This window comes from Corynebacterium sp. 13CS0277 (assembly GCF_002994655.1).
Taxonomy (GTDB): Bacteria; Actinomycetota; Actinomycetes; order Mycobacteriales; family Mycobacteriaceae; genus Corynebacterium.
This window is the reverse complement of record NZ_PPDL01000022.1, coordinates 1-57,671: the sequence shown is the minus strand read 5'-3', so window position 1 is coordinate 57,671 and position 57,671 is coordinate 1. Positions and strand designations below refer to the sequence as shown.

The window sequence follows — 57,671 nt, the reverse complement described above, 5'->3', positions numbered from 1 at the left end:
ACGACACCGACACCCCCCTGATGGACCTCCCAGATACTGATCACCTGGCCGGTATGGATGTCCTGCCCGTCGGAGTCGTCACCCCCAGGCCTGTCCCACCCCCCATCCACGGACCCGTCCCACCACCCCCACCCACGGAGGAGGTGGTGGAACAACAGGAGGAACCCACCCCCGAAACCCCCACTGTGCCCGAAGCTGCCGACGCTGTCGACATCGTCGATGCTCCTGCCCCACCGGCCGAGGATGCACCCGTTATCACCACCAACGATGACGACGACGATGACGACTGGTGGGACATCAGCTTCGATGACTCGGTGCTGCCACCGAAGGACTAACCCCCACCCAAGGTCCGCACCCCCGCGACGGCACCTGCCACACCCACCCCACCTGTGGCAGGTACCGCCGCGGCGGGTTTAGTAGTCGTAGCCTTCGGGCACTGGGTCCCTCAGCACGAAGAGGCTGATCGCTGGTTCGACCCGTGGGATGCAAGCACCCCCGCCTCTCCTGCCAGGCAGGTGAGACGGGGGTGGCTTGTGCGCAGTCGCGCGGGTGGCGCAGGCCGCTGTTTAGGCGGTGGCGTCGAGCGGGTTCTTGACCCAGCTCATGAGGTCGCGCAGCTTCTTGCCGGTCTCCTCGATCGGGTGCGCGTTGACTGCGGCGCGGCGGGCCTCGAGGTCCTTGTTGCCGCCCTCGACGTTGGCGATGAGCTGATTGACGAAAGTGCCGTCCTGGATGTCGGTGAGGACGTCCTTCATGCGCTGCTTGGTGCCCTCGTCGATGATGCGCGGGCCGGCGAGGTAGCCGCCGTACTCAGCAGTGTCGGAGATGGAGTAGTTCATGTTGGCCAGGCCGCCCTCCCAGATGAGGTCGACGATGAGCTTCATCTCGTGGAGAACCTCGAAGTAGGCCATCTCCGGGGCGTAGCCCGCCTCGGTGAGGGTTTCGAAGCCGGCCATCATCAGGTACTCCAGGCCACCGCAGAGCACAACCTGCTCGCCGAAGAGGTCGGTCTCGACTTCTTCCTTGAAGGTGGTGGGGATGACGCCTGCACGGGCTCCACCGATGGCTGCTGCGTAGGACAGGGTCAGGTCGCGGCCTTCGCCCTTGGGGTCCTGCGCGACGGCGATGAGGCAGGGCACGCCCTTGCCGTCAACGAACTGGCGGCGGACCAGGTGGCCCGGGCCCTTCGGGGCGACCATGCCGACGGTGATGTCGGCTGCCGGCTCAATGAGACCGAAGTGGACGTTCAGACCGTGGCCGAAGAACACAGCGTTGCCGGCCTCGAGGTTGGGGGCGATGTCCTCGGTGTAGATCTTCGCCTGGGAGGTGTCGGGGGCGAGGATCATGACGACGTCGGCCCACTTGGCGGCGTCCGCGTTGCTCATGACGGTGAAGCCAGCTTCGGTGGCCTTCTCTGCGGACTTGGAGCCCTCGCGGAGGCCGACGACAACCTCGACGCCGGAGTCGCGCAGGCACTGGGCGTGGGCGTGGCCCTGGGAGCCGTAGCCGATGACGGCGACCTTGCGGCCCTGGATCAGCGACAGGTCAGCATCATTGTCGTAGAGAACTTCGATAGCCATGTGGAGTGTGAACCTTTCTTCACTGCACCCGCCGGGCGGTTGGGGTGCGGGGTGTGGGTCGTTGGGCAGTGTGAGTGCATCGGGGCGGGGACTGTGCGGTGTGGTTGAGGGGTAGCACACCACCACACAACGTCTCACGCCATGAAACACACTGTATCAAACTGTGGGATTTTTATGGGCGTGGGGGCATTACCCCCACCACCCCCGGGACGGATCCCGGGGAGTGAGCAGCGAAGGCTATTAGCCCTTGCGGGGTGCCATCACCTTCGGGCCGCGGCCGAGGGCCACCTCGCCGGAGCGGATCATCTCGCGGATGCCGAAGGGCTCCAGCACGTCGATGAGTGCCTGCAGCTTCGCCGGCTGGCCGGTGGCCTCAATGACGACGGATTCGGGCGCGACGTCGATGACGCGGGCGCGGAAGATCTTCGCTGCGTCGACGACCTGCGGGCGGTTGGAGTTGTCCGCGTCAACCTTGACGAGCATGAGCGCCCGGGCAACCGCCTGGTCGTCTTCGAGGCGGATCACTTTGAGCACCGGGATCAGCTTGTTGAGCTGCTTGGTGATCTGCTCGATGTGGAGGTCGTCGGCGTCGACGACGATGGTGATGCGGTTGATACCGGGGGTGTGGGTCGCGGCAGACGCGATGGACACGATCGAGTAACCACGCCGGGTGAACATGCCCGCCAGGCGGGAGATAATGCCATCGGTGTCCTGCGCGAGGACGCTCAGGATGTGGCGGTGGATCTCCTTGCTCATTAGATGATGTCCTTTCGGCTGGACTGCTTGGCAGCATCGTTGGCGTTGTCGTCGATGGCGACATCGATGGCGGCGGGAGACTCACCGGCGGAGTGCTCGTCGAACAGGGGCCGGAGACCGAGCGCGTACTCGATTTCGGTGTTGGAGTTGCCGGCGGCCACCATGGGCCACACCTGGGCGTCTTCGCCGACGATGAAGTCGATGACGACGGGCCGGTCGTTGATTTCCCGGGCGCGTCGGATGGCGGGGATGACGTCTTCCTTTTTCGTCACACGGATCGCTTCACACCCCATGGCCTCGGATAGGCCGACGAAGTCGGGCATGTATTCGCCCTGTTCGCGCAGCTTGGTGTTCGAGTAGCGGCCCCCGTAGAACAGGGTCTGCCACTGGCGCACCATGCCGAGGTTGCCGTTGTTGATGAGTGCGACCTTGATGGGGAAGCCCTCCATCGCGCAGGTGGTGAGTTCCTGGTTGGTCATCTGGAAGCAGCCGTCGCCGTCGATCGCCCAGACTTCCTTGTCCGGCATACCGGCCTTGGCACCCATGGCGGCGGGCACCGAGTAGCCCATCGTGCCGGCACCACCGGAGTTCAGCCACGTGCGCGGGTTTTCGAAGTCGATGAACTGGGCGGACCACATTTGGTGCTGGCCCACGCCCGCGCAGTAGATCGCGTCGGGGCCGACCTCGTTGCTCAGGGCGTTGATGACGTACTGCGGGGAGATCATTCCGTGGGGCTGTTCGTCCCAGCCGCGCGGGTACTTCTCCTTCAGTCCGGTCACGTACTGCACCCACGGGCCAACGTTCGGCGTCGGCAGGCCGGAGGACTTGTAGGCGGCCAGCATGTCGGCGAGAACCTCGCGGGCGTCGCCGACGATCGGCACGTCCGCCATGCGAATCTTGGAGATTTCCGCCGGGTCGATATCGGCGTGAATGACCTTCGCATCGGGTGCGAAGGCATCAACGGCACCGGTGACACGGTCGTCGAAGCGGGCACCGATGGCGATGAGCAGGTCCGAGCGCTGCATCGTGCCGACTGCGGACACCGACCCGTGCATGCCCGGCATACCCATGTGCAGCGGGTGCGAGTCCGGGAACGCGCCCAGCGCCATGAGGGTGGTGACGACGGGGATGCCGGTGTATTCGGCGAACTCCAGCAGTTCCTTGTGAGCTTCGGCCTTGATGACGCCGCCGCCGATGTACAGGCAGGGCTTCTCCGCCTGGGAAATCAGCTTGATGGCTTCGTGGATCTGCCGCGGGTGCCCGGTGGTCACCGGCTTGTACCCCGGCAGGTCCATCTTCGGCGGCCACACGAAGTCCATCTCCGCCATCTGCACATCCTTCGGGATGTCGACGAGCACCGGGCCCGGGCGGCCCGTGGCCGCCAGGTGGAACGCCTCCGCCAAGGCGGCGGGGATCATGTTCGGGTCCGTGATCATGAAGTTGTGCTTGGTCACCGGCATGGTGATGCCACGGATGTCAGCCTCCTGGAAGGCGTCCGTACCAAGCAGGGTGTGGCCGACCTGGCCGGTGATCGCCACGATCGGCACCGAGTCGAGGTTCGCGTCCGCGATCGGGGTGACGAGGTTCGTCGCCCCCGGGCCGGAGGTCGCGATGCACACGCCCACCTTGCCGGTGGCTTGCGCGTAGCCGGTGGCGGCGTGGCCAGCACCCTGCTCGTGGCGCACCAGCACGTGGCGCACCTTCTCCGAGGAATAAATGGGGTCATACAGGGGCAGAACTGCGCCGCCCGGGAGGCCGAACACGACGTCGGCGCCGAGTTCTTCCAGGGAACGCACAATGGCCTGGGCGCCCGTCATTCGTTCCGGCGTAGCGTTTTTCGCGGACTTCGAGGATTGCCCCTTCGCCGCCTGTGTGGAAGCTGCCGAGTTCACGACGTTGCTGCTCCTTTGAAAACTGAGAAAACCATCTTCGGGACTTCTTTTGTACTTCGGCGTTCGTGGAAGGCACCGACCACGAACGCACGACGTGACTCGACCACGCCGACACTCATCAGCCCCAGCGCACCGGCGGCCGGTGGGCCAGACGCTGGTCAATGAATCACTTCTCCCCGTTCGCGCTCGCCTGCCCAACTGTGTTCTCAGCGGGTGAACCCTGGTGCGGCGACCGGACTCTTTTCACAGGGCCAGCGCTCCACCCGCAGGCGTGAAGGTGGCCGCCTTGGGGTGGATGATCCCCACGGGCACCCATCGCCGTGTCCGGCCCCAGTGTGCGCCTGTATGTGGCGTGCACCGTGGCCCGGGAGGCGGTGAGGCCGCGGGGTCACACGGGTGTATTCATAACAAAAGCCCCAAAGCTTCTTTGTTTCAGTGCCTGGTGTGGCACGAGCTTAGGGGCGCTGACTGTGTCGACGGTTGATGCGTAAATCAAGCCGCTACGGCCGGCGCCGCTGGCTAATTACTACATCAAGAAGTCGGATCGTCATGGTTCAGCAATTTACACCCCAGCCCCGGGTGTGTGCCACCCGCTACACCGCGACCCCACCCCCGTGGCCACCCCCACACCCTCCCCCACCTGCGTGACGCGGGCCTCATTCGCGCACTCATCCCACCCCCGTCGCCCAACCGACCGCCCACCTGGGTGCTGTCTGGGACGCACGTGGGAGCATCCCGCGAGTGCTTCCGCTGTAGCTTGCCGCATGCCGCAGGCTCGCTACTGTGGAGGGCATGCTTATCCCCGTAGAGACTCTTGCCCGACAGTGGTGGGCGTGGGCCATCACTGACGGCGTCACGCTCCTCATCATCACCGTGCTGGCGCTCCTCGTGCCGCGGGTGGGCCGCTTCGCGGTGACGGTGTTCCAGTCCCGCCTGGATGCCACCGCCCAGGAGTCGAAGTCGAAGCTCGCGATCTTCAGCACCGTGATGTACCTGCTGCAACTGGTGGCGTACTTCCTGCTGCTGGTGGCGTTCCTCAAGGTGTTGGGTTTCTCCCTCGTGGGTGCGGCGATCCCGGCAACGGTGATTTCCGCCGCCGTGGGCTTGGGCGCCCAGTCGGTGATCGCTGACTTCCTCGCCGGTTTCTTCGTGCTGCAGGAGAAGCAGTTCGGTGTCGGCGACTGGGTGCAGTTCAAGGGGAACGGGGTTGATGTGCAGGGCGACGTCATCCAGATGACGATGCGCGCAACGAAGGTGCGCACGCTCGCCGGGGAGACGGTGCTGGTGCCGAATTCGGCGGCGCGAGTGTGCATTAACCACTCCAACTATTGGGCCCGCGCTGTCGCGGTGGTGCCGGTGCCACTGCTGGGCAGCACCTCGATCGATGAGGCGATTAGCCGGGCGGCGGCGGCCGCGCAGCGCGCCCTCGAGCGCCCCGATATTGCCCCGGATGTGCGTGGCGAGCTCGATGTGCACCCGGCAGTTGCGATTGAGAAGCCCACGGTGGTGGGCATGCCGTGGCTGGCGGACATGCGTTTCGTGGTGCAGGTCAACCCGGCCCGCCAGTGGGTGGTGGAGCGCGCAATCCGCACGGCAATTTTGGACGAGTTCTGGTCGGAGTACGGCTCGGCGACGACGACGTCTGGTGCGCTGCGCCGCCAGTTGGCGACGGTGACGGATGAGCCGGGCACCCGGCCCGTCACGGCACGCACTCCCCTGGTGGAGCGTGGGGAGCTGGGCGGCTTCAACGATCCGGCCCCGGACCCGCGGTGGCGGCGTTCCGCGGACGCGGAGGCGCGCCACACTCTGCGCGAATCCGATGAGCTCCCGGGCGCGGATCCCGAGACCATCCTCATGGACGCCACCGGCGGGGAGGGAGCTTCCCGCCGGGGCGCGGGGGTGCTCGGCACGGGTGGGGCGTCGGGCTACTATGCCCGCACCCCCAGGGTGGATGTGCCGATCGCGGGCGATGGGCAGGAGTCCAACCCCTACGCTGCCGATGCGGACGCGGAGGCCCCCGCCTATGGGGAGCCGGGCCCCACGCGTGGCGCGCACGAGCTGGCGGACGTGGACGAGCATCACGAGTCGGCTCGTGGTGACGTGCATGTGCGCGACCCGAAGAAGCCCGCGCGCGCGACGGCCCAGCCACAGGAGCCCCAGTCGAAGATTCCAGGGGCGAAGTATTTGAGCTTCGGGTGGCGGCTGCGCCCCTCGACCACGCTGCTGCTCATCGCACTCGTGGTGCTCACCATCATCCGCGGGCTGACGTTGGAGACCGACGAGGAGTACCCGGATGGCGCGTGGGCGCCGAAGCGCACCACCGCCGCCACGTCCGCCCCGGCCCCGGCGGAGACCACTGAGGAGGAGGTGTCCACCCCGGAGCCGACCAGCCTGCTGCCGGAGCCAAGCGAGGCGCCCTCCGCAGCACCCGCCCCGAGCAGCGCCCCAGCGGAGGAAGAGGAGCCCGCCGAGGAGCCGGAGGCCAGCACCGCTCCGAGCGATGAGCCCAGCGAACTCCCCGAGGACAATGAGCCTCCGGCGAGTATCTCCCCGACGCAGGCCCCCGAGGAGCCCCGCCCCGCGGACGGTGGCGGGGACACTGCTGCCCCCGCCGAGAACCCCGGCACCCTGCCGGCCGCACCGGCGGAGGCTCCCGCCCGCACCTAGCCCGCAGCTCTCCCGGGGATGGACCCTGAGGCCGCCGCGCGGGGGTACACAGCTGTGGCGGCGGGTGGTGGTGCGGTGGGTACTATGACCGTCATGGCATCTGGCACCGCACACGAATCACCGTCCACCGCGCATCCCCACACCCCGTCTCCGGAGGCGCAGGTGTTCCACGCTGACCGGCTGCACCTTCTCGCCCTCGTGGCGATGTTCGTCATGATTCTGCTGCTCACCCCGGCGAAGCCGTGGGTGTTGGGCTGGTTGTTGCTGGTACCCGTGGTCCTTGGGGTCATGGTGTGGCGTTCCCAGACGGTGGTGGATTCGACGGGCCTGCGCGCCACGCGGGGTTTCCGCGCCCCGGAGCAGGTGGCGTGGGAGGACTTCGCTGGTCTTCGTTTTGCTGGTGCGGCGTCGTTTGCTGACACCACCGATGGGCGGAGCGTCCGCCTGCCCGGTGTAACCTTTAACTCACTGCCGCGCTTGGAGGAGGCCTCACAGGGCCGAATCCCGGACGCGTTGACTCGGGGCCGCGAGGCCGCTGAGGACAAGGTGGTCATCATCCACCGTGACGGGCGGCAGGTTTTGGTCGACAAGGACAGTCCTGAGGCGCGGGCCCACCTCGCCGCGCAGCAGGACGCACCCCACCCCGAGTAAGCGCCCACAGTGCCCTGTCCTGTGTTCCTTATCCTCGGGCCGTCCCCGACGTGGTGGTGACGCCACCCGGCAGCGCTCTGTGTGCCTGCCGGGTGGCGTCGTCCACGCTCAACAAAATTCTTTTTCTCACTCACCCGCCCCGCCTGCGGGGCGTGGCCCGTGAGACACACTGACGTGCCGCAGGAGTTGTTACTGTCTGTGGCGTCGTGCGGGACTCAGCCCCGCGGTGTGGGCACCTGATCCGTATCCGTCGGTGCCCGGTGCCGCCGTGTTCCGCCGCGCGTGTGTTGCTGTGGCCGCGCTTGCCGTAGGGACATGGTTTTCCAGGATGTCCACGCACATGTCTATTCCTCTTCGTTCCAAAGTCACCACCGTTGGCCGCAATGCGGCGGGCGCCCGTTCCTTGTGGCGCGCCACCGGCATGAAGGACGGCGATTTCGGTAAGCCGATCGTCGCTGTGGCGAACTCGTTTACCCAGTTCGTGCCGGGCCACGTGCACCTGCGCGACGTGGGCCGCATCGTTGCGGAGGCCATTGAGGCCGCCGGCGGTGTGGCGAAGGAGTTCAACACGATTGCCGTGGATGATGGCATCGCCATGGGCCACGGCGGCATGCTGTACTCGTTGCCCTCCCGGGAGATCATCGCCGATTCGGTGGAGTACATGGTCAATGCCCACACGGCGGACGCGTTGGTGTGTATCTCCAACTGCGACAAGATCACCCCCGGCATGCTCAATGCGGCGCTGCGGTTGAACATCCCGGTGGTGTTTGTCTCCGGCGGCCCGATGGAGGCCGGGAAGGCTGTCGTCGTCGACGGTGTGGCGCACGCCCCGACGGACCTGGTGACCGCCATTTCGGCATCCGCGTCCCCGGAGGTGGGCGACGAGGGCCTGGCGGCGGTGGAGCAGTCCGCCTGCCCGACATGTGGCTCCTGCTCCGGGATGTTCACCGCGAACTCGATGAACTGCCTCACTGAGGCCCTCGGCTTGTCGCTGCCGGGTAACGGTTCCACCCTCGCCACCCACGCGGCCCGCCGGCAGCTGTTTACCCGCGCCGGTGAGCTCGTCGTCGAGTTGTGCCGCCGCTACTACGGCGAGGGCGATGAGAGTGTGCTGCCGCGCTCGATTGCGACCCGCCACGCCTTCGACAATGCGATGGCCTTGGATATGGCGATGGGTGGGTCGACGAATACGGTGCTTCACATTCTGGCCGCCGCCCAGGAGGGCGAGGTCGATTTCACCCTCGACGACATTGATGCCCTCTCCCGGAAGGTGGGCTGCCTGTCGAAGGTGTCGCCGAACTCCGACTACCACATGGAGGACGTGCACCGCGCCGGCGGTATCCCCGCGATCCTTGGTGAGCTGTTCCGGGCGGGTCTGTTGCACGAGGATGTGCACTCGGTGCATGCGCCGTCGCTGGCGCAGTGGTTGGGCGAGTGGGATATTCGCGCCGAGAACCCCTCCGCCGCCGCGGTGGAGTTGTTCCACGCCGCCCCGGGCGGGGTGCGCACCACGGAGCCGTTCAGCACGAACAACCGCTGGGATTCCCTCGACACCGATGCGGCCGGTGGCTGCATCCGCGACGTGGCGCACGCCTACACCAAGGATGGTGGCTTGGCGGTGCTGCGCGGCAACCTCGCCGAGGATGGTGCGATCATCAAGGCGGCCGGTGTGGACGAGTCCCTGTGGCGTTTCACCGGCCCGGCTCGTGTCGTCGAGTCCCAGGAGGAGGCGGTGTCCGTCATCCTCAACGGCACGATTCAGCCCGGTGAGGTGCTGGTCGTCCGCTACGAGGGGCCCTCTGGCGGCCCGGGTATGCAGGAGATGCTGCACCCGACGGCGTTCCTCAAGGGCGCGGGCTTGGGCAAGAAGTGCGCGCTGATTACCGATGGGCGTTTCTCCGGCGGGTCCTCCGGCCTGTCGGTGGGCCACATCTCCCCTGAGGCGGCCCACGGCGGTGCCATTGGCCTGGTGGAGGATGGCGACGAGATCACCATCGATGTGCACACCCGCGAACTGTCCCTCAACGTCGACGAGGAGGAGTTGGCCCGCCGCCGCGCCGCGATGGAGGCCTCCGACCGCCCGTGGCAGCCGCGCAACCGCACGCGCACGGTGACGAAGGCGCTGCGCGCCTACGCGAAGATGGCGACCTCCGCCGACAAGGGTGCGGTCCGGCAGGTCGACTAACACCCCGCCCCCACGGGAACGGAAGAGATACAGACAGAATGACAGCAGCGGCCGGGCATCATGCCCGGCCGCTGCTGTCGTATACCCCTAGGAGCTGGTGTCGGTGCGGTTGCGCCGCACAAGCCACACGATGCCGGCGGTGACGAAGCTGGTGGCCACCAGCAGGGTCATCATGCCGACGAGGATCATGAACGCGCCGACCATGAACAGGCCGGTGACGTCGTTGGCCTGCACGGTGATGACGAAAAGCAGGACGGTCGTAATGCTGGCGGCGAAGGCGTAGGAGACGGCGATCGCCAGCCGGTCTTTCACGGTGAACCACACCGCCCCGAGGGCGACGACGACGCCGAAGACGGCCATCTGCCACGTCTCCCAGGGCAGGGTGCGGGTGGGGTCGGCGGTGCCGACGGACCAGTTGAGGAACGCGAACCAGGAGATGATGCCGACGACGGCACCGGTGATAATGGCTTTGAGATCGGCGTTCACGGCGTGTGGTCTCCTCTAACGGTGGAATCGTTCATGCACGTCTAGCAGTGCGCCACCCCGGGGTGTGTGGTGTCCGGGGCGGGGTGCGTGCTGGCTGTTGGGCTTAGTGTAGAGGATTCACGCCGGTTCCCACCCACCACAGGCCTGCGACGCAGGCGGCGGCGAGCAGCAGCATCACCCAGGAGGAAGCGAGCGGGCGGCGCGCCCAGCCGCGGGAGAAGTCCAGGCCGATGCGGCCGGGGCCGGTGAACTGCAGGCCCAATGCGAGGCCGAACAGCACGCCCGCGAGGACGATCCCGTCCTGTGTGCCGTCGTTGTACACCTGGTGGGCCAGGGTGAAGGAGGTGACGACGAGGGCGACGGCGGCAGCGATGGGGGCCATGAGACCCAGGATGAGGAACACGGCTGCGGTGAGCTCGAGGGCGGGGATCGCGACGGCGAGGATGCTGGGGTAGTCGTAGCCGGCGAATTCGTTTTGGAGACTGACGAGCCCGCGGGAGCCGAACAGGCCGAAGAAGACGCTGACGGCGTGGAGTCCGAGGGCGCCGCCCAGCACGAGGCGGAGCAGCAGCAGGCCGAAGTCGATGGTGCCGCGGCGCGGGGATTCCACCACGACGGCGGCGGCCTCGGGGGCGTCCTCGGCGGGCAGGGCGGGGTCCTGCAGGAGGGGGCCGGGGCCGTCGAGGTAGTCCTCGGTGGGGGCTTGGGGCGCGAACACGGCTGTCGGCGCCGCCGCATCGGCGGGTGCGACAGGCTGCGGTTCGTCGTCCAGGGGCGGCAGCAGCTTCGCCACGTCGGCCGCGCGCTTCTGCCCCGGGGTGGGGGCGTCGAAGGCGGTCGTCGGCGCGTCGGAGGCCAGCGGCGCTTCCACGGGCGCGTGGGGGGTGCTGGGGATGATCTCGGTCGGTGCCACCTCGGGCATCTCCCCTGCCGGGGCACCGTCGGCGGGCCCGCCCGCGGTGTCCGCCTGGGGTTTCGGCTGAATGGTGGTGGGTTCGGCGCGGCCTGCGCGGGCGTAGATCGACGACAGTTCCGATCCTGTGACCTCCGGAACATCCGGGGTGTCGAGCTCGACGAAGTCGTCGCCGGTGGCGACGGGGCGCTCGGCGGGGGTGCGGTTGTCCTTAGGCTTGTGCGGCGTCATAGCCCTAAACCCTAGGTGAGCGCGCCTGCCATGTGGCGGTGCCAGGCCGTACAGCGCACACCTGGCGGGCAAATCAGGCGTTCTCCCTTTCACCGCGGCCGCGATCAGTGCTGGAGTACGTGCGCCGCGGCAACGACGGCGGCCGAGAGTTTGCTCAGCAGCGGCGATTCGAGGCGCCAGTGCTGCCAGTACAGCGGCACTTCCTCCACGCGCTCGTCGAGGGTGACGAGATCGCCCCGGGCGAGCAGCGGGTCGGATTGCAGGTCCGGGATGAGCGCCCAGCCGAGCCCCATGCAGGCGGCGGCGACGAAGCCTTCGGAGGAAGGAATCTGGCTGATGCGGCGGTGCCGGGGCAGGGTGTCGACCCGGCCGGCGAGGTCATTGTCCTGGAGGGCGTCTTTGGGGCCGAAGCGCAGCGCCGGCATGCTGGCCCAGTCGATGCTGCCGTCGGCGCGGGTGTAGCGCTCTTTCAGTGCGGGGCTGGCGAGCGCCCGGTAGCGCATAAAGCCCAGGGGCTGGACTTCGCACCCGGAGACGGCGAGCGATTCGCGGGTGACGACCCCGAGCACGTCGCCCCGCCGGAGCAGTTTGAGCGAATGGGATTCGTCCTCCACCCGCAGCCGCAGGGAGGCCTGGTCCCAGGCGGCGACCTCGCGGATGACGGGGAGGAACCAGGTGGCGAGGCTGTCGGCGTTGACGGCGACGGACAGCGGAATGTCGGCGAGGCGGCCGCGGAGCTGCGCGTCGGTTTCCGCTTGCAGCAGCGCCATGCGGCGGGCGGCTTGGGCGAGGACTTCGCCGGCCTCGGTGGGGGTGGCGGGTTGGGTGCGGTGGACGAGCACGCGCCCGGTGTGGTTTTCCAGGGCTTTGATGCGCTGGCTCACGGCGGAGGGGGTGATCCCGAGAACGTCGGCGGCACCCTCGAAGGTGCCTTCGTCGAAGACGGCGAGCAGCGTCGCCAAATGCGTCGGATTCATGAAGCGATTCTAACCCACGTAACAGACATGTAATTTTTCTTCAGCCCCCGCTGCTTGGCATCCTCGAAGGCATGGTTGTCGCACTCCACGGATTCCTGGTGGGACTGTCCCTCATCATCGCCATCGGCCCCCAGAACGCACTGATCCTCAAACAGGGTCTGCTGCGCGATCACGTGGCCCTCATTGTGCTGATCTGCGCGGTCAGCGACATCATCCTCATCAGCGCCGGCACCGGCGGCGTGGGGCTGCTTCTGGCGCACACCCCGTGGCTGCTGTCCCTGTTGACCTATGGGGGCGCGGCCTATCTCACCTACTTTGCGTACACCTGCTTCCGCGACGCGTGGCACCCGCAGGCCCTCAGCGTGAACGATGCGCCTGCACTCACGCCCTCAGCACAGGACCCCCACGCCGCGGCGGTCCGCGACAGCGACAGTGCGGGCGATTCCTGGCCGGGCGGCAGTGTCGCCACGACGACCCGCACCACCCGTGCTCGCACCCAGGCCCCCAGCTGGCGGGCGCCGGCCATGGCGGCCGTCATGCTCACCTGGCTGAACCCCAGCGCCTACATTGACACCCTGGTCATGATCGGCGGCCTGGCGAACCAGGAAGGCCCCACCGGGCGCTGGTTCTTCGCCGCAGGCGCGATCGCCGCATCCCTGCTGTGGTTCCCCGCCTTGGGTTACGGGGCGATGAAGTTGTCGACCCCGCTGTCGAAGCCGGCGGTGTGGCGGGTACTCAACATCGTCATGGGCTGCATCATGCTCAGCATCGTCGCCCGCCTCCTCATGCACTAACCCCTTCAGCTGCGGCTTCTCACACCACCGCCCCACGTCACTTCCCGCATGGACGGGAGTGCACGTGGGGCGGTGCGTCTGCGCCGGCTTTTTAGGTTGCTGTGGGTTCCTCAGCGGCCGATTCGTCAAGGGCGGCCTCCCCGTCGCGGGCATCGAAGTCGACCGAGTCGTCGGCGACGAGCTTTTCGACCACTTCCTCGTGGACGGTGCGGTTCAAGTCGGCGTTATCGATGTTGGAGGCCTCCACCCGGCGGGCGAGTTCGCGGGCGTGAGCGGCCGTGAAGTTCATCTCCGGATGCAGCTTCAGCGTCACCAGGTCGCGGATCCGCACGCGGCGCTTGACTTCCTTCCGGATGAGGTGGTGGTCGCGCAGCCAGGCGATGATCAGCACCACGGTGAGCACCGCACCGATGTAGCCGAGCACGGGGAACAGGTAGGACACGAGGCGTTTGAAGCCGAGGAAGCCGGCACAGAACGCGACCGCGACGGTGAGGTAGAACATGGTGCGGAAGCGCTCGGGGCGGCCGGCGGACAGCCGGCGGCCCATGGCGTAGCTCATGCCGAGGGCGGAGTTGAAGATCATCGCGAAGATCACCACCGACATGGCCACACCCATCTCCGGGGAGATGAGCCCCACCAGCGCCAGCATCGGCATGTCCATGTGGCCGACCTGTTCAATCTTGAGGAAGAGGCTGACGACCGACAGGACCAGGAGGCTGCCGAAGATGAACCCGCCGAGTAGGCCTCCGAGGCCGGCGGTGCGCGGCACCAAGTATTCGCCGCCGATGACGATGGACATGCTCACCACGACGACGAGGCTGAAGCCCACGTAGGAGGCGACCGCCACCGCCACGTTGGGCAGCTCGGTGGCGATGTCCTGGGTGGCGGCCTCCAGGGTGGCGAAGTCGGCGTCGGCGTGGCTGATGGAGTACACGGCGGCGATGACGATGAACAGCACGATGAAGGGCGTGGCGGCACCGATGACCTTGGACACCTTGTTGACGTCGAGGGAGCCCAGTGCGACGACGAGGACCAGCAGGATGATGCTGCCCACCCAGGTCGGCAGCCCGAATTGCTGGTTGAGGTTCGTGCCGGCCCCGGCGAACATGACCATCGCGATGGAGAACACGGTGAGCATGACGGCGGCGTCAAAGATGCGGGCGAAGACGGGGTGGGTGTATTCGGACAGCACGGCGGAGTGCTCGGTGGCCTGGAAGTAGGATCCGAGCTGCAAAATCACCAGGCCCACGAAGCACATCAACAGGGCGGTGACGACCGCGCCGATGAGTCCGGGGACGCCGAAGGCGACGAAGAATTGGAGGAGTTCCTGCCCGGAGGCGAATCCCGCGCCGATGCTCAAGCCGACGAAGGCCATTCCGATGGTCAGTGCTCTTTTCAGCACAGAGAGTCCTAGCGGTAGACAACAATGACAGCCACCGCCCACCCACACTCACACCACTGACGTCCGCGGGCGATCACGAACTCGTCCACTTTGTCGTCCGCAGGGCCCGTCGTGCGCCCAGGGTAGGCGCTGGGGGTGGCCCGGGCATACACATGCCGGGCCGGCCACCCACCCTACCAACGTTGTGATGCAGACGACAACCTTCGGTGGAGTTGCACCACCCCACTCCACCCCACCGGCGCACACCCGGCGCAGCACAACACCCGCCGGGCCTTGGGGAGGCACACGGCGGGTGTGTGGTGGTGTCTGTTAACAGACGAGCGCCAGGGTTAGCGGCACTTTTCGGCGATGAGCTTGTTGACGAGCGCCGGGTCGGCCTTGCCGCGGGTGGCCTTCATGACCGCGCCGACGATGGCGCCGCCGGCCTTGGCGTTGCCGCCGCGGATCTTCTCCACGATGTCGGGGTTGGCGGCGAGCGCCTCGTCGACGGCCTTTTCGATGGCGCCATCGTCGCGCACGACTTCGAGGCCGCGGGCGGCGACGACCTCGGTGACGCTGCCTTCGCCGGCAAGAACGCCATCGACGGCCTGGCGGGCGAGCTTGTTGGTGAGCTTGCCTTCCTTGATGAGGCCGACGACCTCGGCGACCTGCGCCGGGGTGATGGACAGGTCGGCCAGCTCCACGCCGGCGGCGTTGGCCTTCTGGGTCAGGTAGGACACCCACCAGGCGCGGGCTTCGTCGGCGGTGGTGCCGGCCTCGACGGTGGCGATGATGAGCTCCAGGGCGCCGGCGTTGACGAGGTCACGCATTTCCGCATCGGACAGGCCCCACTCCTTCTGGATGCGGGCCTTGCGCACCCAGGGCAGCTCCGGCAGGGTCGCGCGGATTTCTTCCACCCACTCGCGGGGTGCGATGACCGGCGGCAGGTCGGGGTCGTTGAAGTAGCGGTAGTCTTCCGCGGTTTCCTTGATGCGGCCGGAGGTGGTGGAACCGTCGGCCTCCTGGTAGTGGCGGGTTTCCTGAATGATCTCCCCGCCGTCGACGATGACCTGCGCCTGGCGCATCATCTCGTAGCGGACGGCCTGCTCCACGGACTTCAGGGAGTTAATGTTCTTCGTTTCGGTGCGGGTGCCGAACTCCTCCTGCCCCTTCGGCTTGAGCGAGAGGTTGGAGTCGACACGCATCGAGCCCTGATCCATGCGGGCATCAGACACGCCGAGGGCGGCCACGAGCTCACGCAGGGCGGACACGTAGGCGCGCGCCACCTCGGGGGCACGCTCCCCGGCGCCCTCGATCGGCTTGGTAACGATCTCGATGAGGGGCACGCCGGCACGGTTGCAGTCCACCAGGGAGCTCGTCGCACCGTGGATGCGGCCGTCAGCGCCACCGAGGTGGGTGAGCTTGCCGGTGTCTTCCTCCATGTGGGCGCGCTCAATCTCGATGCGCCAGGGGGTCCCATCATCAAGCACGACGTCGAGGTATCCGTCGTAGGCGATCGGCTCGTCGTACTGGGAGATCTGATAGTTCTTCGGCTGATCCGGGTAGAAGTAGTTCTTCCGGGCGAAGCGGGAGGATTCTGCAATGTTGCAGTTGAGCGCCAGGCCGATCTTGATGGCCCACTCCACACCCTTGGCGTTGACGACGGGCAGCGCGCCCGGCAGGCCGAGGGACACGGGGTCAACGTGCGAGTTGGGGGCGGCACCGAAGTGCGCGGAGCTCGCGGAGAACATCTTGGTCTCCGTCGCGAGTTCGACGTGGACCTCGAGGCCCATCACCGGGTCGAAACGTGCGACAACGTCGTCAAAATCCATCAGATCAGTCATGGCGGACATCTTACCCGAGCACCCGCACCCGCCAGGCACCCGCACCCGCGGGTGACAGGCGCACGGTGACACCACCGACACCTGGGTATGCCGGGAGCCTGGCAAGCCTGTGAAGTTGATGGGAATCCCGCTCACACCGGTGCGGGCGGGAGGGCAGCTCAGGCAGAATTGCAGCCACACCGCACTGTTGTTTTTCCACCCTGCCCGCCACCCACGCCCACACCCCGCGTGTGCGGCCGCAGTGACGGGCCCGCGGGGCGTTGTTCGCGGTGCTCAAGCACCCCGCGCACCCCTGTCGCACGTCGCTGTCGTCGTGCGCGCAGGCCACTGTATAGACCAACCCATCCCAGCCCGACCCCGCTGTAGCCCATCACCCCTGTGGGTGCCATCTCCCCCACCGTTCACCCGTTGTCTCACCCCCGGAAACTACCCCCGGCGGTGGGCGGGGAACCACGAGTGGCACCACCCGTGTCAGGCAGCAGCAGACGAGGAGTCCTTGATCGCCGGCTCAGGCACCTGCCGTCGCCGGCGTCGTGACGAGAAGTTTCTTCACTACTTTCCACCGTCTGAATATCGCTGCGCATCCCGCGCAGCAGCCCATAAAAATCCCGTGGCCTGTGCCCACGCACCCCGCCACGGGTTGTCCACCGAGTTTGAAACATAAGGATGTGTCTTCCATGGTGAAGCGCAAGCGCGCCCGTGAGGCGAAAAAGCTCCAGCAGAAAGTCGCGGCCGTGGCCGCGGAGAAGAAGTTCCCCGATGTGGCGGAACTGTTTTTGCCCATCGATACCCCAGAGAAAGCCGCCGAGTTGGGGGAGGCGATCATGGATCCCCGCCGCACAAGCGTCATTGTGCTGCACGGGGTGCCGCTGCCCGGGGAGGAGACCACCCACCGGCCACTACCGACGGAGCGGTGGGAGCGGCAATTGACCAACCCCAAGGGCTACCTGTTCAACGTGTACGAGGAGATCAAGGACGGCCGGCTGGCGATGTACCGGGTGTCCGGCGCGGCCGCGCAGCAGGCGCTCGCGGAGAAGATTTTCCCGTTCCGCCTGTACCCGCACTCGGTGCGGGTGTTCCCCGCCCACGCTGGGTGGCGGGAGGATCAGCTGCAGCTGCGCAGCAGCCTCCACGCCGACGGGGTGATCAAGGCCGCGGATGCGGTGGTCTACGACATCCAGATGGGCTTGCAGGAACTCGATCGCCAGGAGGCGGCAGTCGCCGCACCCCAGTATGAACAACCGGTGGTGTCCGCCCAGCGCTTTGAGGGCACCGTGGCCACGGTGGTCAATTCCACCCAGGCGTACCTGTCGCGCCGCGGCGGCGGGCTCAACATGGTGCTGGTGGACCTGCCGACGCTGCTGCCGAAGCTGCGGCTGCACATGGATGATGTGTTCGCCAAGGGTTTTTCCGTGTCCGGCACCTATATTCCTGCCGATCGCACGGTGACGACCATTGATCATTTGCGCACGGTGGCGCAGATGGTGGCGGAGTTGTGGGAGCATTCCCGCGACTGCGTCGTGGTGCGAGGGCGGCTGCTCAATTGCCCGCTGCTGGACGAGTCGTTGCTCACCGGCCCGTTGTTCCGCACCCCGGGGGCGATTGATCCGACGAAGCATGAGGGCCTGGCGGTGGAGGTGCTGCCGGGTGTGGTGCTGCCCTTGGAGGGGGATGCTGATGCCGCCGCCGGTGGGGTCGTCATGGTGACGCTGACGCAGCAGGAGCAGGCCCCCGACTACCCGGCGGTGTTTCTTCCCCGCCGCACCCCGGGCACCCCGCAACCCCCGGAGGGGTTCTTGGTGGCGGCGTGGACGCCGCCGGGTGAGGTGGGCGGCGACGAGGACTACACCTTGTCGTTCCTGCCGGGTGGCCCGAGCTGGCTGACGAGCGTGGAGGATGCGGCCCTGCGCGCCACCACCACCGGGACGAACGGCAGCCCCGGCGCCGCGAGTGCGGGCCATGGGCTTGCACGCCCCACCGAAAGTGACAGCGCACCGGCGGACACCGCAGCGCCGACCCCGGCGGCGGTGGCATCCCGTGCGCCCGAGGACTCCGGCGACGCCGCCATCAACGCGGAGGATGTCGGGGACGTGGAGGATCCCGCGGCCCAGGAGGCGGCGGTTGGGGTGATGGATGCTGCGGCGGTGCTCATCGACGAGCCGCACGACGCCCTGGACGTCATCGAGGAGGCTGTCAGCCGCCTGCGGGAGCACGTCGATGTGCTCCACGACCAGGCAGACGAGTACGAGAAGATGCTGCGGCAGACCTTGGACCGCTCCCGGACGACGAGTTCCATGGAGCAGTCGTTGCAGACGGCGACGCGTCGCGCACACCGCGCCGAGCAGCAGGTCTCCGACCTGCAGCACAAGGTCACCGCCCGAGAGAAGCAGGCCGCGACCCTGAAGGCGAGGATTGCGGAGCTGCGGCAGGAAAACGACGAGCTGACCAGTCTGCTGCAGGAAGTCACCGACGCCGACCCGGAGACCATCGCCCAGATTCTGCACCCGGAGAAGTCGAAGCAGAAGCCGAAGGAGCCGAAGCCGAAGGAGCACAAGAGCGCGCACGACCGCAGTGTGTTCACCGTGGAGGTGCGCGGGAATGAGTTTTCCGACCCGACGGCGCAGCTGCACTGGGAGATGGAGCTGTTCTACATGTCCACCTACACCGAGGAGGAGCGTGCCCGCTTCCCCCTCAATGAGTCCTCGTTCTCCTCGACGTTTTTCAAGTCGCTCGATGTCGTCAAGGAGATCCCCCGGCATCAGTTTTTGCTGCGGCTGGTCGATATTGCCACCGGCCGGAGCCGTTCGGTGGATTTCCGTTTCGTCGATAAGGACTTCGCGCTGCGGGGCGCGAAGCCGACGGTACGTTCCACGGATCGGGCCCTGCAGCGGCGGGCGTATCTGCAGGAGGGCACTGCGGGTGCCCGGCGTCTGCACTATTGGCTGCTGCCCGATAAGAAGACGGTCGAGTTCCATGAGTGCCTGACCCACGAGTAGCACCCCACACCCCTACCTGCCGCATGCCCGATTGTGCCCGGGTGAGGGTGTGTGCCCTTCTCCCCTGGTGTTGGGCGCGTGTGAGGATACTGCCGCAGCTGGCTTCAGGCACACACGCACACACGCCCAACCCCGGGGCGGGCCGTGTGGTCCGCACCCCCGAAGGCCTGCTGGGGCCGACGGGTGGGGTTGGGCGTGTGGTGGGGGTTCGGTTTAGCCGAACAGTGCGCGGGCGGTGGCGATGCGGCCTTCCGGAACGCGCTTGAGGGTGCCGACGGCTTCCTCGAGGGGGATCAAATCGATGTGCTCACCGTGGAGGGCAACACAGGTGCCGAAGTCGCCGGTGTGGCAGGCGCGGGCGGCGTGGACGCCGTAGCGGGTGGCCAACACGCGGTCGTAGGCGGTGGGGGTGCCGCCGCGCTGGATGTGGCCGAGCACAGTGGTGCGCACGTCGTGGCCGAGGCGGCGCTTGATTTCGTCGCCGATGACCTGGCCGATGCCGTTGAAGGTCTGGTGGCCGAACTGGTCGACACCGCCCTCGTCGAAGTCCATGGTGCCCGGCTTCGGCAGGGCGCCTTCGGCGACGACGATGATGCCGTACTTTTCGCCCATCTGGAAGCGGCGCTCCATGGCCTTGCAGATGTCTTCGATGTCGAAGGGCTCCTCGGGCAGCACGATGTAGTGTGCGCCGCCGGCCATGCCCGAGTGGAGGGCAATCCAGCCAACGTGGCGGCCCATGACCTCGACGATCATGACGCGGTTGTGGGATTCGGCGGTGGTGTGGAGGCGGTCGATGGCGTCGGTGGCCACGGACACTGCGGTGTCGAAGCCGAAGGTGTAGTCGGTGCCGTTGACGTCGTTGTCGATGGTCTTCGGCACGCCGACGACGGGGATGCCGTTGTCGGACAGCCATTTCGCGCCCTTGAGGGTGCCTTCGCCGCCGATCGGAATCAGGGCGTCGACGCCGGCGTCCGCCAGGTTCGCCTTGATCTGGTCGATGCCCGACTTGAAGGCGTCGGGGTGCAGGCGGCCAGTACCCAGGATGGTGCCGCCGCGCAGGAGAATACGGTCAATGTTCTCGTCGTCATACAACTGGACGCGGCGGTCCTCCATGAGGCCCACCCAACCGTCCTGGTAGCCCACCACCGTCGAACCATACGAGGTCGCGGTGCGGACGATGCCGCGGATGACGGCGTTGAGGCCCGGGCAGTCGCCGCCCGAGGTGAGTGTGGCAATACGCATGCCACCCATCCTAGTCGCCTTGTGCCCGTTTATGCCCGTTCGGTAAAGCGGCTCACACTGACCAGACCGGCCAACAGGGCGATTGCGGGCAAAATCATGGACAAACCCATAGCGTTTCCATAACTGGTGTGAGCAACACCAACCTGCATGGCGGCGCCGATCACTGCGGCACCGACGACGGAACCCACCTGGCGGGAGGTGTTGTACACCCCGGAGGCCGCCCCCACCATCGACATCGGCACGTCCCGCATACTCGTCGCCGAGTTCGGCGACCACACGAACGCGTTACCGAAGCCCATGAGCACGATCGGCACGAGCACCCACACCACCGGCACCCCCTCGCGCATCGTCACCACGAGCGCCACCATGGACAGCGTCATGGTGCCGAAGCCAATCATGGACAGGGTGCGAGGGTGGCTGGTGTCCGACATGCGGCCCACGAAGGGGGCGAGCCCGCCGGAGATCACCGCCATGGGTGCCAGCATGAGCCCCGCCCGGCTGGCGCTGAGCCCCGCGGAGTCCTGCAGGTAGAGCATCATCGGCAGCATCGTGCCCGCGGACGCGAACCCCATCATGGAGATACTGAACACGCCCATGGAGAAATTGTGGTTGGCAAAAATCGCCAGCGGCACCAGAGCTTCCGCCCCGCGGCGCTGGGCGGAGGCTTGCAGCTTCAGGAACCACACGATGAGCGCCACCCCGAGGCCAAGGATCACGAACAGCCACCACGGCCAGCCGAGGTTCGGGCCCTCCTGCACGGAGAACACGATCGCGAACACGCCCGCGATGGACACGACCACGCTGGCGGCGTCGAGGCTGCGGGCCATGGTCTGCATCTTCGGCACCCACAGGGACACCAGCACGAGCGACAGCACCCCGATGGGCACGTTGATGAAGAAGATCCACTGCCACCCCACTGCGGACACAATGAACCCGCCGAGCAGCGGCCCGGTCAGGGTGGCCAGGCCCGCGACCGCACCCCAGATCCCCATGGCGGCGCCGCGCTTGTCGCGGGGGAACAGGCGGTTAATCACCGCCATCGTCTGCGGGGTGAGCAGCGACGCACCAAAACCCTGGACCGCGCGGGCCAGGATGAGCGTTTCGATGTTCGGCGCCAGCCCGCAGGCGAGGCTCGACGCCGTGAACAGCGCCATGCCGGCCATGTAGACGCGCCGCTGCCCGTAGCGGTCCCCGAGGCGGCCGGTGACCAGCAGCGGCACGGCGAACGTGAGCAGGTAGATACTGGTCACCCACACCACGGCGTTGAGGTCCGCGCCCAGCTCCTGCTGGAAGTCGGGGGTCGCGACCGCCACGATCGTCTGGTCGAGGAGGATCATGAAGAACCCGATGCACAGCGCGGCCAACGCCCGCCATGCCTCCCGCAGCGACACCGGCGGCGCGCCCGCGGCACGGGGCTGCCCGGCACTCGCATCGGCAGGCGCGGCACCGGGGCCTGCGGCTGGGGCGGTGGAGGAATCAGACGTGGGGTGGGGTTCGTGAGTCACCGCAACATCCTATATCCGCGCCCACCCAGACCCACCGGGGTGCGCCCCACGGCCGCACACACGCCCCCACCCCCGCAGCACACGACAGCGGCAACGGATGCGTCTCACAGGGCAATGACCTGCACGGCAGTAGGCCGGGGACTACACTGAACAACCATGGATATGAAGCTGAAGAAGGCAGAAGACGTCAACACCGCCTCCCTGGTCATCACGGGCCTCATCGGCGGGTGGCTCACCGCCAAGGAGACCGGCATTCGTCCCCTCGGGGGCGTGGTGCTCGCGGCGATGGGTGGCCTGGCCACCCGCGCCTGGGTGAAGAAGTCCGGCCCGATGGTCACCATTGGTCTGCTGGGCACCTACCTGGGCGCGTTTGGCCTGTCCCACCCGCTGGCGAAGAAGATTGGCGCGTGGCCCGCAGTGCTCGCTGTCACCGCCGTGGCTTCCGGTGCCGCGTGCGTCGCGAACGACATTCGCGACTAACTCCCCCACGCGCAGCACCCCACCGGTGTGTGCCGCGCAGTATCCCCAGCCCCCGAACCAGACCACCGTGGACAATCATGTGTGGACGGTATCGGGGGCTTGGTGTATCACCACCGACCAAGGACTAAGTGCCCCGCACACGACGCAGGAACACAGAGCGCAGCCCACTCCCCCACCTCACCCCCACTTAGAGGGACAGCCAGGGCTGGTCGGGGTCCTCGGGTTCGACGAGGACGTCGGTGTAGCCGTCGCGTAGTAGCCCCTTCTTCTTCATTCGCCGCCAGAGTTCCCTAGACACCCTGAACCAGTCTGGGTAGTCCTCGGGGGTCGGGATATGCGGAGGAAAGGCCTCGACCGCTTCGCCGGTCAGGCAGTTGACCCGGACAGTGGGCGGATAGTACCCAATTTCCATCGGAAGCGAAGGATCCTTCTCCCAGCTTGCGAGCTGGCGTGCATCCACAAAGTGCCCGAAGGCGCGGGGGCGGGCATCCAGCCGGATCTCCCTGCCCTCCCGCCCACGATTGATGTACTGCTCGGCCACTGCGTGCGCTTCTTCAATCGTCAGCATCTACTCACTCCACATTCTTAGAAAGGTGCGGCTCCAGAAGAAGGCCGTCGTCTTCTATAGTCTCCTTGCTAACAGCTCCACCACAGGCAACCGGTGAAGCCCTAGCTATCCAACGGGACGAGACGTTGCAGGTCAGGGTACAGCTCCGGGTAATTCGGCGGCGGGGTGAGCCGCTCAGCCCGCATTCCGGCCCACCGGCGCACCGGCCACTTCGGGTTTTCGCGGTCAACTCCGAGGACGTCGCACACGTAGAACCATTCCCTCGCCGAATACTCACGGGAAAGCGCCTCCAGCTCGGGGGACGCCTCCATGCGCTTCCGCATGGCCTTACACTCGGCGTCGTAGTCGTCAATCGATGGGCAGGCCCAGGATTTCACCATTTCCGGAGTCACGTCACCGATCCACCTGTCGAAGATTCTGTCGCTCTTGTTGATGTAGCCATCAAAAGTAGAGTTCTGTGCCTTCATCATGCACAGTACTTCCCCGTCCGCCAGGTAAGCGTGCACCTTCCACAGTTCAGTGGCGTCGGCGACCCACGCGCTGTCGACTACCTCATAGACAGTGTCCCCAAGCCACTGAGTGAAGCGCTCTTCTGGCCACGGCACGGGCGACGCGCCGGCTGTCGTCAGCGACGGCAGCGCCCCGCCCGTGGGCAGGAACGTGCACCTTTTGTCATCCTCGAAGAAGGCCACGGCGAAGATCTCCGGGGAAAAGTTCGGGTCCTCTGGCTGCGGTCCCTTCACCACGTACACCCAGGCAGGGCCGTCGATATCGAAAAAAGAGACAAGGTTCGGGTCCACGATGCTCCTTCGCTCTGTGGCATAGCGGCTCTGCGCCTATTGCCCCATTCCTCTACCCTGACCTCCCTACACTCAGAGAGACAGCCAGGGCTGGTCGGGGTCCTCGGGTTCGACGAGGACGCCGGTGTACGTGTCGTAGTCGTCGAACATCCCCTTCTCGTTCATTCGCCGCCAGAGTTCCCTAGACACCCGGTACCAGTCCGGGTAGTCATCGGGGGTCGGGATATGCGGCGGCACCGGCTCAACTGCTTCGCCGGTCAAGCAGTTCACCCGGACAGCGACCGGATACATACCTGGCGTCGGTCCTCCCACGGTGGGGTCCTTCTCCCACTCTTCAAGTTCTCGCGCGTCCACGAAGTACCCGAAGGCGCGGGGACGGGCATCCAGCCGGATCTCCCTGCCATCTCGCCCCCGATTGATGTACTTCTCGGCTACGGCGTGTGCTTCTTCAATCGTCAGCATCTATTCACTCCACATTCTTGGAAACGTGCGGCTGGGGAAGAAAACTCGATCAGCTTTGGGGCACGTCCGTGGAGGCGTGCAGACCGCCAGTGACGGCGACATCGTGGGGCGTGAGCCCCAGATCGAAGGCGAGTTGATCGGATGCGCAGAGCGACATCGCTTGCAGAATCCAGTCCTGCAGAACGTGTTCGTCATCGGTCGATCCGAGAGTGGATTCATAGATCCATCGACCGTGCTCGTAATAGCCAAGCTGGACGGCCTTCTTGCCAGTCCGAGTGTTCACCACACGGTATGTACGCACAGGCCAAAGACTACCGCAGTCGGCGTTTCTTCGTCCGTAAACTGGCGATTTTTCGAGTCAAAGGTCCACGGTAACCCATCGCGCGCATTTGCTCCAGGAAACCTTCTGAGATTCCCCTGGAGCTGAGTACAAAGACCGAGCCCGTTGCACGGCTTCAGGAGAAGGGGGTGTAGGTGAAGCTGTCGACCGGGACGTTACGTCGCAGGTCTGGGTACAACTCCGGGTAATTCGGCGGAGGTGTAAACCGCCGGGCGCGGTACCCACGCCACCGACGCACCGGCCAATGCGGTTTCTCCCAGCGAACCCCGAGGACGTCGTAGATGTAAAAGCTCTCCCTCGATAAGCATTGGTGCTTAAGCTCTTTCAGCTCAGGGAACTCCGCCATGCGCGCCCACATGGCCTCACGCTCGGCCTCATAGTTATCAACCGACGGGCAGGCCCAGGATTCCACCATCTCCGGGGTTACGTCGCCGATCCACCTGTCGCGTATAACGCTGTAGTCGCGGCGTAGGCCCCACACGTCTCCAGGCACCCCCATCATGCACAAAATCTCACCGTCTGCCAGGTAAGCATGTGCCTTCCACAGCTCAGTGGCGTCGGCGACCCACACGCTGTCGATCACCTCGCAGACTCTGCCGTCGCACCACTGAGTGAAGCGCTCTTCGGGCCACGGCACTGGCGACGCGCCGGCTGTCGTCAGCGACGGCAATGCACCACCCGTGGGCAGAAACGTGCACCACTTGTCTTCCTCGAAGAAGGCCACAGCAAAGACTGCCGGTGGGTAGTTCGGGTCCCGAGGCTCCGGAACCTTCACGACGTACACCCACGCGGGGCCGTCGATATCGAAGAATGAGACTTGGTTGTTGTCCATGGTGGCTTTTCCTCATGCGGGATCACCTGTGCGCAGCACCCAGGAGTGCCGGAATGCCCCGGGTGCGTGTGCATTCATTCTCGCACTCCTTCGCCCCGCATGCGCTGAGTTCTCTCCGCCGTGGGGCGAGCGCACTCCAGAGGAGAGTGAACCGGTGTTACTCCGACGGCGGGGTCTGTGCTGCGCTGTGGAGTTCCCCGCACACGTCGTCGAGGTCCGCCGGGATCTGTGACACGAGTTCCGCGATGAGGGTGTGGGCGACGGAGTCGGTGTCGTCCATGCTGGGGATGTCGCCGATGGCTTCGGCGAGCCAGATGCCGTCGGCTGCCAGCTGCAGGCAGTAAGCGGTGCGCCAGGCGGCGGGAGCATCATGGGGTGGGCAGGGCAGCGCCCAGCGGGCGGTGACCTCCGCGAGGGGGTCGTGGTGGTCGCCGCTGCGGTCGCGGGGTTCGAGGAGGAAGGCAACTTCCTGGGCAGGGCTGATTCCGCTGGCGGCGCTGAGGTAGGCCCGCAGCCGCTGGCTGGGGGTGAGGGTGTGCGCTTCCCCGCCGGCGTGGGCGATCATGCCGGCTTCCCAGTTGTCGGCGAGGTACTGGCGGGCGCCCGCGATAAGCGCCTGCCGGGTGGGAAAGTGGTACAGCAGCCCGCCTTTGCTCACGCCTGCCCGGGCGGCGGCGGAGTCGAGGGTGACGGCGGTGAACCCGCCTTCCTGCACGATTGCCAGGGTGGCGCGGAGGATGAGGTCTTTCTTACTCGTGCGCATGGGCCAGCTGTTCCGGGTCGAGGGGTGCGACGTTGCGCAGCAGCCGGTAGAGCATCAGCCAGGTCACGGCCAGGCCGGCGGCGGCCAGGGCGGTGATGCCGAGGTAGGCGTCGGTGAAGGCGTCGTAGATCGGTTGGGCAACGTACCAGCCTTCGCGGACGGCGGATCCCGCGTGCGGCGGCGGGGCGTGGAGGTCGCCGTAGTCGCCGCCACCGGCGGCGTGGAAGAAGGCGGGCAGGGCGCTGCCAATGATGGCCACGGCCAGCAGGTTGCCGAGCTCGTAGGCGCATTCCTCAAGGGAGGAGGCCATACCCGTGCGGTTGGCCGGCACGGAGGCCAACACCGCGACGGTGGTGACGGCCATGGCGTAGCCGCAACCGAAACCGGAGCCGGCGAAGCTGATCATGAAGCCTGCCACGCCGGCCGAGCCGGAGAGGAAGATAATGCTGGCGGCGATGCCGCCGAGGGAGACGATGATGAGGCCGAGGCCGATGAGCATCGTCAGCCGCACGCCCAGGCGGTGGACTTTCGCCCCGGCGAGCAGACTGCCGGGGATGGCGGCGATGGTGCCGACGGAGACCAGCACGCCGGTATTCAGCGCGCTGCGGCCTTCGATGAGTTGGAAGAACTGGGTGGTGGCCAGCGACAGCCCGCCGATGGCGAACAGTCCCATGATGGGGGTGAGCAGGCCCGCGAGCAGCAGCGGCTGCTTGAGCAGCGCCAGGTCGACGGCCGGCTCAGCGGCGGTGCGCTGCCGGTGGATGAACACCCAGCCGGCACCGCCGGCGACGGCCAGGGACGCCAGGAGTACGGTCACATCGATCGGCGGGTGGGCGAAGGTTTTCACCGCCATGACCATGCCGGCCATCATGAACATGGCCCAGACGCTGGACAGCCAGTCCCAGCGGCCGGTACCGGTGGTTTCTGCGGCGGGCAGCAGCACGAGGGTGGCGATGATGGCGATGACGCAGACGGGCACGTTGACGAGGAAGATGGAGCCCACCCAGAAGTGCCCGATGAGGAAGCCGCCGATGATGGGGCCGAGACCGGAGGACACGATGGACACCGACCCCCACACGGCGATCGCGAAGTTGCGTTCCTGCTCGTCGGTGAAGATGCTGCGCAGCACCGCCAGTGTGGAGGGCATCATAGCCGCGGCGCCGACGGCGAGTGCCGCGCGGGCGGCGATGAGAGTGGCGGGCCCGGTGGCGAACGCCGCCGCCAGGGAGGCGCACCCAAACAGGGCCAGGCCGATGAGGAACATCCGCCGGTGGCCGATGATGTCGCCCAGGGTGCCGGCGCCGATGAGGAGGCCGGCCATGACCAGCGAGTAGGCGTTGATCGCCCACAGGGCGCTCACCGTCGACAGGTGGAGCTGCGCAGTGAGCTGCGGCAGCGCGGTGAACATGATCGAGTTGTCCAGGCCGACGAGGAACAGCCCGGCGCTGAGCGCCATGAGCATCGCCCAGCGGCGCGCCCGACTCAACTGGGGCGTGGCGGCCGGCGTCGTTGCCGGGGTGGGTGTGGTGGGGTGCGACACGAGTGAACTTCTCCCTTGACAGCTCCGTGACAGCAGCGCGCCGGCGGGGTGCTCCCACAGGCGCGGCACCCCGAGGGCGGGGTGCGGCAGAGAACCATAACTGTACCATCTGGACGGTATAGCTAAAACCGGACAGCAGCCCACCGAACGACGCCCGAAAACCACCCCCGCCGCAGGTCACACGCCCGTAACTTAAGCACCTACCCCTCCCCCACACACGCACCCAGGTACGCAGAAGCCCGGCGAGGCACATGCGTGCGTCGCCGGGCTTCTGTTCACCTCCAGCGCCCCGAGACGAAAGTCTGCTGGGGTACTGGGAGGCGGGGCGTCCTCGCAGGGGCTGCGAGGAGCTGCTGGTCGTTTAGGCGCGGCCTGCTTCGAAGGCGGCGCCGACGCGGTAGAGGCGGTCGTCTGCGAAGGCGGGGGCCATGATCTGCAGACCCACCGGCAGGCCGGTGTCGGAGGCCAGGCCGGCCGGCAGGGACATGCCGCACAGGCCCGCCAGGTTCAGCGGCAGCGTGCACAGGTCGAAGTTGTACATCGCCAGCGGGTCGGAGACCTTCTCCCCCAGCGGGAACGCCGTGGTCGGGGTGGTGGGAGACACCAGCACGTCGCACTTCTCGTAGGCGGCGGCGAAGTCCTGCGCAATGAGGGTACGCACGCGCTGCGCCTGGAGGTAGTAGGCGTCGTAGTAGCCGACGGACAGGGCGTAGGTGCCGAGAATGATGCGGCGCTTGACCTCGGGGCCGAAGCCGGCGGCGCGGGTGAGCGCCATGACTTCTTCCGCGGAGCGGGTGCCGTCGTCGCCGACGCGCATGCCGTAGCGCATGCCGTCGAAGCGGGCGAGGTTGGAGGACACCTCGCAGGGCAGGATGAGGTAGTAGGCGGCCAGTGCGTCATCGAAGTGCGGGCAGTCCACCTCCACGACCTCGGCACCCTGGGCGACGAGCTGGTCGACTGCGGCGTGGAAGGCTTCGAGCACGCCGGGCTGGTAGCCCTCGCGGTCGAACTGCTTGACCACACCCACCTTCACACCCTTGAGGTCGCCGGAGGCGCCTTCCCGGGCGGCGGCAACGACGGGGGCGACGGGGCGGTTCACGCTCGTGGCGTCGAAGTGGTCGTGGCCGGCAATGACCTCGTGGAGCAGTGCCGTATCGAGCACGGTGCGCGCCGTGGGGCCACCCTGGTCGAGGGAGGAGGCGCAGGCCACGAGCCCGTAGCGGGACACCGTGCCGTAGGTGGGCTTCACACCAACAGTGTTGGTCAGCGCGGCCGGCTGGCGGATGGAGCCACCGGTATCGGTACCGATCGCCAGCGGGGCCTCGCCCGCGGCGAGGGCGGCGGAGGAGCCGCCACCGGAACCACCCGCGGTGCGGGTGATATCCCAGGGGTTGTGGGTGGGGCCGTAGGCGGAGTTCTCGGTGGAGGAACCCATCGCGAACTCGTCCATGTTCGCCTTACCCAGGATCGGAATGCCGGCGGCACGGATCTTGGCGGTCACGGTCGCGTCGTAGGGGGCCATGTAGCCCTCCAGCATCTTCGACGCGCAGGTCGTGGGCGCGTCGGTGGTGACGAACACGTCCTTGAGCGCCAGCGGCACACCCGCCAGCGGGGACGCCGGCTCCTCGCCCGCGTCGAGGGCGCGGTCCACGGCATCCGCCGCGGCAAGGGCTTCCTCGGCACCGACGTGCAGGAAAGCGTGAATGGTCTCGTCGACCTCGGCAATGCGATCCAGGTGGGCCTGGGTGACTTCCCGGGAGCTGACCTCACGGGAGTGAATCTTCGCCGCCAGCTCGGCGGCGGTGGCGCGAGTCAGCTCGTTCGGCGCGTTGTCAACGAGAAAAGGCTTATCAGCGTGCATCTGAGTCATGGTGTGGTTACTCCCCCAGGATCTGCGGAACTTCGAAACGGCCATCCTCGGCGCGGGGCGCCTGGTCGAGCGCCTGCTCCTGCGTCAGGGAGGGAACCACCACGTCCTCGCGCATGGTGGTGCGGATGGAGTGCGGGTGGCTCATCGGCTCCACACCCTCGGCATCGACACGACCGACAGCCGAGACGTGATCAATGATCCCGTCGATCTGGCTGGCGAAGGTTTGCAGTTCCTCCTCGCTGAGCGCGAGGCGGGCAAGTGTGGCGAGGTGTGCGACGTCGTCGCGCGAAATCTCAGACACTGTCGGTGGACTTCCTAACCTGTGGTCGGTTCCGCACCACCGCCCACAGCACACACCACCAACAGGCGGTGGGCGCAGGCGACGCACGTGGGGACCACGTGACAACTTCGGGTGCGTTAAGAAAAATGTGAAGCAAACTCGGCCATCTGCACACACGACCACCACCAGCAGTGTGCGGCACGTGCGTGCGGCAGCAGGTGGGGTGGCGATTGTCGGCGGGTGGCCTGTCCCCTCACCCGGCGACCACCGACAGGGTGGCCGCGGTGGGCGCGGGAAGATTTCACCAAGTTTATCGCACCCGCCCACCCACACCCGCGCACCCGCCCGCACCCCAGCGGACGCGCCGCACAACAAGCACCCCACGCACCAGCATCGGGGACACCCGCCGCGGGTGCCGTCTTCACACCCACCGGCGGCCACTCGCCCTGCGTGGGATACGGGGTGGCGTATATTTTTTGCCTTGCCTCACCCCCACTGCCACGGGCACGTGGGGGAACGCGTAGAATGGCCCGCGTCTTTCATTCATTTCTTTGTCCGCATCTTTTCTGCCGCGCCTGCGGCAGCACGGCGGACAGCCAGTGATGGATGGGCGCTACCAAACAGTGCTGAAAGGTTGTGAGCGCACTGATGTCGTATTTGCTGCGTGTTGTTCTTCCCGACACTCCGGGGAGCCTCGGCAAGCTTGCTGATGCTCTCGGGTCTGTGGAGGGCAATATCCAAAGCGTGGACGTGGTGCACGTCTTTACCGGCGGGGAGGATGCCGGGACTGCGATGGATGACCTGGTGGTCACCTTGCCGTCTCACGCGTTGCCCGACTCGCTGATTTCTGCGGCCGAGTCCCTGCCGGGTGTGCAGGTGGATTCCATCCGCCCGTTCTCCGGGACGGTGGATCGCCGCGGCCAGATCACGACCTTGGCGCAGGTGGCCTCCCACCGGCATTCGGTACGCACCGCTGTCGCGGAGCTCGTGGCTGCGTTGCCGCAGTCGATGACGGCGGGCTGGGCGATCGCTCTCGATGTGCGGCAGGAAGCAACCCGGGTGGCGGCGAGCCCCGCCGCCCCGGAGGATGATGGCACGAACCCCACCCTGCCCGCGATGGATGTCGCCCGGATTCTCGACCCGGAAACCGAATCCTGGATTCCGGAGTCCTGGGCGCTGCTGGATGCGGCGCTGGCGGCCACCCCTATTGGTTCCACCGGCATGATTTTGGTGGTGGGCCGCCCGGGCGGCCCGGATTTCCTCGCCTCCGAGGTGGAGCACCTGGGCCACCTGGGTGCCATCGTCGGCGCCATCGTCGCAAAGTAGCGACGTAGCGACGTAGCGAGCGAGCGCTTTTACACAAGGCACCGGGCCCCGAAAGAACACCGGCCCCGCAGGCACCTCCCCCAAGGCCTGCACACACCTGAAAAGAAAACACCTCAGCGACCACCACCGCCGCACTGGCGCGGGGCGTGGTCGCTGAGGTGTTTTTTGGGTGAGCTGCTGTGCCGCCGGCACGCCTCACATGGGGGATGCGTGCCGACGAAGTGTGGGGTCAGTCCACGGCTGAGCCACAGGGCGCAGCACGTGGTACGAGGCGTTGTTAGGCGCAGTCGCAGGCGCACTCGTCCCAGTGGTCCTCGTGCTTGTGGTGCAGGTGCCCGTCGTGCAGGTAGTCAACGTGATCGCCGTGGGGGATGGCGACGTGGCCGCAGCCCTCGCCGTGCTCGTGATCGTGGTCGGCGTGGGTGCTGTGGGTGTCGGCGCAGTTGGTGTGGCCGCAGTCGTCCCAGTGGTCCTCGTGCTTGTGGTGCAGGTGGCCGTCGTGCAGGTAGTCGACGTGGTCACCGTGGGGGATGGCGACGTGGCCGCAGCCCTCGCCGTGGACGTGGGTGTGCTCTGCGTGGATGGTGTGCATAGCAGTCTCCTTGAACAAAAAAGGGGGGTATCGCGGCCCCGCGGCAGGCCCGGGCGGCCGGGTGCGGCCGCGGGCCTTGCACGGGGAGCCACGAGAGGAAAAACGAATACTCATCGACCACCACGCACCACACGCCTCGGGCGGGTGCCTACGCGACCTGGGTTAAGCAGAAAGACGGTGTCACGGGCGCGAGGCAACGGGCTGCATGACTCGGTGGGCGTGCCCGGTGCCCGGCACGCACCCGCCGGGGGTGTGTGACGCACGGTGGTCGATGCACCTGAAGCTACTCCAGGAGGGGCTGCCTTATCAGCGTTTTCGCATAACTTTTTTGCCCACTTCTCCCCCAACACGAAACCTCCAGAAACCAGCAGGTCACAGCGCCGCACAGACGCCCCTCCCCTCCCCTTGCGGGTACCCCCGCATCCCCCACCATCGCCCCCTGGCGGCACACAACCCCTTGCGACACCCACCCACCCCCAGCTGCAGTGGCGGCGGTGAATGCTGCGCCAGCTGCATCGGCGGCGACCGCAGCGACGGCAGCGACGGCACCGACCGAGCCCAAGCTTCCAGCACGGCGCGGACACCACGGACAGAAGAAACACCACGGCCCGGGCTGCGTGCCCGGGCCGTGGTGGGTGCGTGTTGCTCACCCGTCAGCGGGTGTGCGGCTGCGTGGCCGTGGCCCCGCAGGGACCACGACACCGTGGCGTCACTCCGCGCCGCCGACGAGGTGGGCCACACCCTCGGGGCCGTGCTCCAGGAGAAGGGTGAAGCCTTCTTCGTCGAGGATCGGCAGCCCGAGGTCGCGGGCCTTGGTTTCCTTGGATCCGGCGTTCGCGCCGACGACGACAAAGTGGGTTTTCTTCGACACGGAGCCGGAGGCTTTACCGCCGCGAGAGAGGATGGCTTCTTTCGCGCCGTCGCGGGTGTAGTTCTCCAGGGAGCCGGTGACAACGACGGTCACCCCCTCGAGGGTTTGGGTGGCTTCCTCGACGGCCTCGTCTTCCATCCGCACTCCGGCGGCCGCCCAGCGGTCGAGGATGTCTTGGTGCCAGTCGACGGTGAACCAGCGGACGAGGGATTCGGCGATGATGTCGCCGACGCCGTCGGTGGCGGCAAGTTCCTCCACGCTGGCGGCGCGAATGGCCTCCAGGGAGCGGTAGCGGCTGGCCAGGGCGCGGGCGGCGGTGGGGCCGACGTGCCGGATCGACAGGGCGACGAGCACGCGCCACAGCTCCCGGTCTTTCACGGTCTGCAGGTTGTCGAGCAGTTTCTGCCCGTTGGCACCCAGCTCGTAGTCGCGGGGCTCGCCCGCATAGGACTTCCGCATCCGGCGGCGGCGGGAGGTCTCGGTTTCTTTGACGAAGGGCCCGGGGTTCAGCGGGCTCAATTCCTTGTAGGGCGGCAGTTCCCCCTCGGCGTATCGCTGCTGTTCCGGGAAGCCGGTGGTGGGGGCGCTGCGGAGCAGGTCGTCGGCGCTGAGCTCGAAGATGCCGGCCTCCCCGGGGAGGATGCCGCGCTCGACGAGGAGGCGCACGCCGTCCTCGCCGAGGGCCTCAATGTCGAGTGCCGCCCGGGAGGCGAGGTAGCTGATGCGGGCGATGACCTGCTCGGGGCACAGCTGGTGGTTGGGGCAGCGCCAGTCCTTGTCGTCGTCTTTTTGCTGCACGAGTTCCGTGCCGCAGGAGGGGCAATCCTTCGGGAACACGAAGGGGGTTTCCTCCCCCGTGCGGCGCTCGACGACGGGACCTAAGATTTCGGGGATGACATCGCCGGCTTTGCGCACGACGACGACGTCGCCGATGAGCACGCCTTTGCGCTGCACTTCGTACTGGTTGTGGAGGGTGGCCATGCCGACGGTGGAGCCGGCGACGAACACGGGCTCCAGCACCGCATACGGGGTGACGCGCCCGGTGCGCCCCACGCCGACCTCAATACCCTTCAGTGTGGTGGTGACTTCCTCCGGCGGGTACTTGTAAGCGATCGCCCAGCGCGGCGCGCGCGACGTCGCGCCGAGGGCGCGCTGCTCAGCGAGGCTATCGACCTTGACCACCAGGCCATCCATTTCGTGGATGGGCTCGTGCCGGTGCTTCGCCCAGCGCTTCATCTGTGTAACGACCGCATCCGCACTCGTCACCCGCTTCGTGTGGGGGCTGGTGGGCAGCCCCCAGGCGGCGAGTGCCTCGTAGGCCTCCCACTGGGTACTGGGGCTAAAGCCCTCGGAGTAGCCGATACCGTGGGCGATGAACCGCAGCCGGCGGCGCGCCACCGCATCCGCGTCCTTCTGCCGCAGGGAACCCGCGGCCGCGTTGCGGGGGTTGGCGAAGGGCCGGCCCTGCGGGGTGCGGGCTGTGCGCGTTTCCCGGATGCGGTCTTCGTTGACGGCGGCGAAGTCCTCCAGGGCGATGTACACCTCGCCACGGATTTCCAACACCTCGGGCACGGGCAGGCCGCCGTCGCCGGCGGCGAGTTCGTGCGGCAGGTCCATGATCCGCCGGGCGTTGACGGTGACGTCCTCGCCAACGCGGCCGTCGCCGCGGGTGGCGGCGCGCTCCAGCACCCCGTTGCGGTAGATGACGTCGAGGGACAGCCCGTCGATCTTCAACTCCGTGAGGTACGCCTCCGCCGGGGTGCGCGCCAACCAGTCCCGCAACTCCCCCTCGTCGAAGACGTTGTCCAGGGAGAGCATGCGCTCCAGGTGTTCCACGTTGGCGAACGTCGACACCGTCGGATCCGCCGCTGCCACATCCTCGCCCGCAGCCACGGGCGGGGCGCCGACTTCGTTGGTGGGCGACTCCGGCACTGCCAGGTCGGGGTACTGCTGTTCCAGTGCGAGCAGCTGCTGGAACAGTGCATCGAACTCCGCATCGGAAATCAGCGGGGTGGCGTTGTAGTAGTGCTGGCGGTGCTGACGCACACTGGCGGCCAACTCCTCCCACTCGTGCCGTGCTGCGGCGGGCGCAGCGCCCTGCGGCTGGTCGTGTGCCTCGCCCTGGGGGGTGGCGGTGGTGTCGTGCGAATCGCTCATTGCTGTCACAGCGCCATAGTGTACCGGCCGCCACAGCCACACCTGCGCGCAGAAATCCACACCCGTAGGCGATGCCAGCAACCCCTGCGCACCCCACCTCCGCGCCCACTCCCACGCACCCCGGAGTTGGGGCGCAGAGCCGGCTGCCACGCATGGGGCAGGCAGGTCCCCATCCCCGTTCCCGCATGGTCGCCTACTGTAGAAAGCATGCAGAGCTTCGACCCGGCCAACATGTTGTCCTTCGACCTGGAGACCACCTCCGCGAACCCCCTGGAGGCGCGCATCGTCACCTCCGCACTGGTGCGCATTCAGGGGCGTGACGTGACGAAGGAAGAGATGCTGGCCGACCCCGGGGTGGAGATCCCCGCCGAGGCGGCCGCCGTGCACGGCATCAGCACCGAGTACGCCCGGGAGCACGGCCGCCCCCACGACGAGGTGCTGGCAGAAACCGTGGCCAAGATTCGCGCCGCTTGGCAGGAAGGCGCCTCCCTGGTGGTGTACAACGCCGCCTACGACCTCACCGTGCTGGGCCGGCTGTTTGAGGACTTCACCGTGGATGGCACGGTGTTCGACCCCTATGTTGTCGATAAAGCCATGGACCCGTACCGCAAGGGCAAGCGCACTCTGGGCGTGGTGTGTGAGAACTACGGGGTGACTCTGGACAACGCCCACGAGGCCACCTCGGACGCCTTGGCCGCTGCACGCGTGGCCTGGATCCTCAACAAGAAGTTCGCCGAGAAGCTCCACGGCCTCTCGGGTGAGGAGCTCATGGAGCGCCAGGCAGTCTGGTACTACGAGCAGCAGACCAGTTTGAAGAAGTACCTCGAGGGCCAGGGCAAGGACGTCTCCGATTTCTCGACCTCGTGGCCGATGCGCAGCGTTGACGCGTAGAACACAACCGACGCTGCATACCACCGGCCCGGAGTAGCCCGAGCCCGAGTGTCCCATCAGCGTGGTGCATCGCTCCGATAAGGGTGGCGCGTAGCCCTGCTGAGCGCACTACCAACCCAGTTGAGCGCCACGATAGATTGCACACTCAGCGACAACGACGGCGAAGCTCTAGGAGCCGTACGGGAGAAGCTAGACCGGCCACCCCTACCTCGTCAGCACACGCAAACACCTGCGCAGGAAGAATATCCACACAGGGGTTCGCTTGTCGCCAGCAACGCCCTCAACCACTAGCGGAGCCGCGCCTCCACATTCTGCAAAATGCCCCCTAGGACGTCTGCAAAATACCCCCTTCGTTACCTGCAAAATACCCCCTAGGATCATGCGACGTGGGCATATGTCCATAATTGCATGCGACAACCCGGCCGCCAACCCCGCCCTACCACGGCGAACGGATAGGCTCGAGCCGCAATGAAAAACGCGCAACAATCGAACATTTGCAGGAAGCTTAGTACAACCCCGCCCTCACCTGGCCACCCCCTCAGAGCTGCCGAGCCCCGCACCCTAGCGTTACCCCCTAAGCGCTGGCACTTCGATGCCAGCCTCCGGGCGGGTAGAGAGTAGCAACATGAGCAGAAAAGAAATCTCTTAACAGCTACCTGGAAGCGAGTCGCGGGGAACCCCACAGTGCCCTCCACCTCCCCCATTCATGCGCTGCTTTTTACGACAATCCTGGGGAGGATGTCGTTGTTTTCTCGATGAGATCCGCCTTGTCGGCCTTAGACCGCGTCCTTCAACCGGAGGTGCAGGATCGGGTACGGGCGACCAGCATCATCGACCTCATCACGGGAGGCAACCTCGAAGCCGTGGTGGAGGTAAAACGCCGCCGCGTTGCTGTTCTGTTCGTTCACGTCGACGCGGCGCACGCCGTGGTCGATGGCGTGCCGCAGGAGTGCGGCACCAATGCCCTGCCCCATGGCGTCGGGATGGAGGAAGAGCATCTCCAGGCCGTCCTCTGCCACCCCACTGAAGCCAACGACCACTCCATCGATGTCGGCGACGTGGAGCGTCACGTGAGGGAAATAGTCGCTGGCCAGGTGGGAGTGGATCTCCTGGAAGTCTTCGGGTGCGAGGAAGTCGTGGGTGGCTTCCACACTGGCCGCCCAGATGTCGACGAGTCGGGAGTATTCTTCCGGGCCGCGACAGGGACGCAGGACAGCTGTGTGAGTCATGCGGCTTACTCTACGCACACCGCCGGAGTCTCCCCTGCGCCGGATGATCGGAGCGCTACTTCTCCGCGGTGCCAGAGGGTGCAGTACTGCTGTCAGCACCGCTGGTGCTGGCTTGAGCCCCTGCAGTATCCCTGAATTCGAGGGTCACACCCCGGCCGCCAAACGGGCAGCCGGGAGAGATCCACCGCAGCTCCTCCCGGGTGCTCGCCAGGTGGCGGGAGTCGGTGGCGCGGACATTGTCGTCTGGGTTGATGCTGACCCAGCTGGTTGTCTGGTCTGGGTAGAAGGCGCAGTCGATGCGGCCGCGTTGGGCGGCAACGCCGGTGGGGGTGGTGCAGGAGATCTCTGCCCTGTCGGTCGCCCCCGGGAGCAGGCCTTCGTGGAAGACGATGGCGTCAACTGCGCAGCCTGTCTGTGCCACGCTGTCGACGTGGCTGTCGCGGGCGTCGGTGTCGCCCGCGCAGCCGGCAAGTACTGCTCCGAGCACGAGGATGCCGGCTGCTACTCCTCCTCGCCGGGCGTGGTGTGGCCGCCGGTCAGTGGTGGTCGGCTGGGTGGTTGTCCGGGTGGGCGTCATGGCCGCAGGTCCCTTCGCATCAGTCTGCGTGGTGCAGTGGATTCGGGGCACGCACACCGATCAAGGGGGGCGCGGTCCGAGGTTGCCCCCACCCTAGCGAAAAGCAGCTCCACCGCGCCGGCAGGGCCACCCGCTCCCGGCATCACACCGGTGTGGGGATGGAACTGCCTGAGCCAGCCGTTTCCCTCGGTGCCAGCTGCCCCGGCCGTCCGCGGCCCAGGGCTGGGCTCTTGTTAGAGGTCTCCCGCGTCGCGGACAAGCATATCGGCGATGCGGCGGGCACAGCCCAGTTGGTGGGCGGCGTCGAGGACGGTCGTCTCCCCGAGGGGACCCCCGGGGAGCACGTCGACGGAGGATGTCAGCCAACCGCGGCCCAGCTGCATCTCGTCGGTGATGCGCGCGAGGTGGATGGCGCGCTCCCGGGGGATGGCGTGATCGTCGTCGATGTGGTCGCCGGGCTGGGTGATACCCAACCCGATGCGCAGCCCGTGGTCCGCGGCGGCGGCAATGCCGTCGAGGGCGCGTGTGCCGTGGACTGCCGCGGCGGGGACCCAGAGTCCTGCAAGGTGGGCGCGGGTCGCGAGCTCCCAGGTGTCGGGGTCGGTGATACCTGTGAGTAGTGCCCCGGGAGTGCCTGCCATGGCGGGGGCCAGGGTGTGGGCGCGGGCCGCGGCTGTGTGGATGCGCTGCCAGGCGGCGGCCATGTGGTCACGCCCGATGGGGCGGATGGTATCGAAGTCGGTGACTCCGGGCAAGGTGCCTCGCACCGCGGCAGTGGCGGCGGGGTCGACGATGAGGATGGCTGCCGGGACGTGGAAGCGGTCTTCGGCCGCAGCGACGGCGCGGCCGGCGAGTTCCACGAGGGCGGCCCCGAGGTCGCGGCGGGCACCAGCGTCGGTGATGGCCGGCATGCCGCCGGCGAGCTCGACCCGGTAGCTGAGCGTGGCGGGCCCCAGCAGCGGGATGATGAGCTGCGGGATCTCTTCACCCGCGCCCGCAACGTCCACACCACCCACAGCGCCTCCAGCACCCGCAGCAGCAGAGCCTGCGGGCTCTGCCGGTGCCGCCGCCGCAGGCGCAACAGCACCTCTCCCCCAGCTGCCGGCCCACTGGGCTTCGATGAGGTCGGTGGCGCGTGCGGCTGCGCGGCGCAGCCGCGCGGACAACGCAGTCGCCCCGCTGCGCACCACAAAGCCCCGGGGGCCGGCATCGACGCCGATGCCTTCCAGCAGGCCAAGGGTGCGGGCGAGCAGGCTGCGCGCCGCGAGCGGGTGTTCCCCCGGCAGCTCGTGGCGCAGGTCCGCGTCATCGCTGTCTGCGGCCTGGGGCAGGTAGGGCCAGGTGCGGCAGGGCAGTTCCCCGGCGAGAATCTCTGCCGCCTGAGTGATGCTGGCGCCGGGCATGGGCCCGTAGTTCGCCGCCCGGCTGCGGGCGGGCAGCAGCGTGGGCCGCGCCCGCTCAGAGTCCTGGGCACCGGCGAGGGCAGGCGCAGCAAGCCCCGCCGCATCTGCCTGGGTGTGCGAGGGATAGGCGTGACCGGGGGCGCTCATGTCAGGGGTGTGCATGGGGTGTCACCGCCCTACTCGTGGGAGCCTGCCGCGGGTGCGGTGGCCGCAGGCGGAGTGGCCGCCGCCGAGGAGGTGGCGGCAGTGTCCTGAGTGTCGTCCTTCGTGTCCGTGTGCGTCCGCGCGCCCGCGGTGGGGTGGGTGCGCACGATCGTCCCGGAGCCCAACACAATGTCGCCGTGGCTGTCTTCCTCGTAGACCACCACCGCCTGGCCGGGGGCGACGCCCGACAGCGGCTCGCGCAGTTCGCAGCGCAGCTCATCGGAGTCCTCGTCGACGGTGACGGTGGCGTGCGCGATGCCGCCGTGGGCGCGCACCTGGATGAGAAGCTCCTGGGTGCCCTGGAAGTGGGGGTGGAGTTTCTTCAACCGGTCGGCGACGATGACACCGACCTCCAGGTCGGCGCGGCTGCCCACAGTGACGGTGCCGGTGGCGGCGTCAATGCCAGTGACGTAGCGGGGTTTGCCGTCGGCGGCGGGCTGCTTAATGTCGAGGCCTTTGCGCTGCCCGATGGTGTAGCCGTACACCCCGTCGTGGCTTTTCAGCGGCTGGCCCTCCTGGTCGACGATCATGCCGGGCCGCAGCCCAATGTGCCGTCCGAGGAAGGCTTGGGTGTTGCCGTCGGGGATGAAGCAAATGTCGTAGGAGTCCGGCTTACTCGCGACGGAGAACCCCTTCGCGGCGGCTTCCTGGCGGATCTGTGGTTTCTCCGTGTCGCCGACGGGGAACAGGCAGTGGTCGAGTTCCTCGGCGGTAAGCACCCCGAGCACATAGGACTGGTCCTTGTTCGCATCCAGCCCGCGCCGCAGGGTCGCCACCCCGTGCTCGTCGTGGCTAATCCGGGCGTAGTGGCCGGTGGCGACCGCGTCGAATCCGAGGCTGCGGGCCCGCTGGAGCAGGGCGCGGAACTTGATTTTTTCGTTGCACCGCAGGCAGGGGTTGGGGGTTTCCCCCACCGCGTAGGACTGGACGAAGTCCTCAATAACGTCTTCGTGGAAACGGTCGGAGAAGTCCCACACGTAGAAAGGGATACCGAGGTGGTCGCAGACGCGGCGGGCGTCGGCGGAATCCTCGAGGGAACAGCAGCCCCGGGAGGATTCCCGCACGGACTGCGGATCCCGCGACAGGGCGAGGTGGACGCCGACGACCTCGTGGCCGGCGTCGACGAGGCGGGCGGCTGCGACGGAGGAGTCGACTCCGCCGCTCATGGCTGCGATGACGCGCATGGTGGAAAACAGTCACCGACCGTTCTTGATCTTGGTGGAACACGGCTACTCCTCCCCCGGCGGGCCACGCGGGACGCTGAAAGGCAGCGCCCCGGGCGCGGCACTCACGCGCAGCACCCGCACACGACACCAGCTCGCAGCGCACGCTCACTGCGTCAGCGCGCGGCGCAACCCCGTGGGAAGGGAACGCCACAGGCTACCACTGGACGGCGGCTGTGCGCACACCTTCACAGGTGCCCGGTGCCTGCGTGCAATGGGTGCCGTGCGGCAGCGTCGCCAGACACTCCACGGGGTGCGAGCCCCGCGCGGCCCGGGTTAGGCCATGCCTGCGGCGACCGCCTGGGCGGCAATGCCGGGGAACAACTCCACCACACGCTCGACGTCTTCGGCGGTGGTGCTGCGGCCCAGGGTGAAGCGCACCGCACCCCGGGCGACGGATGCCTCCACCCCCATGGCGAGCAACACCTCGGAGGCGCGGTGGACGCCGTTGGCGCAGGCCGACCCCGTGGATGCTTCCACTCCCGCCATGTCGAGCAACAGAATGAGGCTGTCGCCTTCGGCGCCGGGCACGCTGAGGTGCAGGTGCCCTGGGAGTGCGTGCGCGTCGGCGGGGGTGTGGACCACCAGGCCGGGGATGCGGGCCTGAAGGCGCGCGCGGAGGTCTTCCCGAAGGCCCCGCAGGCGGTGTTCCTCGGCGGCGATCTCTGCTGTGGCTTCGCTGAGTGCTGCGGCGGCCGCTGCGGCGGCGGCCACGTCGACAGTGCCGGGGCGCAGTCCCCGTTCCTGCCCGCCGCCGAACAGCACGGGCTGCGGGGCGGGGCTGCGGCGCACGAGCAGCAGGCCCAGGCCGCGGGGGCCGCCGAACTTGTGGGCGCTGACGGCCAGGGAGTCCAGGCCGCTGGCGTGAAAGTCAACCGGGACGTGGCCGACGGCCTGCACCGCATCACTGTGCACGGGCACCGTGTGCCCGGTGGCGTCCGCGACGTCCCTGGCAAGCGCCACCAGCTGGCCCACCGGCTGGAGGGCGCCGGTTTCGTTGTTTGCCCACTGGCAGGTCGCCACGGTGGTGTGCTCCAGCTGGTGGAAGCCGTCTGCGCGGGCGGCAGCAGCACACGCCTCCATGTCGACCACGGCGCGGGCACCGTCACCGCCCGAGCCTTCCGCCAGAGGCAGCAGGTCGACGGCGAAGCCCTCGTGGCCCAGCTGGTCGATCGTGCGGACCACCGCCGGGTGTTCCAGGGGGCTGGTCAGCACCCGGGGGGTCGCCTCCGGGTGCTGCGCGCGCAGCGCTGCTGCGCCTGCGCGGGCGAAGCCTGCCACAGCGAGGTTGTCGGCCTCCGTCCCGGAGGCGCAGAACACTACCTCGATGGGTTCGCAGCCAAGCAGGCCGGCGATGATTTCCCGGGAGTGCTCGAGCACTTTCCGCGCCTCCCGCCCGGAGGCGTACACGCCCCCGGGGTTGAGCAGGCCGGAGTGTTCCAGGTAGGCCTCGCGTGCGCAGTCCCGCAGTGGGGTGGTTGCCGCGTGGTCGAGGTAGATCCGTGCGGTGCCGGGTGTTTGGGTCATTCCCCCATCATCCTGTGGGCGGGGGCTGTGCGCCCACTGCGACACGTCTGGCCCACTACTGCGCATGGGTCCTGGCCGCCCCACCCCGACCGCCGGCGCCTCGCGGGGCACATGCGTGGGACACCCACCCCCGCCATCTGTGACATCTGACACTTCCCCGCTTTCCTCCAACAGGTGACACTGACGCAGGCTACGATGACCTTAACCCATCCCGTGCGGGATCAACTCCTGCGAGGGCACCACCGCACGCCGACGACGAAGGACGCGCGACCGCCCATGACGATCCTGCACTCTGCCCGCCGCCGACTGCTCGCGGCCACGCTGCTGACCTGCGCGATGGTGCAGGCCCCGCAGGCCGCAGCGCAGTCCAGCACACCGTACGCCTACATTGAGCCCACCAGCTCCAGCTCGTCTGAGCCTGTGTACCTCTCCAGCGACCGTGATTCCGTGCGCACATTCGCCGACTCTCCCACCGCACGGCACCCCGGGCAGCTGGTGTTGTCCTTCGACCTCGACCCGCTGGCCTACAACCGTCTGTATGACGCGACGTCGTCGGACCCCAACATTGTGTCGTGGGCCCGCACCGTGGTCTCCGGCGGGCACCCGACCGAACGGGTCGTCTGCAATCAGACGAACTATGTGTTCCCGGCCCGCACCGCAGTGGGGTATCCGAACTGCACGGGCCACAATCTGCTGCAGTGGCCCAATCTTGCGTTGATTGCGGCGGTGGGTTCTGTTGACCGCCCCACTCAGGAGGCTGCGGTCATTGGGTCCATTGATTCTTTCAGTGTGGACCACCGACAGCCCCAGCAGCAGTGATTCGACGAGACTGTGCCCCCGCGTGTGGCTCCCTGTGAAGTGAACGGACTTGTGTCATGAATGATGCGCACTCCTGCGCCAACCCCCCTGCCCCCACCGCCCTATCCCCCATGCGGCGGCGGCTGTCGCGCGGTGCCCGCGTGGGTGCCGCTGGCTTTGCTGGGCGAAGCACCACCCGAGTGCTGGCCGCCCTGTGCCTCCTCGTAGCCCCTGGGGTGACTGTGGTGCCGTCGGCGTCCGCCGCGCCCGCCTCGTCGACGTCGTCCACGTCGTCCATGTCTTCGGCGGAGTCGTCTGCGGCGGAGTCGTCTGCGGAATCGTGGACCTCGTCAGAGTCGGGTGGCAGCTCGACGCCGGTCGATGTGCGCGCCTACCTCAGCGAGGAGTCCCCCTGGCCCGCCCGCGGCAGTCGCGAGTGGGCTGCCGTCGTCCTCGGGCACGGCCGCACCGACATCCTCAACCCGAACATGTTCTACTACCTTCGGGCCGACTATGGTGACGGCCCCTACGGCGGCGACGCCGGCTGGGTGCGACCTGCTTCCCCCATTTCGGCGGATGATCTGCGGGAGGCCTTCTTCATGGCGCTGGGGGATCCGGCGATCTGGCCGGCCGCCCTGTCGGTCGCTGAAGTCTCCCGCGCCCGCGCGGATAAGCACACGCGCTACGGCGGCCGGACCATGTTTGATGAGGCACTGTCAACGGCGGTGGGCAGCAGCCTGCCTACCGTCGGCTAGGCACACGCAGGTGGTGCACTGGCGGGCCACGCCACCCGCACCGCACACGGCAGTGCTGCTCGCCCCGTGTGCCTGCGGCACCCGCTGAATCCTGAAGCTGCTCCTCACCACAGACGACACCACGCCCTCCCCAGATTTCCCGGGGAGGGCGTGGTGTCTTGTCCTGCGCGTGTGGTGCACACGCGCGTGCCGGGCCGGTTAGCTGCGGCGGGCGTTGATGCGCTCGATGAGTTCCGGCACGACGGTCTCCACGTCGCCGACGATGCCGAAGTCGGCGATCTCGAAGAGGTGGGCGTCCTCATCGTTGTTGATGGCGACGATGGTCCCGGAGGTCTGCATGCCGGACTTGTGCTGGATGGCACCCGAGATCCCAAGGCCGATGTAGAGGTCCGGGGAGACCGTCACACCGGTCTGCCCGATCTGGGCCGCACCGTCGACATACCCGGAGTCGACGGCGTCGCGGGTGGCACCAACAGCAGCGCCCAGCGCGTCGGCGAGCGGCTCGACGAGGGTGCCGAAGCCTTCCTCGCCCACGCCGCGGCCGCCGGCGACAACAACCTTCGCCTGGGTGAGCTCGGGGCGGTCGCCCTTGACGGCCGGGGTGAAGGAGGTGACGGTGACGTCCTTGACGGTCGCTTCCGGCAGCGGCTGCGCCAGCAGGGTGCCGCTGGCGGGCTGCGGGTCAGCAGTCACGGCACCGGGGCGCAGGGTGTAGATGGGGCTTGCACCGCCCACTGCGCTGGTGGTGGTGATGGTGTCGCCGAAGATCGACTGGGTGGCGGTCTGGTCGGCGGCGATGGCGACGACGTCGCACAGCACCCCGGAGGCCAGGCGGGCGCTCAAGCGGCCGGCGATCTCGTTACCGGTGGCCCCTGCGGCCACCACGATGGGGCCGGGGGTGGCGGCGGCGAGGATGCTTAGGGCATCGACGGCCGGGATGATGAGGCGCTGGGCTGTGGAGTCAGCCTCCGCGGCGATGATGGTTTCCGCGCCGGCGGCGGCCAGCTGCGGCTGGAGGGCCGCGGCGGTGCCGGGGGTGCCGACGACGACAGCGGTGACCGCGCCCAGGGGGCGGGCGGCGGTGATGAGTTCAGCGGTGACGGCATCCAGTGCCCCGCCGGAGTGTTCCACGAGTACATAAACCATTGAAGTGGTCTCCAAACGTCGGTGGTGAGTGTCGAGACTGCGCCTGGGGTGCAGCGGGGTTAGATGAGGCCGCGGCCGGCGAGGAACTCGACGAGCTCCTCCGTGGCCGCAGCGCCGCGGGTGATGGTGCCCTGGGTGCGCTCGGGGCGGACGGTGGCCTGCCGCACGGCGGTGGCGGCGTGCGCCAAGCCCACCTGCTCCGGGGTGGCGGCGGTGTCCGCCAGGGTGAGGGTGGTGATCTCCTTCTTCTTCGCGGCCATGATGCCCTTGAAGTTCGGGAAGCGCGGCTTGGTGGACTTCTCCGTCACACTCACCACAGCAGGCAGGGAGGCCTGCAGCTCGTAGACACCGTGAGCGTCTTCGCGGGTGCCGTGGAGGGTGCTGCCCTCCAGGCTGAGCGACACCAGGTTCGTCAGCGCCGGCACACCCCGGTATTCGGCGAGGATGCCGGGCACGGCACCCATGCCGCCGTCGGAGGACTCGTTGCCCGTGATGACGAGTGCGACGTCGGGAATGGTGTTGATGGCGGCGTTGAGCGCCCAGGCGGTGCCCAGCACGTCCGAGCCGGCGAGCGCCTCATCGCTGAGCAGCACCGCCTCATCGGCACCCATGGCGAGTGCCTTGCGCAGTGCTTCCTCCGCCCGCACAGAGCCCATGCTCACGGCGGTGACGGTGTAGTCGGGGTGGGCTTCCTTCAGCTGCAGGGCCTGCTCCACGGCGTACTCGTTGATTTCGTCGATGACCTCATCCACGCCCTCGCGATGCAGGGTGAAATCCGGGTTGAGGGTCCGCTCCGACCAAGTGTCGGGGACGTGCTTGACGCACACCACGATGGTGGCCATAGGTTTCTTCCAGCTCCTTGGGTTTTCGTCTCATCGCACCCCACGCCACACACCCACCGCCACCCCATCTCCCCCGCACACGCGGCAGGTGCCACGCGGGAGGGGACAGACAAGAAAAAACAGGTGGTGCGGGGTGGGTGGTGCGGGCAGGCCGCGACGAGGACGAGAAAAAATGTTTCACCTCGGCGGGTGACGCGAACGTTACTCGCCGACGCACACGCCACACCAGGCCACAGCACAGGCGGCAAGGCTGCCCTGCAGTGGACGCGGGCGCGGCGACAAGGGGTGCGTCGATGCGGGGTCCGCGCTGGTGCTGGCGGGGATTACGTCTGGCCACACTACTACACCCAGGCCCCACCCCGGGGCAGTCGCCCACAGATTCCGCCAAGGCAAGGCTAAACACCTGACTTGCCGACCTATGGCCCGCCACCGCACGCCCCAAACCTCCTCCCCCGCGGTTGCCGGGATTCTCGGCTGTGCGCCCCCTGTGTACGCGCCCGCAGGCGCCCCGCCTTGGCGTGCGTGCTCGAGGCCTGCGCGTGTTGTGTCGGCTGCTAGTCCCTGGGCGCGTGGACGCGTTCCCCGCAGATGATCGCCACGCCGCGGGATCCGACGCGGGTGAGGACGACCGCGCCGGCGGCGTTGCCTTTCGGCTTGTAGCTTTTGCGCAGGGCGTCGGGGTCGCCCGCGATGCCGCGCAGGAGAATTTCGAGGCGGCCGAAGCCGTAGTGGGAGACTGCGGCTTTGACCTTTTTCGGTGTGGTGACCTCGAGCACGGGGAATCCGGAGTAGCCGGGCGGCACGGCCGCCCCTGTGAGATAGGCGATGCGTTCGTCGATCTGCTGCAGGCCGTAGCGGGTGGCGAAGTGGGTGACGAGCCCCGCGCGGACGATCGCGCCGTCGGGGTCGATGAGGTAGTCGCCAACGTCGCCGACCGTGCAGTCGTCGGGGTCCTGGTCGGTGAACACGTCCCGCCACAGGCCGGCGTCACCACCACTGTCGCGGAGGACGACGGCTTCCCGCCGGGCACCGCCTGCCAGGCCTGGGGTGTAGAGGCAGGCTTCTTTCACCCCGCCGCCGAGACTGGTGACGCTGACGAGCCCGTCCCAGAAGTCGAAGTCGAGGCCGGGGGCGCACTTGATGGCGAGTTCGCGGCCCGCGTAGGTGTCCATGACGCTGGGCAGGGGTGGGATGAGGTCCTCAGGCCGGGCGATGCGGCGGCCGCCGGCCCGGCGCGCGGGATCGGCGACGATGACGCGGGCCTCCCCCGCTGCCGTCACCGGCTGGAGGGCGTCTGCTACTCCGACGAGCCAGGGTGCCGTGGCCGGGGCGCCGGGAATGCCTGCGCGCAGATTGTGGTGGGCCATGAGCGCCCGCGCGGGGTCAATGTCGGTGGCGATGGTGGGCAGTCCTGCGGCGGCAAGGGCTGCGGCATCCGTCCCGATGGAGCAGGTGACGTCGTGGACGATTGTCTCGTCCCCGCAGGCCTGCCTGATGCGGGCTGCGCGCTGCTGGGCGACCGCCAGTGGGGTGGCTTGTTGGGAGGAGTCGGTGCACATGAGCCACGAACTGGGCAGTTTGCCGGTGGCTTTGTGCCGGGCGCTTAGCAGTTCCGCGACGGCGCGGGAGTGTGTGCCGAAGCGCTGCGCGAGGGCTGTCGTGCGGGCGAGGGCGTCGCCCCGGGCGAAGGAGACCTCGGATGCGGCGTCGGTGATGTCTCGGGCATGTGCGGCGAGGTAGCGCACCTCCTGCGGGGTATAGCTCACAGGGTGGAAGTCTATCGCGCGGCCCCGCCCCTTCCCCGCCAGTGCTCTCACCATCTCCGCCGGTGCTCGCGCACCCACCTGCGGCGGGGATGTGCGGCTGCGGGGTGTGCTCTCCACGCCGCATGCGATGAGGTAGTCGCTTGACCCCCACGAGACCTCGTCCTTCGCGCCGAGTGACCACCTCACACGGGGAGTACAGCTAGAAGCGGCGCGGCCCGCGGGCGGCGCGGATCTCCGCGTACTCCTCGTACCAGGGTTCGGCGCGGATGACTTCGTTGCGGGGGATCAGCGGGTAGGCCGGCGGGTGGGCGAAGGCGTCCTCCACGGAGGAAAACTGCGCCAGGCGGCGCACCTGCGACCAGGTGGGCAGCACCAGGTCCAGCAGTCCTGCCGCAAACCCGTCGAGGAGCACCTGGGGGCTAAACCAGCCCGCGGAGGTCGTCTCCCGGGTGTGGCGGTCGTCCGGTTCTTGGCCGGCGGGGCTGTGCACGAGGAAGCTGAAGGTGTCGTATTGGCGGCTTAGCTCCAGCCCGGGCGGCCCCACCCAGCGGGCGAACGGCACCAGCAGGCGGGAGTCGACCCGCAGCCCGTGGTCGTCGAGGAAGTGGAACAGGGGCAGCATGTGCGCCTCCATGGCGAGGCGTTCCGCGTGGAAACGGCGCGCGTCCTTGAGCACCTCGCCCGCCTGGTCGACGACGAGCAGCAGGCCGGTTTCTTCAAACACTTCCCGCACTGCGGCGAACACCAACGCCCGCGCGGTATCCCGGTCGACGCCCATAAGTGTTTTGAAGTGGTCGGCGTCGTGCCACGCCCACAGGTGCGGGGTGGGGGTGGCGTAGTCGCGGGCGTCGACCCCGCCGCCGGGGAACACGGTGGCTTGGGGGAACGTCGGCATCGTGTGGGTGCGTTCCTGGACGTAGACCTCGAGGCCGGAAGCACCGTCGCGGATGAGCAGCACGGTGGCGGCGAGTTTGCGGCCGTCTGGCCCCTCCATGGTGTCCTCCCGAACTGGTCAATCGTCGGTGCCGGTGTGCGCAAGCCGTACTCGAGGCGCGGCGCGGCCGGGCGTGGTCAACCACCGCGCAGGTATACGCAGCCTGTGTGCACACAGCTGTCGCGTGCGCACAGCCACAGCGTGCGCTGGGCGTGGTGGTGTTGGTTTCTTTTCTACCTGTTTCTCCCCCACCGCGCACGACCCTGTGCGTCTTATCCCAGGCATGGCAACGCCCCGCGCATCACACGGCAACGCCCCGGACAACGCGGAGCCTCTCCCCCTGGTTTCTGCAGGGAGTGGCGGGGAGTGTCGTTGTCCGGGGCGCACGCCAGCCGCTCGTCAGCCGCGCGCGAGCCACATGCCACAGGGGCGGTGCGCGTCGGGGCGTGTCCGTGTGTGTCAGCGTGGGCGGTGTGAGTTCGCTGCGGTGCGGTGCGCGCCGCCCTGGGAGGCCCGGTAGGCGAAGTAGCGGCCGTCGACCTGGGTGAGCTCGATGCGCTGGTGGAACGCCCGGGTCAGGTTCTCGCTCGTGAGGACGTCGTCGATGAGCCCTTGGGCGACGACGCTGCCTTCGTCGAGGAGCATGGCGTGGGTGAAGCCGGCGGGGATTTCCTCCACGTGGTGGGTGATCATCACCATCGCCGGGGCGTCCGGGTCGAGGGCCAACTCCGACAGGTGCCCCACGAGGTCTTCACGCCCACCCAGGTCGAGGCCGGCGGCCGGCTCGTCGAAGAGCAACAACTCCGGGTTGGTCATGAGCGCCCGGGCGACGAGGACGCGTTTGCGTTCCCCTTCGGACAGGGTGCCCCAGGTGCGGTCCCGCAGGTGCAGGGCACCGACGCGCTCCAGGGTGTCGACGGCTTGGTCGTAGTCCATGCCGTCGTAGTCCTCCCGCCAGCGCCCGAGGATCGCGTACCCCGCGGAGACCACCAAGTCGGCAACTGTCTCCTGGTCGGGGATGCGGTGCGCCAGCGCCGCGGAGCTCATGCCGATCATGGTGCGCAGGTCACGCATGTCGGTCTTGCCGACCTGCTCCCCCATGATCATCGCCCGCCCTGAGGACGGGAATTTTTCTGCCCCGGCGAGCCGGATGAGGGTGGTTTTGCCCGCCCCGTTGGGCCCGAGGATGACCCAGCGTTCGTCGAGTTCGACCTGCCAGCTCACCGGGCCGAGCAGCGTCTTTCCGGAGCGCACGAAGGTCACGTCGCGGAAGTTGATGACCAGGTCGTCGTCGACGGCGGGCGCGATCGGCGGGGCGGACTGCCACACCGACTCCGACCCCGCCGCACCAGCGGCGGCGAGGAGCGCGTCGGCGGGGTCGCCCGTGGTGGACGTCTCGGTGGTGGGGGCGCGGTTGTCGGCGGGGGTCTTAGGCTGCGTGCTCACGCCACCCATCATGCGTGACGCGAGCGCCCACACCCCGGCGCGACACTGCCCGGCGGCGGCCACGCGGGGCGACCGGCTACCCCCGGCGCGCGATTCCTGCCTACCGCACGCCTCCCGATGCGCCTGCCGCCGGCGGGTGCCACCTGCGCCCACAGCGGCATGCAACGTGAGGTGCGCAACAGGGTAGGGGTGCGTGTGGGGTACCGGACAGCCGGGTGCGACTAGGGTGGTAGGGGTATGCGCGCGTGAACACGCACGCACCCGCCCCCGCTACGCCCTCTGCTGCAGCCGTGTGTGGTTGCTGGAGGAGTGTGGGGCGGGTGCTGGTGTGGTGTTCCCCTCGCTGTCCACGCCGTGAGGTCTCCCCTCACGCACGTCACTGCCCCTTGTGATCCCCCTTTTTCTCTTCTCACCCCCGCTGCTCTGTGTGCGCAGCCCTGTTTTCCCTGTTTTCTCTGTCTTCTTGTCGGCTCCCACCCCTCCTCCGGGAGGGTGGACACGACTGCCCCTCGCGCTTGGGCGTCCACGCGCACGAGCACCCCGCGCGGGTGGCAGGACAGGGTGTGGGTGGACGCGAGTGGAGTTTGTACGTTTTGTCCCTGCAGTTTCTCTATGGAAGTTGGATGAACCATGGTTGGTCGTCTCGGAATTGACGATGTTCGCCCCCAGGTGCATGGCGGTGAGGTTCCCGCCAAGGCCGTCGTCGGCGAGGTGGTGCCCCTCTTCGCGGTGGTGTGGCGGGAAGGCCACGACGCCCTCAACGCCACCGCGGTAGTCAAGGGCCCGAAGGAGTCCCAGGTTGCTGGCGCGTCCCCGCTGTACATCCCGATGCAGCGCTCCGCGCACGATCCGGATCAGGTCAATGCCGTCATGGTGGCGGACGTGCCCGGCGAGTGGGAGATCACCATTGAGGCGTGGTCGGATCCGATGGCGACGTGGCGGCACGCGGTGACCGCGAAGATTGAGGCCGGCCAGTCCCCGGAGGAGCTAGCCAACGACCTGGAGACCGGTGCCCGACTCTTTGAGAAGGCGGCCAGCCAGGTGGGGCGGGAGAACCGCAAGCTGCTGCTCGACGTGGCGGCATCGCTGCGCGGCAACGGGGACTTGCGGGCCCGGGTGGCCCCGGGCCTGTCGCGGGATGTGCTGGCGCTGCTCACCGCCACCCCGGTGCGGGAGCTCGTCACCCCCTCGCGCACCTACCGGCTGCAGGTGGAGCGCCGGGAGGCGCTGGTGAATTCCTGGTATGAGTTCTTCCCCCGCTCCACGGGCGGCGTCGACGAGGAGGGTACCCCGATCCACGGCACCTTCGCGACCGCAACGCTCGAGTTGGAGCGCGCCGCCCGCATGGGCTTCGACACGGTGTACTTCCCGCCGATCCACCCCATCGGTGAGGTCAACCGCAAGGGCCGCAACAACACCCTGACCCCGGATGAGCACGATGTGGGCTCCCCCTGGGCGATCGGCTCCGCCGATGGCGGCCACGACGCCGTCCACCCGCGGCTGGGTACCCTCGACGATTTTGATGCGATGATGTCGCGCGCCCGCGAACTGGGCCTGGAGATCGCCCTCGACTTGGCGTTGCAGTGCGCCCCCGACCACCCGTGGGCCAAGGCCCACCCGGAGTGGTTCACCGTCCTGCCCGACGGCACCATCGCCTACGCGGAAAACCCGCCGAAGAAGTACCAGGACATCTACCCGCTGAACTTCGACAACGACCGGGAGGGCATCTACGCCGAAATCCTGCGCGTGGTGATGTTCTGGGTGGACCGTGGGGTCACCACCTTCCGGGTGGATAACCCGCACACCAAGCCGGCCGACTTCTGGCAGTGGCTCATCGCCACCGTGCACGAGACCCACCCGGAGGTCATCTTCCTCGCGGAGGCGTTCACCCGCCGCCCGCGCCTCTACGGCCTGGCGAAGGCGGGGTTCTCCCAGAACTACACCTACTTCACCTGGCAGGTCAGCAAGTGGGAGCTGGAGCAGTTCGGCAAGGAGATCGCCGCCATGGCGGACGTGTCCCGCCCGAACCTCTTCGTCAACACCCCGGATATTCTGCACGCCTCCCTGCAGCACGGCGGGCGCGGCATGTTCGCCCTCCGGGCGGCGCTGGCTGCCACGTTGAGCCCCCTGTGGGGCGTGTACGCCGGCTACGAGCTGTTCGAATCGGAGGCTGTGGCCCCCGGCTCGGAGGAGTACCTCGACAGCGAGAAGTACGAGCTCAAGCCCCGCGATTTTGAGGGCGCGCTCGAACGTGGGGATTCCCTCGAGCCGTTTATCACGCTGCTCAACCAGATCCGCAAGGATCAGCCCGCCCTGCAGCAGCTGCGGCAGCTGCACTTCCACCACGTCGACAACGACAACCTCATCGCCTACTCCAAGGTCGATGCGCTCACCGGCAACAGTGTGCTGGTGGTCGTCAACCTCGACCCGTGGAACGCACAGGAGGGCACCCTGTGGCTCGACAAGAATGCTGTCGGCCTGGGCGACTACGACCGCATCGACGTCACGGACCTCATCACGGGCAACAGCTACACCTTCGGTGGCGCGAACTTCATTCGCCTGGCCCCGTGGGAGAACGTGGCCCACATCCTGCGTCTGCCGGATGTGCCCGCGGAGCGCCGTGAGGCGCTGGCGTGGCGCCACGTCGACGAGTACCGCGCCTAAAAAACACAGTCCACGCCCCTTCCCCACCGCCCCGTCTGCCCCACCCTGTGGCAGACGGGGCGGTGGTGCGTGTGGAGGCCCGTTCGGGCATGCTCGGGCACGCGGCGGGGCGTGGCGGCGACCCCGACACCCCCGGACAGGTGAGTCACACCCCTGCAATTTTCGTGAAATAGATAACAATGGCGGACAGGTGTGGGCGGGGCGATACTTCCCGCACGGTCCCCCTACCCCGACGGCCACGTCCGCCCTTTCCGCACCTTAAACCGCCAGCCCCACCCCCGGCGGCACCAGATGGGGTCGGCGCGCGGGGTCAAATCACCTGCCGCACAGGCCCGCAACCTGCCCGCTGAGCAGCCCACACAAGGGGTAGCGTCGAGGGGGTAAAAACTGCATCGGCCCACGCCCTCCACGCAGATTCCCGCCGTCTGTCTCGGCGGGCCGCACCCCGGCCACGCGCCCCCGGCGCTGCTGCCGGCACGCGCACGCTTCACCCCGCCGCACGGCGGGATGCTCCTGCGGTCCCTGTGTGGGGCGTGGGCTGGGAGCACCCCGGACAGAGCCCACTGCGCGCCCTGCCACCCCGGCGCTACCCGGGCCCGTGGCACGTGCGCGCGGCGCACCGCCCCACCCCCACCGTGTGGGGCCATCCCGCCGACCCGCGGTCGCCCGCAGGCCCCGCCTGGCGGCCCCTGCGGCAGGCGCGGTCCGTGTCGCCCGCGGCGCCGGCCGTGCCCGCAGCTTCTGCGAGGCCCTGCGGTGCCCACGCCGGGCATGTGCTCCCTTCCCGCCCCTATCCGAAGTCTGACCTTGAAGGTTCCCCATGACTGAGACGTTCTACGCCACCCTCCCCGACCACGATCGTGACAGGCTGCGCGCCTGCACCCACCACGATCCGCACAGTGTGCTCGGGTGGCACGCTGTCGACGGTGGCAGTGTGCTGCGCACCCGCCAGATGGGTGCCGAGCGCGTCGCCGCGCTCCTCGACGACGGCAGCCGGGTGGAGCTCGCCCCGCTGGGCGATGATTTCTTCGGCGCGGATCTCGACCGGACCGAGAGCTTCGACTACCGGCTTGAGGTCACGTGGCCGGGCGGGTACACCGCCACCACGGCGGACCCGTACCACTTCCTGCCGACCTTGGGCGAGACGGACGTCTACCTCATTACGGAGGGCCGCCACGAGCGCCTGTGGGAGGTGCTCGGCGCGAACGTGAAGACCTACACCACCACCATGGGCGAGGTCACCGGCACCGCGTTTGCGGTGTGGGCGCCGAACGCGGTCGGCGTGGCCGTGGTGGGTGATTTCAACGGCTGGAATGGGGCACAGTTCCCGATGCGTTCCCTGGGCTCTTGTGGCGTGTGGGAGGTGTTCCTGCCGAACGTGGGCCCGGGTGCGGTCTACAAGTTCGCGATCTACACCCAGGAGGGCTTCCGCCGGGATAAGGCGGACCCGTTGGCGAAGCTCGCGGAGCAGGCCCCGGCGACGGGCAGCATCGTCACCGATTCCCACTACGAGTGGGCGGATGGCGAGTGGCTGGAGCGCCGCCGCGGCACCAACCACGACGAGGCGCCGATGAGTGTCTACGAGGTGCACCTGGGTTCCTGGAATCAGGGCCAGGACTACCGCGAGTTGGCGAAGAACCTGGTGGACTATGTGTCCGACATGGGCTACACCCACGTGGAGTTCCTGCCCGTCGCGGAGCACCCCTTCGGCGGCTCCTGGGGCTACCAGGTGTCCGGCTACTATGCGCCGACGTCCCGGTGGGGCTCCCCGGACGATCTCCGCTTCCTCATTGATGCGTTCCACCAGCGCGGCATCGGCGTCATCGTCGACTGGGTGCCGGCGCACTTCCCGAAGGATGATTTCGCCCTCGGCCGCTACGACGGGCGCCCCCTGTACGAGCACCCGGATCCCCGCCGCGGGGAGCAGCAGGACTGGGGCACCTACGTCTTCGACTTCGGCCGCCCGGAGGTCCGTAACTTCCTCGTCGCCAACGCCCTGTACTGGGCGGAGGAGTTCCACGTCGATGGTCTCCGCGTCGACGCGGTGGCCTCCATGCTGTACCTGGACTACTCCCGCGAAGACGGCCAGTGGGTGCCCAACCAGTACGGCGGCCGGGAGCACCTGGAGGCCGTGCAGTTCCTCCAGGAAGTCAACGCCACCGTGCACCGCGCCCACCCCGGCGTGCTGACCATCGCGGAGGAATCTACTTCCTGGCCGGGGGTGACCGCCCCGACCGAGCACGACGGCCTGGGGTTCTCCATGAAGTGGAACATGGGCTGGATGAACGACACCCTCCAGTACTTCCAGGAGGATCCGATCAACCGCCGCTGGCACCACAACGAGATCACCTTCTCCCTGGTGTACGCCTTCAGCGAAAAGTTCGTGCTGCCGATCTCCCACGACGAGGTCGTCCACGGCAAGGGCACCCTGTGGACCCGCATGCCGGGCGACGCGTGGAACAAGGCCGCCGGCGTGCGCATGCTGCTGGCCTACATGTGGGCGCACCCCGGCAAGCAGCTGCTGTTCCAGGGCCAGGACTTCGCGCAGCGCAACGAGTGGAGTGAGGCCCGCAGCCTTGACTGGTTCGACCAGGACGGCTGGGAGGGCGAATACCACCGCGGCGTGATGGAGCTGGTGCGCAACCTCAACGGCCAGTACCGCTCCCTGCCGGCGCTGTTCACCCAGGACTTCATCGGCCAGGGCTTCGGCTGGAACAAGGCCGACGACGCCGACAACAACGTGCTGGCGTTCACCCGCTACGGCACGAAGGGTGAGCGGGTGCTGTGCGTGTTCAACTTCGGTGGCACCAGCCAGCCGAACTACGTCATGGGTGTCTCCGATGCGGGCCCGTGGCGGCTGGTGCTCAACACGGACGATGGGGAGTACGCCGGCGCGGACAATCCCCTCCCCGAGGTCGTGGAGGCCATCACCTACCCGCGCGACGGCTACGACAATTCCGTCACCCTGCACATCCCGGCGATGAGTGCCCAGTGGTACGTCTTCGACGGCGACCTCACCCCCGCCAAGGAGGCCGCCGAGGAGTCCGCCCCCGCCGACGAGCCGGCCGCGGTGGACGCACCCGCCGAGGCGCCCGCGGCACCCGCGGCCGCTGAGGCTGACGCCCCGGCGAAGGTCACGAAGAAGGCACCGGCCAAGAAGGCGGCGAAGAAAGCCACCAAGAAGGCCCCCGCCAAGAAGGCGACGAAGAAGGCTGCTGCGAAGAAGACGACCAAGAAGGCCACGAAGTCGTCGACGAGCACGGCGAAGAAGACCACGAAGAAGGCGACGAAGAAGACCGCCGCCAAGAAGACGACGAAGAAAGCAGCGCCGAAGGCCAGCGACACCAAGTAGCTCCCCCGGCGCCATCACCACAGCCGCCGCTGTGGTTGTCGCACCACCTCGCCCGCTGCCCCGCGAGTGGATCCCCACACCCGGATCCCCGCGGGGCAGCGGCATGCGCGGGCATCAGGATGTGTCCTTCACCCGTAGGCGCTACCCCAACGCTCCCCCTGCTGTGAGACGCATGCTGCCTCGTGTGGCGCATGTGAATCAGCGGCGTCACCTGCAGTAACGCAACTGTGGCCAGCGGCGATATGTGGGGTAGCCTTGAGCAACATTCCCACCCCTTTGTGTCCTCACGATGAAGGAGATGCCCCATGCGCCGCGCACTGCACCCCGCCACCGCCCTGCTTGTGGGCAGCGCCCTCTGGCTGACCGCCAGCGGCCCCGCCACCGCCCAGGACGCCACGCCCCAGGACGCTACTGCACCGGCGCCGGTCGTGCGCGCGGCGGTCACCGACCGGCAGCTCAGCGACATCCTGCTGGCGACTTCGGCCGCCAGCTGTGGCGACCTCGCGCGGGACTACCCGGACACCCCGCGCAACCTCACCGCCTTCCGCACCCACATGCACACCACCGGGTTCCCGGCGCGCGGTTTCAACCTCACCGCCAATCAAGAGCGGCGCCTGATGAACACCCTGGAGCAGCGCCTCATGGACTGCCGCGCCCTCGACGACGATCGCAGCTGGCCGGCCCGAGTCACCTCCTTCCTGTCCCAGGTCTTTGGCCCCTTGGCGTATGCGGTGAAGGAATTCGGCGGCGGTGACTTCGGCGTGACCCGCTTCGACTAAGACCCCCACCCCGCACCCCTGCGGCCCCACTCGTGGCGGCCAGGTAAGAGTGCCGGGCATGACAAACGCCCGCCGGCCGACGCATGTCGGTGCCCGGCGGGCGTTGCCGCGTGGACTACTGCTTCGTCCCGGCGTCCTCACCATCGGTGACGGGCGCATCGCCGATACCTGCGGTCTGGGCATCGACCTCGGCGCCGGTGTCGGATGCTTCAGGCGTGGTGGTCTCGACAGGCGTCGGGGCGGCCTGCGGCACGACCGGCTGTGCTGCCGCCGGCGGGGTCTGCATCGGCTGCGCCAGGGGCTGCTGCCCGTAGCCCTGTGCCATGGGCTGCTGCGGGGGCATGCCCTGCTGCATGTGGTTGATGTGCTGCATCTGCATCTGCGCGAGCTGCATGTTCTGGACGGCCAGCTGCTGCTGGCGGAGGTCCTGGGCCTCACCGTGATGGATTGCCGCCTGGTCGGTATAGACCCGGGCCTGCAGTTCCTGCTTGAAGCGCTCGAGCTTCTCCCGGTCGAAGTAGGACACGACCAGCACGGTGGACATGCCACCATGGTTGGTCACGACGAGGGACACGGGGAAGCAGGTGGCCAACCACAGACCACCCAGGGCGAAGAGAATCACGCCGGCGAAGAAGTGCCCGTCGGTGAGCATGCTCAGCGAAATCAGCAGGGACAACGCACCCGCGATCGCGCGCCCCACGCGCAGGCGTGATGAGGTCGACACCGCCGAAATCGACTGGATCGGGATGGTCATCTCGTCGCCGCCGAGCGGAAGCAAACCAAGGAAGGCGTGCGGCACCTGGTAGACGAAGCGCGTCGACGACGCCATCATCTTCGCCTTCATGTAGGGCACTGCCGGGCTGATCATGAAACGCTCGCCGTAGACGTTGGTCTCACCGGGCGCGAGCTGGAAGTCTGTGGTGACGGTCGCCGCCGTCGGCTCATAAGGTTGGGTCACGGAGGTATCTCCCAAGGGGACGGCCGGGGCGGCGAAAAAGAGGCCGCCCACGGGTGGGGTGCGGGCTTGAGGTGAGTTCACCTGCCAAGCAGAGAGTGAGGTTCTCCACAGGGAGAATCCCCCATTAGCGTGGTGTGTAGCTCCGGTAAGCGCACTGCCCACCCAACGGGCACAAGCTCACCGAAGCTAGAAGTCG

44 protein-coding genes and 2 pseudogenes (1 of these 46 running past the window's edge) are annotated in these 57,671 nt (G+C 67.7%); 14 read left to right on the top strand and 32 right to left on the bottom strand.

Annotated features, from left to right (window positions below; all coding sequences use genetic code 11):
* A pseudogene (locus C1Y63_RS12725) lies at positions 1-335 on the top strand (hypothetical protein) (its annotated part extends 502 nt beyond the left edge of the window); the annotation flags it as partial.
* 231 nt (positions 336-566) lie between these two features.
* Here C1Y63_RS12725 and ilvC read toward each other — a convergent pair.
* From ilvC to C1Y63_RS09920, 3 genes are all read right to left on the bottom strand, one after another.
* A complete protein-coding gene (gene ilvC, locus C1Y63_RS09930) occupies positions 567-1,580 on the bottom strand; it encodes a ketol-acid reductoisomerase (RefSeq protein WP_106016300.1) in 1,014 nt (337 codons plus the stop codon).
* Positions 1,581-1,820: 240 nt separating this feature from the next.
* Positions 1,821-2,336: an acetolactate synthase small subunit gene (ilvN, locus tag C1Y63_RS09925; protein WP_106016299.1), complete on the bottom strand. Its 516-nt coding sequence runs from the start codon at positions 2,334-2,336 to the stop codon at positions 1,821-1,823.
* Positions 2,336-4,228 (bottom strand): acetolactate synthase large subunit, encoded by a 1,893-nt coding sequence (locus C1Y63_RS09920; protein WP_106016298.1) that lies wholly within the window; start codon positions 4,226-4,228, stop codon positions 2,336-2,338. The genes ilvN and C1Y63_RS09920 overlap by 1 nt, the downstream gene beginning before the upstream one ends.
* A 792-nt stretch (positions 4,229-5,020) precedes the next feature.
* On the opposite strand from C1Y63_RS09920, the gene C1Y63_RS09915 reads away from it, so the two are divergent.
* The 3 genes from C1Y63_RS09915 (at position 5,021) to ilvD (ending at position 9,731) form a co-directional block, all read left to right on the top strand.
* A complete protein-coding gene (locus C1Y63_RS09915; protein ID WP_106016297.1) occupies positions 5,021-6,895 on the top strand; it encodes a mechanosensitive ion channel family protein in 1,875 nt (624 codons plus the stop codon).
* A 93-nt stretch (positions 6,896-6,988) separates the two neighbouring features.
* Entirely contained in the window at positions 6,989-7,546 is a 558-nt protein-coding gene (locus C1Y63_RS09910; RefSeq protein WP_106016307.1) for a PH domain-containing protein, read from the top strand.
* 340 nt (positions 7,547-7,886) lie between these two features.
* Entirely contained in the window at positions 7,887-9,731 is a 1,845-nt protein-coding gene (gene ilvD / locus C1Y63_RS09905) for a dihydroxy-acid dehydratase (protein ID WP_106016306.1), read from the top strand.
* 87 nt (positions 9,732-9,818) lie between these two features.
* Here the strand turns inward: ilvD and C1Y63_RS09900 are convergent, their stop codons facing one another.
* From C1Y63_RS09900 to C1Y63_RS09890, 3 genes are all read right to left on the bottom strand, one after another.
* A complete protein-coding gene (locus C1Y63_RS09900) occupies positions 9,819-10,217 on the bottom strand; it encodes a hypothetical protein (protein ID WP_106016296.1) in 399 nt (132 codons plus the stop codon).
* Positions 10,218-10,320: 103 nt separating this feature from the next.
* Positions 10,321-11,361, bottom strand: coding sequence for a DoxX family protein (locus C1Y63_RS09895; RefSeq protein ID WP_106016295.1), 1,041 nt, complete (start codon positions 11,359-11,361; stop codon positions 10,321-10,323).
* Positions 11,362-11,465: 104 nt separating this feature from the next.
* The gene (locus tag C1Y63_RS09890) at positions 11,466-12,338 is read right to left on the bottom strand and encodes a LysR family transcriptional regulator ArgP (protein ID WP_106016294.1); all 873 of its coding nucleotides are present in this window, start codon (positions 12,336-12,338) and stop codon (positions 11,466-11,468) included.
* Positions 12,339-12,409: 71 nt separating this feature from the next.
* On the opposite strand from C1Y63_RS09890, the gene C1Y63_RS09885 reads away from it, so the two are divergent.
* Entirely contained in the window at positions 12,410-13,132 is a 723-nt protein-coding gene (locus C1Y63_RS09885) for a LysE/ArgO family amino acid transporter (protein ID WP_106016293.1), read from the top strand.
* A gap of 91 nt (positions 13,133-13,223) precedes the next feature.
* Here the strand turns inward: C1Y63_RS09885 and C1Y63_RS09880 are convergent, their stop codons facing one another.
* Positions 13,224-14,534 carry a hypothetical protein gene (locus tag C1Y63_RS09880; RefSeq protein WP_146128928.1) on the bottom strand — a complete coding sequence of 437 codons (1,311 nt, stop codon included), beginning with the start codon at positions 14,532-14,534 and terminating at the stop codon, positions 13,224-13,226.
* Between the two features lie 329 nt (positions 14,535-14,863).
* On the bottom strand, positions 14,864-16,366 hold the full coding sequence (gene gatB / locus C1Y63_RS09875) for an Asp-tRNA(Asn)/Glu-tRNA(Gln) amidotransferase subunit GatB (RefSeq protein ID WP_106016291.1): 1,503 nt from the start codon (positions 16,364-16,366) through the stop codon (positions 14,864-14,866).
* 668 nt (positions 16,367-17,034) lie between these two features.
* Between gatB and C1Y63_RS09870 the strand changes: the two genes are divergently transcribed.
* Complete coding sequence (locus tag C1Y63_RS09870; RefSeq protein ID WP_106016290.1) at positions 17,035-19,353, top strand: hypothetical protein; 2,319 nt, start codon at positions 17,035-17,037, stop codon at positions 19,351-19,353.
* 213 nt (positions 19,354-19,566) lie between these two features.
* Here C1Y63_RS09870 and C1Y63_RS09865 read toward each other — a convergent pair whose 3' ends face one another.
* Complete coding sequence (locus C1Y63_RS09865) at positions 19,567-20,595, bottom strand: 6-phosphofructokinase (protein ID WP_106016305.1); 1,029 nt, start codon at positions 20,593-20,595, stop codon at positions 19,567-19,569.
* A 29-nt stretch (positions 20,596-20,624) separates the two neighbouring features.
* Positions 20,625-21,986, bottom strand: coding sequence for a DHA2 family efflux MFS transporter permease subunit (locus tag C1Y63_RS09860; protein WP_255414089.1), 1,362 nt, complete (start codon positions 21,984-21,986; stop codon positions 20,625-20,627).
* Positions 21,987-22,256: 270 nt separating this feature from the next.
* On the opposite strand from C1Y63_RS09860, the gene C1Y63_RS09855 reads away from it, so the two are divergent.
* Positions 22,257-22,580 carry a hypothetical protein gene (locus C1Y63_RS09855; protein ID WP_106016289.1) on the top strand — a complete coding sequence of 108 codons (324 nt, stop codon included), beginning with the start codon at positions 22,257-22,259 and terminating at the stop codon, positions 22,578-22,580.
* A gap of 187 nt (positions 22,581-22,767) precedes the next feature.
* On the opposite strand, the gene C1Y63_RS09850 is transcribed toward C1Y63_RS09855, so the two are convergent.
* The 9 genes from C1Y63_RS09850 to gatC form a co-directional block, all read right to left on the bottom strand.
* Positions 22,768-23,148: a hypothetical protein gene (locus C1Y63_RS09850; protein WP_106016288.1), complete on the bottom strand. Its 381-nt coding sequence runs from the start codon at positions 23,146-23,148 to the stop codon at positions 22,768-22,770.
* 101 nt (positions 23,149-23,249) lie between these two features.
* Positions 23,250-23,948 carry a hypothetical protein gene (locus C1Y63_RS09845; RefSeq protein WP_106016287.1) on the bottom strand — a complete coding sequence of 233 codons (699 nt, stop codon included), beginning with the start codon at positions 23,946-23,948 and terminating at the stop codon, positions 23,250-23,252.
* 72 nt (positions 23,949-24,020) lie between these two features.
* Complete coding sequence (locus tag C1Y63_RS09840) at positions 24,021-24,410, bottom strand: hypothetical protein (RefSeq protein ID WP_106016286.1); 390 nt, start codon at positions 24,408-24,410, stop codon at positions 24,021-24,023.
* A 49-nt stretch (positions 24,411-24,459) separates the two neighbouring features.
* Positions 24,460-24,711 carry a hypothetical protein gene (locus tag C1Y63_RS09835; RefSeq protein ID WP_106016285.1) on the bottom strand — a complete coding sequence of 84 codons (252 nt, stop codon included), beginning with the start codon at positions 24,709-24,711 and terminating at the stop codon, positions 24,460-24,462.
* A 154-nt stretch (positions 24,712-24,865) separates the two neighbouring features.
* Complete coding sequence (locus tag C1Y63_RS09830; protein WP_106016284.1) at positions 24,866-25,582, bottom strand: hypothetical protein; 717 nt, start codon at positions 25,580-25,582, stop codon at positions 24,866-24,868.
* Positions 25,583-25,739: 157 nt separating this feature from the next.
* Positions 25,740-26,345 (bottom strand): TetR/AcrR family transcriptional regulator, encoded by a 606-nt coding sequence (locus C1Y63_RS09825; RefSeq protein WP_106016283.1) that lies wholly within the window; start codon positions 26,343-26,345, stop codon positions 25,740-25,742.
* Positions 26,332-27,885 carry an MFS transporter gene (locus C1Y63_RS09820; protein ID WP_146128927.1) on the bottom strand — a complete coding sequence of 518 codons (1,554 nt, stop codon included), beginning with the start codon at positions 27,883-27,885 and terminating at the stop codon, positions 26,332-26,334. The genes C1Y63_RS09825 and C1Y63_RS09820 overlap by 14 nt, the downstream gene beginning before the upstream one ends.
* Before the next feature lie 361 nt (positions 27,886-28,246).
* The gene (gene gatA / locus C1Y63_RS09815; RefSeq protein WP_106016303.1) at positions 28,247-29,746 is read right to left on the bottom strand and encodes an Asp-tRNA(Asn)/Glu-tRNA(Gln) amidotransferase subunit GatA; all 1,500 of its coding nucleotides are present in this window, start codon (positions 29,744-29,746) and stop codon (positions 28,247-28,249) included.
* A 16-nt stretch (positions 29,747-29,762) separates the two neighbouring features.
* Positions 29,763-30,056: an Asp-tRNA(Asn)/Glu-tRNA(Gln) amidotransferase subunit GatC gene (gatC, locus tag C1Y63_RS09810; protein WP_106016281.1), complete on the bottom strand. Its 294-nt coding sequence runs from the start codon at positions 30,054-30,056 to the stop codon at positions 29,763-29,765.
* Positions 30,057-30,683: 627 nt separating this feature from the next.
* Between gatC and C1Y63_RS09805 the strand changes: the two genes are divergently transcribed.
* The gene (locus tag C1Y63_RS09805; protein WP_106016280.1) at positions 30,684-31,361 is read left to right on the top strand and encodes an amino acid-binding ACT domain protein; all 678 of its coding nucleotides are present in this window, start codon (positions 30,684-30,686) and stop codon (positions 31,359-31,361) included.
* A 277-nt stretch (positions 31,362-31,638) separates the two neighbouring features.
* Here C1Y63_RS09805 and C1Y63_RS09800 read toward each other — a convergent pair whose 3' ends face one another.
* Positions 31,639-31,953 (bottom strand): hypothetical protein, encoded by a 315-nt coding sequence (locus C1Y63_RS09800; protein ID WP_106016279.1) that lies wholly within the window; start codon positions 31,951-31,953, stop codon positions 31,639-31,641.
* Between the two features lie 709 nt (positions 31,954-32,662).
* The gene (ligA, locus tag C1Y63_RS09795) at positions 32,663-34,981 is read right to left on the bottom strand and encodes an NAD-dependent DNA ligase LigA (protein WP_106016278.1); all 2,319 of its coding nucleotides are present in this window, start codon (positions 34,979-34,981) and stop codon (positions 32,663-32,665) included.
* A 207-nt stretch (positions 34,982-35,188) separates the two neighbouring features.
* Between ligA and C1Y63_RS09790 the strand changes: the two genes are divergently transcribed.
* Positions 35,189-35,872: a 3'-5' exonuclease gene (locus tag C1Y63_RS09790; RefSeq protein ID WP_106016277.1), complete on the top strand. Its 684-nt coding sequence runs from the start codon at positions 35,189-35,191 to the stop codon at positions 35,870-35,872.
* Positions 35,873-36,648: 776 nt separating this feature from the next.
* Here C1Y63_RS09790 and C1Y63_RS09785 read toward each other — a convergent pair.
* From C1Y63_RS09785 to C1Y63_RS09765, 5 genes are all read right to left on the bottom strand, one after another.
* Positions 36,649-37,119 carry a GNAT family N-acetyltransferase gene (locus C1Y63_RS09785; RefSeq protein ID WP_369831043.1) on the bottom strand — a complete coding sequence of 157 codons (471 nt, stop codon included), beginning with the start codon at positions 37,117-37,119 and terminating at the stop codon, positions 36,649-36,651.
* A gap of 37 nt (positions 37,120-37,156) precedes the next feature.
* Entirely contained in the window at positions 37,157-37,678 is a 522-nt protein-coding gene (locus C1Y63_RS09780) for a hypothetical protein (protein ID WP_146128926.1), read from the bottom strand.
* A gap of 233 nt (positions 37,679-37,911) precedes the next feature.
* Entirely contained in the window at positions 37,912-39,243 is a 1,332-nt protein-coding gene (locus tag C1Y63_RS09775; RefSeq protein ID WP_106016274.1) for a hypothetical protein, read from the bottom strand.
* A 14-nt stretch (positions 39,244-39,257) separates the two neighbouring features.
* Positions 39,258-40,469 carry a tRNA 2-thiouridine(34) synthase MnmA gene (gene mnmA / locus C1Y63_RS09770; protein ID WP_106016273.1) on the bottom strand — a complete coding sequence of 404 codons (1,212 nt, stop codon included), beginning with the start codon at positions 40,467-40,469 and terminating at the stop codon, positions 39,258-39,260.
* Between the two features lie 315 nt (positions 40,470-40,784).
* A complete protein-coding gene (locus tag C1Y63_RS09765) occupies positions 40,785-42,035 on the bottom strand; it encodes a cysteine desulfurase family protein (RefSeq protein WP_106016272.1) in 1,251 nt (416 codons plus the stop codon).
* A gap of 276 nt (positions 42,036-42,311) precedes the next feature.
* Here C1Y63_RS09765 and C1Y63_RS09760 point away from each other — a divergent pair, with 276 nt between their 5' ends.
* Together C1Y63_RS09760 and C1Y63_RS12565 are read left to right on the top strand one after the other, a co-directional pair.
* Positions 42,312-42,854, top strand: a complete 543-nt coding sequence (locus C1Y63_RS09760; RefSeq protein WP_106016271.1) for a hypothetical protein — start codon at positions 42,312-42,314, stop codon at positions 42,852-42,854.
* 56 nt (positions 42,855-42,910) lie between these two features.
* Entirely contained in the window at positions 42,911-43,588 is a 678-nt protein-coding gene (locus C1Y63_RS12565; RefSeq protein WP_146128925.1) for a hypothetical protein, read from the top strand.
* Positions 43,589-43,786: 198 nt separating this feature from the next.
* On the opposite strand, the gene C1Y63_RS09750 is transcribed toward C1Y63_RS12565, so the two are convergent.
* The 5 genes from C1Y63_RS09750 to C1Y63_RS09730 form a co-directional block, all read right to left on the bottom strand.
* Entirely contained in the window at positions 43,787-44,734 is a 948-nt protein-coding gene (locus C1Y63_RS09750; RefSeq protein ID WP_106016269.1) for an electron transfer flavoprotein subunit alpha/FixB family protein, read from the bottom strand.
* Between the two features lie 59 nt (positions 44,735-44,793).
* Entirely contained in the window at positions 44,794-45,576 is a 783-nt protein-coding gene (locus C1Y63_RS09745) for an electron transfer flavoprotein subunit beta/FixA family protein (protein ID WP_106016268.1), read from the bottom strand.
* A gap of 554 nt (positions 45,577-46,130) precedes the next feature.
* Positions 46,131-47,342 carry an SAM-dependent methyltransferase gene (locus tag C1Y63_RS09740; protein WP_106016267.1) on the bottom strand — a complete coding sequence of 404 codons (1,212 nt, stop codon included), beginning with the start codon at positions 47,340-47,342 and terminating at the stop codon, positions 46,131-46,133.
* Between the two features lie 199 nt (positions 47,343-47,541).
* Positions 47,542-48,336: an NUDIX domain-containing protein gene (locus tag C1Y63_RS09735; RefSeq protein WP_106016266.1), complete on the bottom strand. Its 795-nt coding sequence runs from the start codon at positions 48,334-48,336 to the stop codon at positions 47,542-47,544.
* A 399-nt stretch (positions 48,337-48,735) separates the two neighbouring features.
* Positions 48,736-49,731, bottom strand: coding sequence for an ABC transporter ATP-binding protein (locus C1Y63_RS09730; RefSeq protein WP_106016302.1), 996 nt, complete (start codon positions 49,729-49,731; stop codon positions 48,736-48,738).
* 621 nt (positions 49,732-50,352) lie between these two features.
* Here C1Y63_RS09730 and C1Y63_RS09725 point away from each other — a divergent pair.
* From C1Y63_RS09725 to C1Y63_RS09715, 3 genes and pseudogenes are all read left to right on the top strand, one after another.
* Positions 50,353-52,386 carry a maltotransferase domain-containing protein gene (locus tag C1Y63_RS09725; protein WP_106016265.1) on the top strand — a complete coding sequence of 678 codons (2,034 nt, stop codon included), beginning with the start codon at positions 50,353-50,355 and terminating at the stop codon, positions 52,384-52,386.
* 820 nt (positions 52,387-53,206) lie between these two features.
* Positions 53,207-55,384 (top strand): annotated as a pseudogene (gene glgB / locus C1Y63_RS09720) (1,4-alpha-glucan branching protein GlgB); the annotation flags it as partial.
* Between the two features lie 659 nt (positions 55,385-56,043).
* On the top strand, positions 56,044-56,517 hold the full coding sequence (locus C1Y63_RS09715; protein ID WP_106016263.1) for a hypothetical protein: 474 nt from the start codon (positions 56,044-56,046) through the stop codon (positions 56,515-56,517).
* A 115-nt stretch (positions 56,518-56,632) separates the two neighbouring features.
* Here C1Y63_RS09715 and C1Y63_RS12720 read toward each other — a convergent pair whose 3' ends face one another.
* Positions 56,633-57,475 (bottom strand): hypothetical protein, encoded by an 843-nt coding sequence (locus tag C1Y63_RS12720; protein WP_158256143.1) that lies wholly within the window; start codon positions 57,473-57,475, stop codon positions 56,633-56,635.
* Positions 57,476-57,671 lie beyond the last annotated feature (196 nt).

Coding starts and splice junctions, on each gene's coding strand:
- ilvC (WP_106016300.1), bottom strand. CDS start 1,580: ATGGCTATCGAAGTTCTCTACGACAATGATGCTGACCTGTCGCTGATC.
- ilvN (WP_106016299.1), bottom strand. CDS start 2,336: ATGAGCAAGGAGATCCACCGCCACATCCTGAGCGTCCTCGCGCAGGAC.
- C1Y63_RS09915 (WP_106016297.1), top strand. CDS start 5,021: ATGCTTATCCCCGTAGAGACTCTTGCCCGACAGTGGTGGGCGTGGGCC.
- C1Y63_RS09910 (WP_106016307.1), top strand. CDS start 6,989: ATGGCATCTGGCACCGCACACGAATCACCGTCCACCGCGCATCCCCAC.
- ilvD (WP_106016306.1), top strand. CDS start 7,887: ATGTCTATTCCTCTTCGTTCCAAAGTCACCACCGTTGGCCGCAATGCG.
- C1Y63_RS09895 (WP_106016295.1), bottom strand. CDS start 11,361: ATGACGCCGCACAAGCCTAAGGACAACCGCACCCCCGCCGAGCGCCCC.
- C1Y63_RS09890 (WP_106016294.1), bottom strand. CDS start 12,338: ATGAATCCGACGCATTTGGCGACGCTGCTCGCCGTCTTCGACGAAGGC.
- C1Y63_RS09885 (WP_106016293.1), top strand. CDS start 12,410: ATGGTTGTCGCACTCCACGGATTCCTGGTGGGACTGTCCCTCATCATC.
- gatB (WP_106016291.1), bottom strand. CDS start 16,366: ATGTCCGCCATGACTGATCTGATGGATTTTGACGACGTTGTCGCACGT.
- C1Y63_RS09870 (WP_106016290.1), top strand. CDS start 17,035: ATGGTGAAGCGCAAGCGCGCCCGTGAGGCGAAAAAGCTCCAGCAGAAA.
- C1Y63_RS09865 (WP_106016305.1), bottom strand. CDS start 20,595: ATGCGTATTGCCACACTCACCTCGGGCGGCGACTGCCCGGGCCTCAAC.
- C1Y63_RS09855 (WP_106016289.1), top strand. CDS start 22,257: ATGGATATGAAGCTGAAGAAGGCAGAAGACGTCAACACCGCCTCCCTG.
- C1Y63_RS09850 (WP_106016288.1), bottom strand. CDS start 23,148: ATGCTGACGATTGAAGAAGCGCACGCAGTGGCCGAGCAGTACATCAAT.
- C1Y63_RS09840 (WP_106016286.1), bottom strand. CDS start 24,410: ATGCTGACGATTGAAGAAGCACACGCCGTAGCCGAGAAGTACATCAAT.
- C1Y63_RS09830 (WP_106016284.1), bottom strand. CDS start 25,582: ATGGACAACAACCAAGTCTCATTCTTCGATATCGACGGCCCCGCGTGG.
- C1Y63_RS09825 (WP_106016283.1), bottom strand. CDS start 26,345: ATGCGCACGAGTAAGAAAGACCTCATCCTCCGCGCCACCCTGGCAATC.
- gatA (WP_106016303.1), bottom strand. CDS start 29,746: ATGCACGCTGATAAGCCTTTTCTCGTTGACAACGCGCCGAACGAGCTG.
- C1Y63_RS09805 (WP_106016280.1), top strand. CDS start 30,684: ATGTCGTATTTGCTGCGTGTTGTTCTTCCCGACACTCCGGGGAGCCTC.
- C1Y63_RS09800 (WP_106016279.1), bottom strand. CDS start 31,953: ATGCACACCATCCACGCAGAGCACACCCACGTCCACGGCGAGGGCTGC.
- ligA (WP_106016278.1), bottom strand. CDS start 34,981: ATGAGCGATTCGCACGACACCACCGCCACCCCCCAGGGCGAGGCACAC.
- C1Y63_RS09790 (WP_106016277.1), top strand. CDS start 35,189: ATGCAGAGCTTCGACCCGGCCAACATGTTGTCCTTCGACCTGGAGACC.
- C1Y63_RS09780 (WP_146128926.1), bottom strand. CDS start 37,678: ATGACGCCCACCCGGACAACCACCCAGCCGACCACCACTGACCGGCGG.
- C1Y63_RS09775 (WP_106016274.1), bottom strand. CDS start 39,243: ATGCACACCCCTGACATGAGCGCCCCCGGTCACGCCTATCCCTCGCAC.
- mnmA (WP_106016273.1), bottom strand. CDS start 40,469: ATGCGCGTCATCGCAGCCATGAGCGGCGGAGTCGACTCCTCCGTCGCA.
- C1Y63_RS09765 (WP_106016272.1), bottom strand. CDS start 42,035: ATGACCCAAACACCCGGCACCGCACGGATCTACCTCGACCACGCGGCA.
- C1Y63_RS09760 (WP_106016271.1), top strand. CDS start 42,312: ATGACGATCCTGCACTCTGCCCGCCGCCGACTGCTCGCGGCCACGCTG.
- C1Y63_RS12565 (WP_146128925.1), top strand. CDS start 42,911: ATGAATGATGCGCACTCCTGCGCCAACCCCCCTGCCCCCACCGCCCTA.
- C1Y63_RS09750 (WP_106016269.1), bottom strand. CDS start 44,734: ATGGTTTATGTACTCGTGGAACACTCCGGCGGGGCACTGGATGCCGTC.
- C1Y63_RS09745 (WP_106016268.1), bottom strand. CDS start 45,576: ATGGCCACCATCGTGGTGTGCGTCAAGCACGTCCCCGACACTTGGTCG.
- C1Y63_RS09735 (WP_106016266.1), bottom strand. CDS start 48,336: ATGGAGGGGCCAGACGGCCGCAAACTCGCCGCCACCGTGCTGCTCATC.
- C1Y63_RS09730 (WP_106016302.1), bottom strand. CDS start 49,731: ATGGGTGGCGTGAGCACGCAGCCTAAGACCCCCGCCGACAACCGCGCC.
- C1Y63_RS09725 (WP_106016265.1), top strand. CDS start 50,353: ATGGTTGGTCGTCTCGGAATTGACGATGTTCGCCCCCAGGTGCATGGC.
- C1Y63_RS09715 (WP_106016263.1), top strand. CDS start 56,044: ATGCGCCGCGCACTGCACCCCGCCACCGCCCTGCTTGTGGGCAGCGCC.